This is a genomic window from Anaerosporomusa subterranea, assembly GCF_001611555.1.
GTDB lineage: Bacteria > Bacillota > Negativicutes > Sporomusales > Acetonemataceae > Anaerosporomusa > Anaerosporomusa subterranea.
The window spans coordinates 1-50240 of the sequence record NZ_LSGP01000012.1 but is presented as its reverse complement, the minus strand read 5'-3'; the positions used below and the strand labels follow the sequence as shown (position 1 = coordinate 50240).

The window sequence follows — 50240 nt, the reverse complement described above, 5'->3', positions numbered from 1 at the left end:
GGATAGGTAGTCGCAGGTTTAGAAAAGCACTCGCTGGAAAGCGAGTGCTTTTTGTTTAGAGTAGAATTTATAAATTTTTTGAGGCAGAAAAGCTAGATAAGACAAGGAACGATAATGATTGGCCGCAAAAACGCGAAAGGCGTTACGCCGCCTGCGCAAAGGGAACGCACTAAAAATATTATTATGCACATCGTTCTCCTGCGAAACCCTTCGCGTAGGCGCTTTGCGCCCTTTGCGTTTTCGCGGCTAAAAAAACGTTCTTTCCTTTCTCAAGGACCGTGCGCGGTTTTTCTTTTGCTTGATTTTAGTGCTGGTTACAATTAGCGCAAGCGTTACAGCCGTGATGCGAATTGCCCTTAAACCAAATCTAGTTGTTGCTAAGCCCTCGGATTCTGGAGCAACCACTTCCCGCTATTGTCGATGGTATCATTCAGTACTTGCAGAATCATGGTTATCATGAACTTTCCTTCATGGAAAGTTCATGGGTTGGCGACAATACTAAGCGAGCCGTCAAAGTCTGCGGCTATGAGATTAGGTACATAAAATGGGGCTTGCCAGTATTCTGAGTGACAGCATATAATGAGCGAGTAAACTGTAATCATCATCTTAAGGAGTGAGTAAGCTGCCAATTCATCTTTTTGATCTTTATTCGTTTATTAGTGTTGTGATACTTATGATAATTACTCCTGGAGCCAATCAGCTGTTGGTTTTGCAGACAGGAATCACTATCGGCCATAAAGCAGCCATATACAATGTGATCGGCGTTACCAGCTCGATGTTTATTCACGCGGTCATATCCGGTTTGGGTATATCTCTGATTATTATGCAATCGCCAGCATTATATAATGGTATTAAGCTTCTCGGGGCGGGATACATCGTTTACTTGGGAGCAAATAGCCTGGTGAACGCTTATCGTTTACATGAGAGAAAAATGGTCACTAGTAACGGCGTTGCTAATGCTACTGAGCCAGTTTGCGAAAGCTCAAGCAAATCTCTCACCAAAGGCTTCACTACCAATGTGCTAAATATCCAAACTTCCTTCGTCTTTCTGTCCATCTTTCCGCAGTATATGAATCAACATAACAGCGTTTGGGCTCAATCACTGTTTCTCACTTTGGTCTTTATCCTACTTTTACTACTATGGTATTCTGTATTGATTGCACTGATTTCCAAAGCCCGCCTCTATTTATTGAAGCCAGAAATTCAGAAATGGATAAAAGCAATAACCGGTTCACTACTGGTCGGGTTTGGTATGAGAATGCTATTTCGACATTGATCAACATACGTAGTTACCATTAGCAGTTATCCGATGACCAAGCTGCTCTAAGACTCCCGCTTCTAAAGCGGGAGCCCCTAAAGGGAGCCTTCGGCTTAACGAAATCATAGATTTCGAGCCTCAGTCTAAGAGCGGCTAAGTCCTGGATAAGTGCGACTAGGATTCAGCTGGAGTTAAAACTCCAGCTGAATCAAGTCTGCTTTATCGCTTTCTCTTGGTCACCGTAGCCTGCCGACTATTTCGGCGGGCTTTTATATTTTAAGATAAATCACCCCTCAGGGGTGATTCGCAAGTATTTGAACAATCCACAGATAAGCAGCTGCTGCCTGATAGCAGGCGGTGGCTACTTATTTGTGTAAATCGGCTATTTTGCGAATTTGGCAGGAAATGCACAATTTTAGCTGATAGTTCTGCGCAATCGGGATATGTGCGATATTTCACCACTTTACTATTGCTTCTTCTGTGCCTAGTATAGAGACTATAGGAAACCGAGTAAACTAAAATAGTTTCCTTGGCATCTACCAGAGAAAAGAGGCATAGAATAGGATGAAGAACCGAATTATTCAAGTTGCCGCGCAAGCCATGAATGAACGGGGAACAAAATTCACTGTTGATACGGTTGCGCAACGCTTAGGCATTTCCAAAAAGACCTTGTATCAGTATGTCTCATCCAAAGAAGAATTGATTCACCTGATCGTTGATGTCGCGTTAGGGGATGTACACAGCCAACAAACTGAAATTCTCCATAGTAATAAGACGTTGGTGGAAAAGCTAACGTCTGTTTTAACGTCGCAGCCTCATATTTTCGGGCCCATTAATGATTGGATCTTTGACGATATCAAGAACTCCTGCCCGGCGGCCTGGGATGACATTGAAGAATTTCGCCGCAGTCGTGCGCAAGTGGTCATTGATCTATTGGAGGAGGGGAAGGCGTCTGGTGAAATCCGATCAATTAATAGCCCGATTGCTGCCCAAGCCTTGCACGGAGCGCTCAGAGAAATGTTCGACTATGGCTTTTTGACAAGCGCCAACCTAACTTTCAAGGATGCCATGTCTGGCTGTGTCGATTTGTTGATCCACGGTATGTTGAAGAGTGGAGGTGAGAATCTTGAGTAAAGAAGTACTGATAGCGAAGACAAAATCAGCGGCAGGTAATTTGGATCGCAAACTATGGATAGGCGGAATTCTTGTTTTGATTCTATTACTTAGTTTTGCGCTATTCAAGATGATAAATAAGCCGCAGAATCAGACGGCCCACACTCCATTAGTGCGGACTGAACGGGTGGCTTTTGCTGCTGATGCGCTATCTTTTACGTATTCGGGTGAAGTTCACGCGCGCTACGAAACCATTCTAGCCTTTCAAATCGGGGGCAAGATTATTCAGCGCAATGTTGAACTAGGCAGCGCGGTTCGCGCCGGCGATGTCTTGTTTGCCATTGACCCGAAAGATATCCGCGAGGGAGTAAACAGCGCCGGCGCCACGGTGGCCGCCGCCCGCTCTCAACTGCGACTAGCAGAAGTTAACTTGGAACGCTATCGCAAACTTTATGAAAGTGGTGCCGTCAGCCAAGCGGAAGTTGACCGTGCTCAGACGACTTATGAAACGACTGAGGCCAGCTTAAACCAGGCACTGGCAGGTTATAGCACAGTGGGTAATCAACTGGACTACAGTCGTCTAGTCGCCAATGCGAACGGGGTGGTGGCTGAGGTGAGCGCCGAAGTCGGGCAAGTCGTTGCCGCCGGGCAGAAAGTGATTACCTTGGTGCAAGATGGTGAAATGGAAATTGAAATCAATGTGCCGGAGAATCGCTTAGACGAATTGCAAAAGGCGCAAGATCTCACAGTCAACTTTTGGGCGCTTAAAGATGTGACCGTTAAAGGCAAAGTACGGGAAATCGCGCCGATGGCGGACAAAGCTGCGCGTACTTATAAGGTACGCATTAGTTTGGCAGAGGCGGCGCCGCAGGTCAAACTGGGTATGACCGCTAAGGTCGCAGTGGCACCAAAGAACGGAAAAGTATTAGCCTACATCCCGCTTTCAGCCATCTACCACAGTGGAGACACGCCATCCGTATGGGTGGTGAAAGATCATGCGGTAACATTAGTTCCAGTTCGCGTCGGGCGGTTTGCCGATAATAAAGTAGAAATCCAGGAAGGGCTTGAAAATGGCGCGGTAGTTGTCACTGCCGGGGTTCACAAGCTGCAGGAAGGTGAAAAGGTTCGAATCGCAGGTGAAGGTCAATGAAGAAGTTTAACCTCGCTGAATGGTCGCTTCAGCACAAGCAACTGGTATACTTTTTCGTCGCAATCATCTTCATTTGGGGCGGTGTTTCCTATTTTAATTTAGGGCGGGCCGAAGATCCGGAATTCGTGATTCGGCAGATGGTGGTCTCTGTCTATTGGCCAGGTGCTTCCGCTCGTCAAGTGGAGGAGCAAATTACTGATAAGATCGAGAAAAAACTGCAAAATACGCCAGGACTCGATTTTATCAAAAGCTACTCACGGCCAGGCCAAGCGGTTGTTTTCGTCCAGTTAGGACCTAAACTGCCGGTGTCACAGGTACGTCCGACTTGGCTGGAAGTCCGCAACATGGTTGGCGATATTCAACATACGCTGCCGCCGGAAGCTGTCGGCCCCTTCTTTAATGATCGATTTGACGATGTATTCGGCTCTGTGTACGCGATTACGTCTGACGGCTTTAGTTATGAGGAAATGCGAGAGTGGGCGCAGCGCATCAGGCAGGTTCTGTTTGATGTGGACAACGTAAAAAAAGTGGACTTGCTCGGAGTGCAGACCGAAAAAATCTATATCGAAATTGAAAACAGTAAATTGGCGCAGTTGGGCATCAGCCCAAATCTGATTGCTGCTACCATTAAAGCCCAAAACACGATGATGCCGGCCGGCATGATTGACACCCAAACCGATAATGTATATCTGCGGATCACCGGGATGTTTGATGATGTTGACAGTGTGCGCAATTTGCCGATACGCACCAGTGACCGCACCTTCCGCTTGGGCGATATTGCTAAGGTTGAACGTGGTTATGCAGACCCCATGGAACCGAAGATGTATTTTAACGGTCAACCGGCTGTCGGTATTATCTTATCCATGGAGAAGGGCGGCAATATCCTGAATCTAGGAAAGGATCTTGATGATACACTTCATAAGATCCAAAATGAAATGCCGAAGGGACTCGAGATTCATCAGGTTTTCGATCAACCGACTGTCGTAAAAAATTCGATTAACGAATTCATCAAGACGCTAATTGAAGCAATTGTTATCGTGCTGATTGTTTGCTTCATCAGTCTCGGTTTTCGTTCCGGTATGGTGGTTGCTCTTTGTATCCCCTTAATTATGGCAGGCACTTTCCTCACCATGAAATTAACCGGCATTGACCTGCACAAGGTGTCTCTGGGCGCTTTGATTATCGCCCTCACACTGTTAGTCGACGATGCCATTATTGTCATCGAGATGATGGAAGTCAAGCTGGAGGAAGGCTGGGAGCGGACTAAGGCTGCCAGCTACGCATTTTCAGTGACCGCTTTTCCGATTCTTACCGGCACTTTGATTACCTGCGCCGGCTTTATGCCTGTGGCGTTTTCCAATGGTTTGGCTTCCGAATTTGTCGTCACCTTGTTCTGGGTTGTGACCATTGCTCTGGTTCTTTCCTGGATCGCAGCAGGTACCGTCACACCGATATTAGGTTATCATTTAACCAAAGCCAAGGCGAAAAAAGAAGGGAAGAATGGGCCTTACGATGCACCGTTTTATCGCCTGTTCCGTCAAACTCTCGTCTGGTGCTTGAATCGTCGTTATTTGGTAATCGGTCTGACTACCTTAGCGTTTGTCGGTTCAGTATTTCTCACGAAGTTTATTAAAAGTGATTTTTTCCCGACCTCAGTTAGACCGGAGATTATCGTCGAATTAAACCTGCCTGAAGGATCGTCGATACAAGCGACAGAACGGGAAATGCTTAAATTTACCGAGGCCATTAAAAATGAGCCCGGCATAGCCAATTACTCCAGCTATGTAGGGCAAGGCGCGCCGCGGTTTGTGCTGACGGCTGAGCCGATCATGCCGCGGGACAATTATGCGCAAGTTGTCGTTGTGGCCAAGGATTTAGAGTCGCGTAACCGTGTGTACAACAAAATTCAAGACGTGTTGGCTAATCAGCTTGAGAGTGTCAATGGTCATGCCAAATTTCTGCCCTTGGGACCGGCTTACGCCTATCCGGTGATGTTTCGAGTTTCTGGCTATGATCATGACAAAGTGCGCGAGATAGCCGAACAGATCCGAACCGAAATGAAGAAAAACCCGCAGGTTGGCGCTGTGAGTTTCGACTGGCATGGCAAGAACAAAGTCATGCGTCTCGAAGTTGATTCCGAGAAAGCCCGCGCCTTAGGCGTGGATCGGCAAACATTGGCTGGCCTTCTGCAAGCGCAAATTTCGGGCTTAACGCTGAGTGAGTACCGTGAAGGCGATAAAACAGTTCCGCTAGTACTCAGGCTGAAACAAGAAGATCGCAAAGACTTGACGAACATTAAAGATATTGCCATTCAAATCAATGGCAAAGCCGTGCCGCTTGATCAGATCGCCAAGATCAGCTATGAAGGCGAAGAAGGCATGATCTGGCGGCGGGATTTGCGTCCGACCATTACCGTGCAAGCGGAAATCGCGCCCGGGGTTACGGGCAATGATGTGACCAAGGCGATCAGCCGTGACTTAAAGCCGCTACAGAATCAACTGCCGTTTGGCTACAGCATACAGGTCGGCGGTCAATTAGAGGATAGTCAAAAAACAATCGGCTACCTCCTGGAGCCGATTCCGATGATGGCGGTAATCATTATGGTTCTGCTAATGTTCCAACTGCAAAGCATCGCTCAGATGCTCCTCGTTATGCTGACAGCGCCGATGGGGTTTATTGGGGTCAGCATCGCCTTACTGCTGACGAACAGTCCGATGAATTTTGTCGCCCAACTCGGTGTGCTGTCGCTTTGCGGGATGATCATTCGCAACTCAGTGGTGCTGATTGACCAAATTAATCAGCATATCGCCCAGGGCGAGGCCCCGTGGGATGCGATCATCGATTCCGCCATACTGCGCTGCCGGCCAATCATGCTGACAGCCGCTGCCGCCATTCTCGGCATGGTGCCGTTAATCTTCACCGACTTTTGGGGCCCGATGGCCATTTCCATCGCCGGCGGACTATTAGGCGCTACGGCTTTGACATTGCTGGTCTTACCTGCGATGTATGCCGCCTGGTTCAAGGTGTGTGAAAAGTAATCCGTCTCTCTACGGTACCTTTAGACTTCAGAGCAATTTGCTTTGAAGTCTTTTTTTGTCAGACTGGAGTATACTAAGATCATATTTGGACTGTTGCCCGTCGAATAGGAGGTTACCATGAAGCTTTTGCTGCGTTGTCCGCAATGCGCGCCAAATGCTGCATCTCAATATGTAGAGATGAACTATGAGGGAGTTTATGAGCTCGATTGTCAAAATGGACATCGTGTCTTAGTCACCCTGCCACTGCAAAAATTCGAAATCTTATTCCAGATGGGGTCTTTAGCGTTTTTAGATGGATATCCTCGTGAAGCGGCACTCGATTTTGCGGCAGCGCTAGAACGTTTTTTTGAATTTGCGATTATGGTCATGCTTAGTCAGCAACGTGTGCCAAAATCGCATATTAAAGCGACGTGGAAGCAACTTTCGCACCAGTCAGAACGACAGATCGGCGCGTTTTACATGTTGTATCTCCAATCGTTCGCGCAACAGCCACCGACTGTCGACAACAAATGGGTTTCATTCCGAAATAGCGTCACACACCGGGGCGAGATCCCGACTGTTGAAAAAACGGAGGCCTATGCGTCTTATCTTTGGCAATACATGATTAACTTACTGGCTCAGTTGAAAACGCGGCAAGCCGACGGCCTACGCCGCTATGTATTGTCACAGGATGTGACGGCAAATAACGGGGTTACGGTGACGACGGCCGCTATTCCAACGATGATTAGCGTCTTGCATGAAAACGTGACCGATTCATTTGCTGATTCGCTAGCTGTTCTGCGTCAACTCATTGAGCAAGGGGTATTTCGCAAGTAGTGATCAGTGTTTTTTAGGGACGGGCGCTGAAATAGTTTATAGCAGCGGGGCAGGTTTTTCTTCCTGTGTAAAGAATAGGAAAACACATAAGAGCTAACACAGGAGGGATTGAGAATGCGGTATACAACCTTAGGAAAAACGCCACTCAAGGTGTCCGCACTCGGTTTAGGGTGTTGGGCATTTGCCGGTGGAACTGTTTGGGGAAACCAGGAGGAAAAAGACTCGATCAACACCATCCGTACGGCAATTGACGTCGGTATCACCTTTTTTGATACTGCGGAAAAGTATGGCGACGGTCGCTCTGAAGAGGTATTGGGCCAAGGCTTGAAAGGGTGCCGTCATCAAGTGGTGGTGGCCTCTAAAGTGTATAGTGACAACTTAACGCGAGAGAATGTCATTAAATCCTGTGAACAAAGTCTAAAGCGGCTAAACACCGATTACCTGGATCTGTATCAAATCCATTGGCCTAGCCGCTCAATTCCATTGGAGGAAACCATGGCGGCTTTCGACCAACTCGTACAGCAAGGCAAGGTGAGGACAGTAGGGGTTTGCAATTTTGGCGTGCAGGATATGGAGAGCGTTCTGAAGTTGAGCAATGTCGTCAGCGACCAACTGCCTTATAGCTTGTTGTGGCGGGCCATTGAACAGGAGATTTTGCCTAAGTGCAAAGAGAACAGGGTTGGCGTGATTGCCTACAGCCCCCTGTGCCAGGGGTTGTTGACCGGCAAATACCAATCAGTAGAGCAAGTGCCTCCAGGACTAACAGGCACTCGCTTCTATTCACATCAACGGTCGAACGCTCGCCATGGAGAAGCCGGGATGGAAGCTGAGACCTTTACAGCTGTGGCAAGAATACGGGAAATCTGCGCCAGTATTGGTGAATCGACGGGCAATGTGGCAATATCCTGGGTGCTCAACCAACCAGGTATTAGTTCCGTGCTAGTTGGCGCCAGGACGCCGCAACAACTGCAGGAAAATATAAAAGCGACCTACGTTGAGCTATCTAACGAGACTATGAAGTCATTGGTAGTTGCGACCGAAGATTTGAAAGCTAAGGTTGGAGATAACCCAGATATGTGGGAAGGCAAGGAAAAGTCGAGGTATCGCTAAGAAAAGGGCTGAATCCCCAAAACGGATTCAGCCCTTTTTATCGATCAGACCAGCTCTATTAAATGGGGCAGCCTTGTGCAAGAACTGCGGGCCGCCGAAACTGTCCGATTCTGTGTAGTCGGTGGCTCAGACCCGGTTATCCATAGATCGCAACCGCAGTTTTCTTAAGCGCCGATGCGTAAGATGTAGAAGAAGAGCCAGCAAAGAATTGAGCCGACGACAGCCATGGACAGAGCCCATACCAGCAAATTGCGGAACAGTTTGACTTTGTTGTCTTCAGCTGGCGCATTGGCTAAGAAGATAGCACCGCTTGTCGACAATGGGCTGCTATCTACGATGAAGCCGCAGCTAACAATGGAATTTAAGAGCGGAATTAAGTCTGCAGGCGGTGCGCCGGTTTTCTGTATCAAGAGTGGCGCCAACGGCAGGAAGGCGGGCAATACGACACCGGTGGTGCTCGCGTAGGCTGAGACGACGCCTGAGAGTGTACCAGCTACGATATTAACTGTGGCCGGAGTTGACACCTTGGCCATGATACTAGCGAAAAGGTCCATACCGCCAACCTTGCTCATCATCTGAATCAGTACTGTGACACCGGTGACCATGAGGATGGCGCCCCAAGGCATAGCTTTAATCGCTTTGTCTTCTTCCACTACCCGCAGCAAGGCGAGTGTACTGGCAATGGCAAAGGCACCTAAACCGATATCCATTTTGAAGCCACAGGCACCAATGATGAAGATAATGATGCCTGCTAGAGTCAATTTTTGATCACGGTTAAACGGTTCAATCGTCATGCTAGCTAGGAGTTGCTGTTGGGCGAGATTGCCGTTTTCCTTCCACAGCTTCATACCGCCGCACAGGAAGTATGCAATCAAACCGGCAGCGAAGTGAATAAGAGTGGTATTTAGCCACATGGAAATACTAAGATCGCCGACACCCATCTTTCCAACAATTCCGGCAGCGATGATGCCGCCAGGAACGATCGGAGACATCGTCCCCGCGTTGGTACCGTTGATAACCATGACAGCCATCAGCAGGCGGCTGATGCGCATTTCGCCTGCCAGCACCATAACAGTTGGTGCCATCAGCGCGGCGGTTGTTGTCCCGCCTGCACCTATCGACGACACGATAGTCGCAATGAAAAACAGGACGATCGGTATCATGCCAACTCGACCTTTGGCTAACTTCATTACGTGTTTTGTTACTTTGGTCAAGGTGCCATTCACCTGTGCAATGGCGAACAAAAAGGTAGTGCCTGCCAACATGATCAACAGACTGGTGGGATAGCCTTTTAGAATATCGGCAACAGACATGCCGCCGATATAGTGGCCGACAATCAGAGATAAGCCGAGAGCTAATGCTCCGATATTTAACGTAGAGACGCAACTAATGATGATCGCAATAGCCAAGGCAATCAAGGAAATAACAGGTAATGACATTCTGACATCTCCTCCACACATTTAGATACAGAATTTTTATGCCAATTACTTCTGCAGAAAGAGCTGGTCTTGTTGTTGTCTGAGATCCCAAAGCACTGAATCTTCTGGGCGCTTGATCATGTCGAAAGTGATCATGGTACCAGCAGAAACATCGCACAATAATTCGTTGCCATTAGCCATATGAGCAGGAACAGGGGATTTGCCACTGATTGCGTTGGCGGGGACAATAGCGGATTTTAGGTTTTGGTCGTGGTCGGTACCTAGCTTATAACCTGCTTTTAGATCACAGGCGGCAGTGCGGACTAAGTCATAGCGGGGAAGGTATTCGCTGCTGCCTGTGGTTATCCCAACCATGCCGGCGCAGAGAATAGAGGTCGAGGTCTCGACACCGCAGAGATGATGCGGGCGATGGACCAAGGCGGCAGTGCCTTTGCTATTTGATAGGCAACCCTTGGTAGTCAGGATCATTTGCGAATATTCGTTCGGTGAGGCGACAACCATAAATTCGCCGCCACCCAGACCAGACTCGAAGGTATCACGGAACACAGTGACGACTTCGATTGCGCCAGTTTTCCTCAGGAAACCGCCGTCTTCCTTTGTGCACAGCACTTTTGGTACCTCTGTAATGCGTACGATTGCCTCATGGGTTGCGGGGACATCGGGAGCCAGACCGGTAGAATTGCACATGATCGTCAACTCACACAGGTCAAAGCCGCCAGCCATCGGCAGTTCGGCAAGTAGTGCTTTGCGTCGTTCCATATATTCGGCTTCTTTGCCGACCGGTAGTTCGTCAAATAAGTCGAGATCCTCGTCTTTGAGTTGGACAACCTTGGTCTCGTGAATAGTAATACCGTCAGCTTCGCAAGTTACCGTTTTTTTCTTTCTATCGAGAACAAATTCGGCGTCGCGGGCTTTGCCGCCGCAGATCACATTCAGCCCCAGCGTCTGGGCCCAATAAAACATGCCAATGAGCAGACCATGCTGGTCGCCATCAACCGGAGTATATACTAAACCAGATTTTTCTGCCAAATGCTGTAGGATAGGTCCAACGGCTGAGTCAGCCTCCTTGTTGATCATGGCAATGTGTTTGCCGTGCTGAATAGCAGCCAAAGCGTGGCGCACGCCAGCTTCGGGAATACCAGTGGCTTCGCCGATGACATCGATAGGCAGTTCCATTACGATCATCGGATCGGCAACAATAACATATTTCCCCTGTTCCAGAGCGGCTTTTGCGGTTGATACACTGTCGCAAACGACGACCATGTCGTCAGTGATTCCAGCTTTACCGTAGGCATCGCGGGCTCTGCTAACATTTTGATCGCAAACGACAGGGACTTTCAATAGCGGGTTGTGCATTGATTGAGTGATGACCGCTGTGCCGAAGTGGCCGGAGCCAATAATGGCTGCGGTTACATGGCCCTTTTTACTGAATCGGCTGTACAAGTGTTGATAAATCATGGTTTTTCCCCTCCATAAGTGTTTGTTTTCCGGAGTCATTTCAAGGCTCCGGTATCACTCGCCAATAAATAGTGCAAAAATTGTGCCAACTATTGATGAGCATATTTTCGCTTTAGTGTCATGACGAGTTATCTATACGCTCAATGAGGGCATTGGCAGGATTAAACACAGGAAGACTGTGAGTGAAGCACAACAGTCTTATCGAAAAATCTTTAGTTAGGGCTTTAGGCGATGTAAATACTTTACTTGAATTTCTCCATTTCATTGCAAAAGATTGCAGAGACATGCGAAATGCAATGTTTCTGCAATCTTTTGCAATGCGTGGCAGCGTGTCATTCCTCGATTCTGTGCTTTTTCATCTTGCGCCACAAAGTTGTCGTATGTATGCCTAATAGTTTTGCGGTGAGGGTTTTGTTACTATTTGTCTGACGTAATGCGTTGCGGATAGCAGAGATCTCTGCTTGCTTAATGTCGACGAGAGACGGGAAAATCGGGACCGCCGCGTTAATACTGACAGTCTCGGAAGGAAAATATTCATCAAAGTCCATTACTTTGCGGACGACGCCGGGTTCGATCCAACTTTCGTTCGCTAAGAGGGCAAGACGATCACACACGTTTTTCAACTCTCTGATATTGCCAGGCCAGGGATATGTGCCAAGAATTGCAAGAACATCAGGGTGCAGTCTGTACGTCGGTTTATCAAACTTACGACTGTGATTCTGTAGGAACCAGGTAACAAGCATGGCGATGTCTTCCTGCCGTTTCCTTAGCGGTGGAATATACAGCCGTAGTACATCCAATCTGTACAGCAGATCTTGCCGAAAATGCCCATCTGCAACCAGTTGCTTCAGGTTCTTATTGGTGGCGGCAAGGATACGGACATCAACAGGGATGATCTTGCTTCCGCCAAGCGGCATGACCTCTTTTTCCTGCAAGACACGTAGGAGTCGTCCTTGCAGCCGGATTGGCAATTCGGAAACCTCATCTAAAAATAAAGTGCCGCCATGTGCCAACTCAAAGTAGCCTTGTTTGCCGCCTTTGATCGCTCCTGTGAAAGCCCCTTCGGAATAGCCAAATAGTTCGCTTTCTAACAGTTGTTCTGGAATTGCGGCACAGTTAACAGCAACGAAAGGATTATGTCGGCGATTGCTCAAATTGTGAATACTTTGTGCGAATAACTCTTTACCTGTTCCCGTTTCGCCGGTGATTAAAATGTTGTAGTCTACTTTGCTATATTGTTGAGCAAAATGCGTGGTTTCTTTAATGAGTACACTCTGACCGATGATATCGCTGAATTGGTATTTGGCAGTTAATCCTTTGGCATGGGTTTTTTTGCGGATATGCCCCTCCATCTCCTGGACCTTGGTGATGTTTTGAAAGGTCGCGATTGCGCCAGCGGTTTGCTGTCCGAGCCGGATCGGCACTAAGTTGCAGATGACTTTGGCGTCATTGATGGAAAGGAGAATACCTAACTCGCTTTTGCCACTGGTAAGAACCTTGGTGAAAGGGATGACAGGTAGAATAACATCAATCGGGTTGCCAATTGAATGCTCGCCGTGAATGTTGGTGATGTCTTGCGCACAGCGATTGAATGAGGTGATGCGTCCTATGTTGTCGACTGCGATGATGCCTTCATAGGAGTAATCCATGATGGTTTTAAAACGCTCGGCCCGCTCTCTCTCTGAACGCGTAATCAGCACTGTACGAATCGCTTCATCGAGAACTTGACGTATCGCTTCTTTTCCTAATTCAACCAGCGCAGTCGGAACACCAAGCGCTCGGGCCTGCTGGTAGACCTGTAAACCACCGATAACAGCTTCCGCGCCTGATCTGATTGCGGTATTGACAGCCTGTTCGACTGCCGAATTATCATCAAATATAAGGCTATCCAATTCGACTCCAAGTATTTCCTTAATGCTCTGCACACCGTAGACCATATTGGCCGACCCGATGCAGGCGATTTTTTTTGTGTCAAATTGTTTTGTACACAGATTGACGGCTTTCATAATGTCGTAGCCCGTTACGGGAATTTCAATCAAAGGGATTTGCATTCCATACGTTTTCAATAGCATGGCAGTTAGACCTCTAGCGATCACCACGTCGCCGCCAAACTTCATAGACTTCAGTTGTTTTGGGTCAACTAAGTAGAGGTTTTTCTTCAGAAGATGACGGTCGGGGTGTGTTGAAAAAACAAGGTTGATTGTATCTTCCAATTCTTTGTAGGGGGCGATAAAGTTAATTTCAACACCCGTTGGGCTGTCTGATCGTGTTTCCATTATAAATCCCGCCTTTGCCAGTACATACAATATTTGTAATTCTGTAACGTTGCATAGAATCCTTTCTATACAAGTCGCCGATTCAAAGGAATAAGGCTATTCCGTACAGAACAATTTAATAATTAAATTCAAGGGGGCTGTATTTATGCAACAATTTGATCAAGTTTCTGTAATCAAGAAAGCTAATATTTATTTTGACGGAAAAGTAACTAGCCGTACAGTGCTGTTTGCTGACGGTACGAAGAAGACACTGGGGATAATGTTGCCAGGCGAATACGAGTTTGGCACTGCTGCTGCTGAGCTTATGGAGATGTTGGCAGGTGAGATGGATGTACTACTGCCAGGAGAGATAGGCTGGCGCACTGTCAAAGCCGGTGATAGCTTCCAAGTCTCGGCGAATTCGCGCTTTAAGCTGAAGGTCAATACGGTGGTTGATTACTGTTGTTCATACGCAATCTAGGATTGAGTATGTTAAAGTCGTAACAATAGACTGTCTTTTCAGAAAATTTATTGAGGTCTGTAGCTCCTTGTGTTATCATGGAGTTAAGTTCTTGAAAGGGGAGATTGTTAGAGAGGATCTTTATCATGTTCTGCAGGTTCTTTTCCTTACGCCGCTGTCAATCGAAACGGATAGATGGCGCCGCGTAAACTGTTTAAGCTTATCTAGAATTCGCCGAGCATCAGTTCGGTGATGGGATGAGCTGGGTTTACTCGTAGAAAAGAAAGGTGATTAGAAAATGAGACATGCAGTTGCGACTACATCGACACGCGATGTGCTGTTAGGGCAAGTGTTTGAAGAGTGCTGTTTGAGAAAGTCAAATCAAGTGGCAGCTACGCCTGCACCAGTTTCGATGAAACTGATGACGAAGTTGCGTATCGATCGTTTGCTAGAAGAACTGGAAATGGAGTACGATAGCAAAATCTAACGGATAATAAGACCTGGTATAGGGAATCAAATACAGCCTGTTGATCCTGACCTAAGAGGGCGAAATCTTATAGGCTGTGCGAAGGACAAAAAAAGAAGTTGCCGCGATGAACGGCAGCTTCTTTTCATTTGGGTTTCTGTGCTTTTAAGTTAGTTTTTTTAGCCGCTTGCTTGGCTACAAAAAATTGTGTACTTTTAGCGGCAGCCTGAAGATTTTTGTAACTGCTTTTTGGTGTTATTTTACCCATAATTTGACCTCCGTGGCTGATGTATTGCGATGATAAATCATATAAGTATACAACGGATAGAAGAAGGAAGCTAGTCCTATTTAGGATTCCACATTTTTGTTTAAACAATTTACATAGTTGTGTGGAAAGCGTTGGTACAGCAACAAGTAGTGATAATTTTGCAGGAAACTGACTGTGTATTACGAACTATTACTAAAGGGGTGATACATATGGAACAATCGTACTGCTTTATCGTTAGCGAGGATGCGCTACTAGTTACGAGCCAGAATGACAAGTTAGGCATCCCCTGTCAGGCCGACTTGAAACGTATAGAAATTGCGTTGCATGAACCGCTCCGGATTGGCCGCCTTTACGACATTGACTGTATTGCAGCAAGGCCGCGAACCGAAGAACTGTTGTTAGAATTGCCATTAGGTTTCGCATTGATCAAGTTGCGACAACTGTTTGGACTTATCGATGACGAAAGTTACCATTTTGCCTTACGTGCCGCTCATATTCTTGGCTGGAGAAAAAATAACCGCTTCTGTGGCCGCTGCGGCAGTGAGATGGCTAACGTTACGAAAGAAGTGGCAGTTCAATGCTCAGGCTGCGGTCACATTGTCTATCCACGCATTTCACCGGCGATTATCGTGGCAGTAACCAGAGGTAATGAAATTCTGCTGGCTCGATCAAGTAGATTTCCGCTTGGCCGTTTCAGTGTGATTGCTGGCTTTCTTGAACCTGGTGAAACGTTGGAAGAATGCGTACGCAGAGAAGTAAAAGAAGAAGTCGGAATCGAAGTTGATAGAATACGTTATTTTGGTAACCAGCCATGGCCATTTCCTGACTCTCAAATGATCGGCTTTACAGCAAAGTATGCTGGTGGGAAAATAACGATCGACAATCACGAGATCGTAGCGGCAAATTGGTTTAGAACTGACAATCTGCCTGATATTCCCCCGAAGGACAGCATAGCCAGACGGCTAATTGATGACTTTGTGCAGGGAAATACCTCAAATACGACAACTAACTTTGGAGGAATTTGATGCTTTTTTATTGGCCGATTGTACTAACAGTGGTTTCTAATGTCTGCTATCATATATTTTTAAAGCTTACTCCCGCTAACGCGAATCCCTTGCTTTCGCTTTCTGCCGCCTATGCGACAGCCATGGTAGCGACTTTAGCAATGTACCCTTTTTATGCTAATGGCAACGGGATCAGGCAGGGCTTTGGCGAATTGAACTGGACGAGTTATGCGTTGGGGCTTGCCATCGTTGGTCTTGAAGTAGGGTTTTTGCTCGCTTATCGTTTAGGTTGGCAAATTAGTCTGGTAGGTATGATTTCGAACAGCGCGGTTGCGCTGCTGCTGATTCCTATCGGCCTGTTTTTCTTTCAGGATTCGCTAACTCCTACGAATATGCTGGGTGTAGTATTCTGTTTTATCGGGCTACTGCTAGTCAATTGGAAAGCGTAAGTGGCTTGCCTTGGATGCTGGGGTTACAGCAAATGTTTGCGGAGGGGATTAGAATGAACTATAACGACGTTAGTGAGCTTATCCAACAGTTTATCTTAACAAGTCCATTAAATACGGTAAACGAGCTAGGCGAGCTGCAGATTTACGAAGCTCCTTTGGTAGCGGTGGCAGCGGCAGACGATGAACTGTTTGAACGCTTAAAAGCCGAGGAAGCAGTTGGCCCTCAGCATATGTTGCCTAGTGAGTGGCTGCCTGGGGCAAAAGCCGTGATTGCCTATTTCTTGCCGTTTTCAGAACGGGTTCGCCAAGCCAATCATAAGCAAGGGGTGGCCGCAACTGAATGGCTATACGGACGCATCGAGGGTGAGCAGCTCAGTGTCGTACTGCGGCAACATCTACTCGCAGCGCTGCAGGCAGCCGGATGCCAGGCGATGGCACCGTCGCTCGATCAACGGTTTGCTGTGACACAACGCCGCAGCAACTGGTCGGAGCGCCATGTGGCCTTTGTCGCCGGATTGGGAACGTTTAGTCTGAGTCGGTCTATGATCACGCAAAAAGGCTCGGCAGGGCGTTTTGGCAGTGTGATAGTCGATCTGCCACTTGAGCCGACGCCTCGGCCTTACCATGAAATTGATGAATATTGTACTAAATGCGGCGCCTGTATTTTACGTTGTCCACCATTAGCTATCACTGAGGCTGGCAAGGATAATGCCGTTTGTTCCGATTATCTCGATCGGGTCTTGGCGCGGTTTCGTCCTCGCTATGGTTGCGGCAAGTGTCAGACCGGGGTGCCGTGCGAGCATCAGATTCCTGTAAGGCCAAGAGGGTAATAAATAGCACACCGAAAAAAGAGTAATGACCACAACGCAGACGGCGGGGTGGTCATTACTCTTTTCCTAATTCTGCGTCAGCGTAACATTTTCGTCTATTTGCCATACTACATATAACAGCAAAGTATGGAGGCAGGGATGATGTGATGGAACGAACACCGGTAGTAGTGATCTTGGGCGGCGGTTTTGCCGGCTTACATGCCGTTAAAGTTTTGGCAGATGAGCCAGTAAAAATCATTCTAGTGGATAAAAATAATTATCATCTGTTCCAGCCCTTGCTCTATCAAGTCGCAACTGCAGGTCTAGGGCCTGAAGATATCAGTTACCCGCTGCGGGCGATACTGCAACAACAGAGCAACACAGAGTTTCACATGGCTGAGGCGGTTGATATTAACCTAGAAGGGAAAAAACTAATCACCTCTAACGGGGAAATTGACTACGACTACTTGCTGGTGGCAGTAGGGGCTGTCACAAACTTCTTTGGTAATGCAAATGTGGCGAAAAACGCCTATGGCCTTAAAAACTTAGAAGACGCGTTTAAGCTGAGAAATCATATTCTCAGCATGTGTGAGTTAGCGACTCAAGAGAATGATCCAGCCATACGGCGCGAGTTATTAACCTTTATCGTAACCGGCGGCGGGGCTACAGGGGTGGAATGCATCGGCGGTATTGCTGAGCTGGTGCATCATGTGCTCGTAAAGGATTATCCAGAATTGGACTTCTCTGAAAGTAGCCTGCTGCTTCTAGAGGGCGGCGATCGACTGTTGGTTTCGATGCCTGAGGACTTATCAATGGCAGCGTTGACAGAACTCAGGCGCAAGGGGGTTGACGTTCGGTTTCATGCAAAAGTGGACGACTTTGATAGCCGAGGCGTCCGCTTGGCGGACGGAACGTCAATACCAGCCAGAACGCTGGTATGGGGGGCTGGCGTTAGGTGTGCGCCCATCATTGAAAAATGTAAAGTCCAAACTGACCGGTTAGGGCGAGCCATGGTTCTGCCAACGCTGCAACTGCCAGAGTATCCGGAAGTATTTGTGGTTGGAGATGCAGCGCATTATAAACAGGACGGTAGACCATTGCCCATGATTGCGCCTGTAGCGGTTCAACAGGCAGAAACTGCAGCTAAGAACGTGTTAAACATTGTGCAGGGAAACCCGCTTCAAAACTTTTTGTACCGAGAATTGGGAAACTTAGCCACAATTGGCAGGAGTTTCGCAGTCGCCCACTTTAATCGCTGGAAGTTCTCTGGTTTCTTCGCTTGGCTGCTGTGGTTAGCTGTTCATTTGATCCGGCTGGTAGGGTTTCGCAATCGTTTTATTGTGACCATCAACTGGGCGTGGGATTATTTCTTTTATGATCGCGCGCTTCGGATGATACACCGGCTATAGGTTGTTATGCCGGAACCGAAATTGGCAGAACATAGTAGAGAACTGAGATGAAGTGTGAAAAGCTGCCGGCGAGTACAAAAAGATGCCAAATTGCGTGATGGTATGGAAGGCGTCGCCAAAGGTAGAATACTGATCCTGCTGTATAGAAGATCCCGCCTGCCAGCAGCCAGCCGAAGCCAGCAGTTGGCAGTGTGGCAATTATCGGTTTTATGAAAACAAGTAGCAGCCAGCCCATAAACAGATAGCATAATGTTGAGAGAATCTTAAATCGTTTCACAAAAAAGATTTTCAACAAGATGCCAAGGACTGCTAGTCCCCAAATCACACTGAAGATAATCCAACCGAGCTTACCGTGTAGCAAGATCAAGGCAAATGGCGTGTAGGTGCCGGCAATCAACAAATAAATCGCTGAGTGATCAACAATCTTGAAGATGTGTTTGAGTTTTTCGTTAGAAAAACTATGGTATAGTGTGGAAGCCAAGTACAGTAAAAATAAAGAGGTTCCATACACACTGAAGCTGACAATATGCCAAACGCTGCCATACAGGCAGGCTGCTATGGTCAGAATAACAAGTCCTGCCAAGGCTAATACCGCGCCTGCGCCGTGGGTGACGGCATTTAGTTTTTCTTCCATTTAATCGCCTTCTTTGTTAGTGGTATTGTACTCTATTCATTATAACACATTTTAATGAATTGGGCCGCCCTGTCGATCAAACTGTCAGCACGCTGCCGCTGTCTGTGTAGACAGCGGCACGGAGGAGTTTCCACAACTGGCGGCAAATACTATACTTACATCGAATGATGGAGGTTATGTTGTGTTTGCTGAAGTTTTTGTTGTCGGGCTTTTGGCGGGAATCTCACCTGGGCCTGACTTTGTTGTAGTCATGCGAAACAGTTTGGGCTATGGGGCGAGAGTAGGCATGGCTACAGCCATAGGAATTGGCGTCGCTTTGTTTATTCACGTCAGTTATACCGTTCTTGGATACACGGTGATTTTGGCTTCTCACCCACAGCTGTTTTTTACCATCCAGGGCGTAGGCGCGGCTTATCTTGCTTGGTTGGGGTTTGGCGCATTGCAAACGAGGGTGAATAAACAAAGTACTCCCGTGATGGCAGAAAAGTCAGCAGACAGCAGGAGTGTGTTGCAAGGTTTTCGTGACGGTTTTCTATGCAATGCGCTTAATCCCAAAAGCGCCCTGTTCTTTTTGAGCATTTTTGCTCAATTTCTCAGTCCCGGCATGCCTGAATGGATAAAATGGGTTTATGGAGCAGAGGTTGTGTTGGCGGTTGGGAGTTGGTTTACTATTCTATCATGGCTAATCTCGTCCGAATGGTTCCGGCAGGCCTATTACCGGCATGAAGTAACAGTTTCTCGATTGTTGGGCATTGCACTATTGTATCTAGCTGTTCGTATTGCTGTTAGCATGGTGATCTAGTCATCGCTCTTGTCGCAAGCGTCTACCGGGCGGAGAAAGCCAATTTGCAATTTCGGCTTGTCTGGGTTGAGGCGTGGAATGGCGGTCAATAAAAAACTAATTTGTGAAACATGTTGGACAAGTTCCACTGGTTGACCGTTATCCAGCCTGCCAAAAAAGTGAATCAGACTGGGATCAGTATAGCCGAGGCGGCTTACGGAAAACGTGATTGCCTGACCAAAAGCCACTAAACGCATGCCGACTTCGAGTGTGTTATCAAGCTGCTCATCAAATTGTTGTATGCTTGAATATAGTTTTCGGCAAAATTCACTGGCTAAATTGTCGGCAAGAGCCTCGACCATGGAGTAACGGGGTAGTGCTTGCGCTGAATAAAACACGAGCCCTTGCGGGGAGATATTTCTGACGTCTTGTTCCATTGCGGCCTCCTTGTGTTGGGAGTATCGCTATACGGTATTCGCCTTTTTGGCAAATGGAACTATGGCGTCAATAATTTGTGCCAGCTACTTAAAAAACATAAATTCTTCATCAGTTCTTCACATTTCTTTGATATAGTGATGATAACAATATCACAGGGGGAATTACTGATGAACATGACCCATTATATGGAGCTCTTAGCAGTTAATCAACCGTGGAACCTCATTATTTATATGGTGATCCCGGTTGCTTTTGCAGAAGCGTTGGTAGCTACTGAATTCTTCGTCGTATATAGCCGCGCTAAATCAGGCCTGCTGCGCAGCGTGAATAAGTGGCTGGGAATTGCACTTGGCTTTTATTTCTTGGGGATATTCTTGAATCTTAGCATTAGCGTTGTACCGGCTATCGAGTGGCGCGGGACTGCTGATATTTTGGCTGTTGGGTCCTACCTAAGCGGTGTTATACCGCTGTTTAGCATTGCCTTGTTAGAACTTGGACTCATCGGCAGAGGGCAAACTGATGCTGAAAAAATGAAACTACACTTTATTCTCTTGACAGCGTTCTTAGTAGTTTCTCACGTTGCAATGGTGTTTGGCATGGTAGATCCGACTATTCTAGGCTGGAATCCTGGAGCTGAAGCTCCAGTCCCAAATTCACATTCCGGACATTAACAGACGGAGAGCCAGTTTTGCTATTTACGGCGAAATTGGCTCTCTTTTCTTGTTCACTGCTTATCCTCTAGTCCCTTCATCATTTCTTTGCGAAATGAGTGTTCGTTCGCGGCTGCAGGCGTTATAATCGAGGCGTTGATTTGCTCTCGACTGACGGCATTATCACCTGCAGACATGCAATAATCAGAGGTATAGGATTGCATTTTGGTTTTCTTTTTCATGTCATCACCTCAAGAGTAGTGTGCCCCGCGGTTCAAATGAAAAAACAGTCTGTCCGCTTCTTGCGAAGTGAACAGACTGTTTTTCTTAGGTATTACGGCCTCTTGCCAAACCACTTTTCGTAGATCTTGGCGTATTCACCGTTGGCTTTTAGATCATCAAGGGCTTTATTGATTTTTGTTACCAGTTCCGTATTTTTCTTGCTGACAGCTATGCCATAGTTTTCGGAGTTCAGGACTTCGCCAATTATTTTAGCGTCTTTGGCTCCGCCCTGGGCAAGATAATATTGGTTAACCGGCAGGTCGTTAACAACCGCATCGACGCCGCCAGCCTTCAATTCCATATACGCTTCAGACGCGCTGTTAAATTCGCGGACTTTCGCATCTTTAATTTTTTTGGCTTCTTCTGAGCCAGTAGTACCAATCTGAACCGCAATGCGTTTACCAGCTAGGTCTTTAAAACCTTGAATGGCGGTGTTATCGTGTTTCACCACAATTGATAAACCGGATTTATAGTAGGGATTTGAGAAACTTACTTTTTTGGATCTTTCATCAGTGATTGTCATTGCAGAGGCGATGACGTCAATTTGACCGACGTCAAGGGCAGGGATGAGGGCATCAAAGCCGAGGCTGGCTATTTGCACTTCGTAGCCCATTTGTTTACCAATTGCTTTCATCAGATCGATATCAAAGCCTGTGTAGTCTTTCGTCTTTTCGTCCTGAAACTCAAACGGTGGGAAAGTTGTTTCGGCGCCGACCTTCAGCGTCTTGGCAGCGGCTGGTTGTTGTGACGGGCTTTTTTGGCCGCCGCAGCCAGCGGCTACTAGTGAGAGGGCGAATAAGGAAACAAGGATGAGGGTAATGGACTTTCTTGACATGGTGGCAGGGCCCCTTTCAATACGTATTCCTATTTATTATACAGGATGTAAGGAATAAGGCAACTCCTGGAGACGGTCATTAATTGAAAATGTTCGCTGTTAAAAGACTCTACGCGAGATTATTCGTATGGGGAATAGCCGCATTTGGCATTGAAGTTGAAAAAACGATTTCCTCAGAATGTTTTTGCATGGATACTATTTGTTTTGCATATGTCAGTAGAGGAACGTTTTGCATAAGGAGAGGGTAGCGTGGCAGTTATTGCGCTGAATCCAGGCCACTACCCGGGGTTCGATCCCGGTTCGGTAGGCTCAACAGGGCTTGAAGAGGCAACGGTTACGATGGCAGTAGCGAAGATAGCCGAATCAGTACTTCGGGAGAATGGCCATTCTGTGGTGTTTATTAGTGAGAATGAACTAGACATTATTGCTGATGATGCAAATTTAGTAGAAGCCGATGTGTTTGTTAGTGTGCATTGTAATGCCGCGGATAATGTGGAGGCGCAGGGGACCGAGACTTGGTGTTATGAATATAGTGAACAGGGGTATCGTTTGGCTCAGGAGATTCAGCGCGAACTGGTGGATGCTTTGCAACGGCCGAATCGAGGCATTCGCTATAGCGCAGGGCTATATGTACTGAAACACACATTCATGCCGGCAGCTTTAGCTGAGTTGGCGTTTATCTCCAACCCTGAGGAAGAACGATTGCTGGCTGATCCATTGTGCCAGGAACAGGCGGGTTTGGCGATTGCGCGGGGCATTGAAGCGTGGTTGAACGATATATGATTCGCAAGTTTTGCCAGACTTTTCTCCCGTATGCGAAAATCAGGCGAAACATATAATAGCAGCAAGAGAGAGGTGAAGGCAGTGAAGTTAATTTCGCTGGGACTTTCCGGGCCGATTGACGACGTCCGCGCCAAGCTACAGCAGGATTGCAATTTGTTTCAGCGCGAAGGATATCAGATTGTCGTCGACCAACAGCAGGCAGGGAGGTATACGTTTCTCAATTGCTCAATCCTAGAAGGTGAAATTTCTTTTCGTAATTATGAGCGAATTAAGAATTTGATAAAATTATATGCAGCGCAAATCTTGGCTGATTTAGTCGTGAGTCGGGAAGAAAAGAATGTGTTGCGGCGGATGATTCGCTTTGGCTATGATTATTTTTCACCAGAAGAACAAGAACAAGTATTATCAAAAACCCTGAATATCCTTGGTGAGGAAAATCCGGAGGTTACTGACTATCATTTACCTATTCGACGTAGCCGGGTATTTTCAAAAATCCTCGATTATCTCGATTTTCACAACGAGTTAGTGCTTGACGGATTTATCCGTTTCCGACTAAAAGATTATGGGCAGATTCTAAACAGAGCGGTTGAAAAAGCAGTTGATGATTACATGTCAGACATCGAGTACCAGGAATTTGTCCGGGTGTTGCGTTATTTTGTCAATATGCAGGAACCGCGAACCGGAGAAGTTCATGTAGTGGTCGATCGGTCAGCGAATATCAGCATTTTTGATTCCGAGGGAGAGACGCTGAGTGAATCAGATGGCGAACGCTTTGTTGCTAATTCGTCAGATGATGCGAATGGGCAAGATTTACTGATGAGTGCATTGATTACGATTGTGCCGTGTGTGATTATCTTCCATTTCTCTGATCGAATGAAGAACATGGATCTGGTAAATACGGTGAAAGATGTCTTTGATGACAGGGTGATAGTATGTGAGGGTTGTCATATATGCAATGCCGAGGCAGGGCAACTGGAAGTATTAGTTAAGAATTCACTCTCGAATTGACAAGGGCGAACAGAAAAGGTATACTAATTTATAACAATTACAGTATTAAAGTAATGATGAGGACACGACACGGTTTGCACGACGTGATCAGAGAATGGATGCCACCGGCTGCAAGCATCCTGACGCCGAAACTGCTGTTACCACCTTTGAACTGTGGGGCCGAATTATTGAGACTAGTTGGAAAAGCTCCAGATGCTAGGACAGCGAGGCTTGCGCCGCGCCGCGTACAATAGGTACGCAAGCATGCGTAGTCGTGATTGCGCAACCCTTGGCGCTTTAGCGCCCTAGAGTTGGCGGCATACCCCTCGCGGGTGCAACGCAGATGGATTTTGCAACGGTCTCCAGTAGGTTGCCGCCGGGATTGCTTCCCGTTATCATAGCAAAAGCAGGGCGCAACTTGTGCGTCAAGCAGGGTGGAACCGCGGGTAAAACTCCCGTCCCTTTTGGGACGGGAGTTTATATTTTTTTAGGGAGGATTAGATGATGATACACGTTACACTAAAAGACGGCTCAATTCGTGAGGTGGACAAGGGAATAACGTTGCTCAAAATCGCCGAATCCATTAGCCGTGGCCTGGCGAAAAGCGCTCTGGTCGCCAAAGTGGATGGCAAGGTTACTGAGTTGGTGCGCACGCTCGACCACGATGCTAAGGTTGAATTCCTAACCTTTGAAGATGCTGAAGGCAGGGACGCGCTCCGTCACAGCGCATCCCATATCATGGCGCAAGCAGTAAAGCGACTGTATGGCGATGTGAAACTAGCTATTGGTCCGGCGATTGCCAATGGATTCTATTATGATATTGATACTGCGCATACTTTCACTCCAGAAGATCTGGAAAAAATTCAGGCTGAAATAGAGAAAATCATCAAGGAAGATTCGCCGATTGAACGGATCGAGATCAGCCGCGATGAGGCGCTTAAACTGTTCCGTGAGCAGGGTGAGATATATAAGGAAGAATTAATTCGCGATCTGCCGGAAGATTCGGTAATTTCTTTGTATAAACAGGGTGAGTTTTCTGATTTATGCGCAGGTCCGCATGTTGTCTCAACAGGTAAAGTGAAGGCTATTCGGTTACAAAGCTTGGCTGGCGCATATTGGCGCGGCGATGTCAAGAATAAGATGCTGCAGCGCATTTACGGCACAGCATTTGAGAAAAAGGCTGATTTGGAAGAACATCTGAAAATGCTTGAAGAGGCGGCCAAACGCGACCATCGTAAATTGGGTCGTGAACTGGATTTGTTTAGTATCCAAGATGAAGGGCCTGGCTTTCCGTTCTTTCACCCAAAAGGTATGGTAATACGCAACGAGTTAGAGGCATTTTGGCGCAAGCTGCATATCAAATTTGGCTACCAGGAGATCAAGACGCCAATTATTCTGCATCAGAGCTTGTGGCAGCAATCTGGCCACTGGGATCATTACCGTGACAATATGTATTTTACCAATATTGACGGCGAAGGCTATGCAGTTAAGCCGATGAACTGCCCAGGTGGCATACTCGTGTATCGCACCCAACATCACAGCTACCGCGATCTGCCTCTACGGACTGCCGAACTGGGACTTGTTCACAGGCATGAAATTTCCGGCGCATTGCATGGTCTGATGCGAGTCAGAAGCTTTACTCAAGATGATGCGCATATTTTTATGCTACCATCACAGATCAAACAGGAAATTCAGAGTGTAATTGATTTGTTTGACACTGTTTATGGCGTATTTGGATTGTCCTATCACGCTGAATTAAGCACAAAGCCAGAGAAGGCGATGGGCTCTGATGAAATGTGGGATATTGCGACCAATGCACTGCGCGAAGCGCTTGATGCACGCGGCATGGATTATAAAGTCAACGAGGGTGACGGCGCTTTCTACGGCCCCAAAATTGATTTCCATCTTCGGGATTCCATTGGCCGGACTTGGCAATGTGGCACGATTCAACTCGACATGCAGATGCCTGAGAAATTTGACTTAAACTACATTGGTGAAGATGGTCAGAAACATCGTCCGGTCATGATTCATCGTGTGGTTTATGGCAGCATTGAACGGTTTATCGGTATTTTGATCGAGCATTTCGCCGGCGCGTTTCCGACTTGGTTGGCACCAGTCCAGGTGCGGATTCTGCCGCTGACTGACCGCCATTTGGATTATGCCGAGAAGCTTGCTGCCAGTATGCGAGATAAAGATGTTCGGGTGGAAGTAGATGCTCGCAATGAAAAAATTGGTTACAAAATCCGCGAGGGGCAAATGGAGAAAGTGCCATATTTGCTTGTTGTCGGTGACAAAGAAGCAGAGGCTGGGACGGTCGCCGTTCGAAAACGGAGTGTAGGCGATTTGGGATCTAAGCCGGCTGAACAATTTACTGCCGAACTGTTGGAAGAAATCGTTGCAAAAAAACAGTAAAATAAAGCAGCAGAACACGCTTGCTTTTTCTTGCTGAAGGTGCTACACTGTTATAGTATTTAATACTAATTTAAGCAGAAGCCACTCGCTTCTCGCCTTACAACGCCAAGGAGCTGTTAGTAAGGTTAGCCAAGCGGTCCAGTAATGGGCGTTTTTGCGGGTGGTTTTATGCCACCCGCTTTCTGTTTTTGTTAAATTTTATGGAGGTGACAAGCAATTAGCAAGGAGACGTTAAAGGTTAACGAGGAAATCCGCGCCAAAGAAGTTCGTGTGGTCAGCGCTGCGAATGATCAATTAGGCATCATGTCTTTACGCGATGCACTCCGTTTAGCCGGAGAGCAGTTACTCGATCTGGTGGAGGTGGCTCCAACTGCCAAACCGCCGGTTTGCCGAATCATGGATTTTGGTAAATTCCGCTTCGAGCAGCAAAAACGTGAGAAAGAGACAAAGAAGAAGCAAAAGATCGTTACGCTCAAAGAAGTTAAGCTGCGGCCTAATATTGAAGATCATGACTATTTTGTCAAACTAAAGAACGCGCAGCGTTTTCTCGCAGACGGCGACAAGGTAAAGGTGACGATTATGTTCCGGGGCCGTGAGCTCTCCCATCCCGAATTGGGCCGGCAAGTGCTAACTCGCATGGCTGCGGAATTGAAGGACCTTGTTATACTGGAACGCGAACCCAAGCTGGAAGGTAAAAATATGATCATGATCCTTGCCCCTAAGGTGGTACAGCCGCAACAGCAATCGCAACCACCACAACCAGCAAAATAAAGGAGGACCCACCGATGCCAAAAATGAAAACTCGCAGAAGCGCCGCTAAGCGGTTCACCAAGACTGCTTCTGGTCAATTTAAGCACGCTCATTCTTTCAGAAGCCATATTCTTGAGAAGAAATCTCCTGCTCGCAAACGCGGTTTGCGCAAAGCAGCGCTGGTTTCTAAATCTGACCATGAACGCGTGGTCAAAATGCTGCCATACGCTTAAGGTAAACTTGATACAGGCCAAACACTAAGAGGAGGTTTATACCATGCCGAGAGTAAAAAAAGGCGTGACTGCGCATAGACGCCATAAAAAGATCCTAAAGCTAGCCAAAGGTTATAGAGGTGCGAGGCATCGCCTGTTTAAGAAAGCTAACGAATCCGTTATGCACTCGCTATCCTATGCACTACGTGACCGCCGCGCCAATAAGCGCAACTTCCGCAAACTGTGGATTGCACGTATTAATGCCGCGGCTCGTATCAATAATATCTCTTACAGCCAGTTCATGAACGGTCTGCATAAAGCCGGCATTAACATTAACCGTAAAATGCTAGCCGATATGGCGATCAATGATATGCCTGCATTCGCTCAATTGGTAGAGGCAGCAAAGCAACAACTGCAAAAGTAAGCCCCAAAAGCCTTCCGGACTTCCGGAAGGCTTTTTTTATCATATTACTGTCGTGATTTGGAAAAAAATTTACATCTATAGGTATATTTCAGCTTAGGACGGAAACAATTAATATAACAAGTATTTGAGCGTAGATTGCTAATGACACAATTATTAAATTTTTTTGATAATTCCGCAGGTGTTTTTGTGCTGATCTCGAATATGTTAGTCATAAGGAAGTGGGTTAGGAACCCATAATCTACAATAAGGAGGAGATTGCCATGGCCTTAGTCACACTGGCGGACATCCTGAAAGATGCCCGGAAACGCAACTATGCAGTGGGCGGATTCAACGTTTTTAACTTCGAGACGCTGGGTGCGGTGGTTGAAGTCGCCGAGGAGTTAAAGACGCCACTAGTACTCGGCATTGCAGAACGCTTATTTAAATTTGTGGATGTGGATACTCTTGCGGCTGCAATGCTAAAAGCTGCTCAGAAGTCCAGCGTGCCGATTGCACTGCACCTAGATCATGGTCACACCTACGAGGGATTGATGAAAGCAATTCGCTGGGGCTTTACCTCGGTCATGTATGATGGCTCTGCCTTGCCCCTTGAAGAGAATATAAAACGCACAAAGGATATTACTCGTATAGCCCATTCCCTTGGCCTGTCAGTAGAAGGGGAATTGGGCTATATTGGCTGTCTGGAGGGTATTGAAGCTTCAGCTAGCGCCGTATCGCAGCCAGAAATGGCGGCTGAATTTGTACAAAGAACGAGAATAGATGCACTAGCCGTTGGGATCGGACATAATCACGGCAATGTGCGCGAGATGCCTACGCTAAATTACTCTAAACTCGGAGAATTGTATAATGCAGTTCATGTCCCGCTGGTGATGCACGGTGGTTCACGGATGCATAAGGATGAATATCGGCTGGTAATCAACTCCGGTATTGCTAAGATCAATATCGCAACAGATATGTCGATGGTTGCTACAGAGACTCTCAAGAGCGAACTAGCGAAAAATCCGGCATCGAATTACATTTCCTTGATGGCGGTCGTGAAAAAGGGCGTTAAGGATTCGGTGCGAAAATATATGTTATCCTTTGACTGTATCTCAAAAGCAATTTAGAATTCAGATGAAAAAGCCTATCCCTATTATTCTGGGGATAGGCTTTTTGCGTTAATTTCGATAGACTTGCCCAAAAGCGCGCAGTATAATATAGTCTGAACTAATCTAATGGTAATATATGGGGTGAAAAAGTGAAGGATCCCATTCAACTTACAATGCTGAAACGTTTGATATCTGGTTGGCATGTTCGGTTAAGTCCGTATCAATTTATCGCAATCGGCTTTGCTGGGACTATTCTGCTTGGAGCGTGCTTATTATCTACTTCGTGGGCGTCAGCTAAGCCGGGCTATACAGTTTCCTTCCTGGATGCTTTGTTTACTGCTACTTCAGCTGTCTGTGTCACAGGGCTTATCGTCGTTGATACAGGCACAACCTATTCGCTATTTGGTCAACTGGTATTAATTGGATTGATTCAGGTTGGCGGTTTGGGAATTATGTCTATCACGACATTAGTCGCGCTGTTGATGGGCAAAAAGATCAAACTGAAAGAACGGTTGATTATGCAGGAGGCGCTTAACCAGTTGTCTATGGAAGGGGTTGTTCGGCTAACTCTGTACATCATCAAAGTTACCCTTATGATAGAATTTATCGGCGGCACTATTTTGGCATTACGCTGGATGCCTGAGTTCGGCTTAAAAGGCATTTATTACGGCTATTGGCATGCCGTATCCTCATTCTGCAATGCGGGCTTTGATTTATTTGGTGAATTTCGCAGTTTGACTGGCTATGTCGATGACATTACTGTTAATTTGGTAGTCACAACATTGATTATCCTTGGTGGCATTGGCTTTGCTGTTATTTCTGATATCTGGACTCACCGGAATTTTTCACATTGCTCCATCCACACGAAAGTTGTACTTGTGACGACAGTTATTCTCTTAATGGGTGGGACGCTTGGTATATTCTTGCTGGAATATAACAATACACTGGCTAATTTGTCATGGCCCGGTAAACTGCTAGGCAGTTATTTTCAATCTGTTACTGTGCGGACAGCCGGTTACAACACGTTGGATATTGGCAAAATGGAAGATACGACCCTATTTTTTATGGTTCTGCTAATGTTTGTCGGCGCTTCGCCTGGTTCAACAGGCGGTGGCATAAAGACATCAACGGCTGCGGTTCTGGTCGCTGCAATGGCGGCAATGACCCGAGGCAGTCAAGATGCAGTATTGTTCCACCGACGGATTCCCCAATTCCTGGTGTATAAATCGTTTACAGTGGTATTCATTGCTGCGTTGCTGGTAATTCTGATGACGATGCTGCTATCAATTACCGAAACACTCCCGTTCTTAAATATATTATTTGAGGTCGTTTCGGCATTTGCTACGGTAGGCATTACGACAGGAATTACGACTTCGCTCTCTGACCATGGAAAGGTGGCGTTGATTATCACTATGTTCGCTGGTCGAATTGGGCCAATAACTCTGGTTTTGGCATTGGCATTGCGTGAACGGAAGGGACTTATTCAGTATCCTGAGGGGAAAATTATAATTGGTTAGCGGGGGATGGAAATGGCAGTGAAAAGCAGACAATATGCAGTAATTGGTCTGGGGCGTTTCGGGGTCAGCGTGGCTAAGACCTTGCACCAATTAGGCTATGAAGTGTTGGCTGTAGATGCGGATGAAGAAATGACGCAGAAATTCAGTGATGAAGTTACCCATGTCTTACAAGCAGATACCACAGACGAAAACTCGTTGAAGGCGATGGGGATTCGTAATTATGATGTCGTGATCGTGGCAATTGGCGATGATGTTCAAGCCAATATTGTCACAACTCTGTTGTTAAAGGAAATGGGGGTTCCCCGCATTGTTGCTAAAGCTCGTAACGAATTGCATGGTAAAATTCTCGAGAAAATTGGCGCAGACAAGGTGATTTATCCTGAACGTGATATGGGACAGCGAGTGGCGCATAATCTTGTTTCCAGCAACGTGCTAGATTATATTGAGTTGTCGTCCAATCTTAGTTTAGTCGAAGTTAAGACACCGTCCGCCTATGTTGGCAAGAGTCTTGCCCAGGCAGATCTGCGCGCCAGATTTGGTGTCAACGTTGTAGCAATGAAACGTAGCGAACGATTAATTGTGCCACCTTTGCCCAGTGAAGTCATGCAGGCGGAAGATATTTTAATTATTGTCGGCAGCATTGAGGGAGTTCAGCGTTTGGAGGAGCAGGAATGACTGAAACGGTGACCAGTCTTCAAAACTCAGCAGTCAAGCTGGCTGCCGCTTTGCAGCAAAAAAAACGCCGCGAGGAGAGTGGACTCTTCGTCGTTGAGGGAGTCCGCTTATGCGAGGAACTGCTTGCGTCCGGTTGGGAGATCGAGTTCGGCCTGTTCACTGAATCTGCCGCAAGTCAGGAACGAGCGGCGCAGCTTATTCAGGAAGCCGGTCGTCGCTGTCGAATGACTCAAGTCTCAGAAGCGGTGTTGGCAAAAGCTGCTGAGACTGAACAACCGCAGGGAGTGCTGTTCGCCGCCCGCCAGGTCGTCGTACCAATCAATCAGTTGCTTAGTGCAGAAAATCAAATGTTTGTTGTTGTTGACGGCGTTCAGGACCCGGGAAATTTAGGGACAATTTTGCGCACAGCCGATGCGGCAGGAGCCGATGCTGTTATTGTAACTGCAGGGTCGACTGACCCTTTTAGCGGAAAAGCGCTGCGCGCCAGCATGGGATCCATCTTTCATTTGCCGCTGGCGGTTGGCATTTGTCATGCTGATTTATTAACCGCATTCGGACAGGCGAAGGTCCGATTGTTCGCGACAGCGCTGGAGGCAGCTTCGTGCTATCTTGAAGCAGATTTTCGTGGTTCGCTGGCTGTCGTTTTTGGTAATGAAGGCAAGGGAGTTAGCACTGAACTATTAGCCCACGCGGATCGGAACCTATTTATTCCCATTTATGGTCAGGCAGAATCGTTAAATGTGGCTGCAGCCGCAGCCGTAATTTTGTACGAGGCTGCCCGCCAACGGCGCGGCTGAGCATCCTTGTAATTTATCTGACAGTATGCTATACTAACACTGACAATGAAATGCAGACTTGTGAGCAGAGGAGTGGTCTCACGTGCTTACTGCCGATTTCGTTTGGAGGATGTTTGAAGCAACAGGTTCAGTTACACTGTATTTATTATATCGTCGAATGACGACGCAATAAAAAACATGACGCGATGATGGAGAGAGTAAGTCAGCCACTGCTTTACAGGGAGGGTCCGCCATAGATTGGAAGCGGGTCTAAGACAGACTGACTGAAGTTCACTCTGGAGCGACCGGACTGAAGGTCTCCGCGTAGGTCAGGCGCACCCCAGCGTTATTGGGACAGAGGCGCTCAGCATTGGCTGACGCAATTTGGGTGGTACCGCGGAAGTTGGACTTTCGCCCCTTAGGGGCTGAAAGTCTTTTTTGTTTTACTATAAATCATTCGCAAAAGGTGGAGGTAGCATGAGAGAACAATTGGCAGCGATGCACAAGGAAGCGCTTGCAGAATTCTCCCGCACGAACGGGGTGGAAAGTCTGAATGACTTTCGGGTCAAATATCTGGGCAAAAAGGGTAGCTTGACTGCGATCTTGCGGGGGTTGGGCGCTCTAAGCGCCGAGGAACGTCCACTGATCGGTCAGATTGTCAATGAAATTAGAGCCGAATTAGAGGGACTGATTAGCGCTCGTACTGCAGAGCTAAAAACGGCAGAGCTGAATGAGCGTCTTGCTTCTGAACGGATTGATGTCACACTGCCAGGCCGTAGCCGGCAACTGGGGCATAAGCATCCACTAACGCTTACACTGAATCGAATTAAAGCAATTTTTATGCGAATGGGCTTTGAAATAGCCGATGGTCCTGAGGTGGAAAGCGACTACTATAACTTTGAGGCGCTCAACCTGCCTAAGGATCATCCAGCTCGGGACATGCAGGATTCTTTTTATATCACTGAGGAGATACTTTTACGTACCCACACGTCGCCGGTTCAGGTTCGGACGATGCAAGCGGCGGAACCGAACCAGCCAATTCGGGTTATCGTCCCAGGCAAGGTCTATCGTCGCGATTATGATGCGACTCACTCGCCGATGTTCCATCAAGTCGAAGGACTTGTAATTGACAAAGGTATTCGTTTTTCTGATCTCAAGGGAACACTGCAACTGTTTGCCCGTGAAATATTTGGTTCTGATGTCAATATCAGGCTGCGTCCGAGCTTCTTCCCCTTCACAGAACCGAGCGCAGAAGTTGATGTTTCCTGTGTGATGTGCAAAGGCAAAGGCTGTCGAGTCTGTAAAGGGACTGGTTGGCTCGAGATACTGGGGTCAGGGATGGTCCACCCGCGAGTGCTCGAAATGAGCGGTTTCGATCCCAATCAAGTTAGTGGTTTTGCTTTTGGCATGGGCGTTGAACGGATTGCTATGCTAGTATATGGGATTGACGATTTGCGTCTGTTCTTTGATAATGATAGCCGATTCTTGCGGCAATTCTAAGGGGGGATACGAATGAGAGCGTCATATAAATGGCTGAAGGATTACGTTGAGTTCGATCTGGGAGCAGAACAATTGGCTGATAAATTAACGATGGCTGGCGTGCCGGTTGAGATGATCGAATATTTAGGGGAAAACCTTGAAAATGTGGTTACAGGTAAACTGCTGTCTGTAACACAACATCCAAATGCTGATAAATTGTTTGTTTGTAAAACCGACACTGGCACTGAGGTTGTTACTATCGTGACTGGCGCGACCAATGTTCGTGACGGCCAAATTGTCCCTGTTGCCTTGCCTGGAGCTAAGCTGCCTGTTGGTAAAGAAATTAAACAGGCAGTATTGCGTGGCGTTGAATCATCAGGGATGCTGTGTTCGGCAGAGGAACTGGGCATTGACGCCAAACTGCTTTCAGCAGAAGCAAGGGACGGAATCTTCATTTTGCCGCAAGATACGCCTGTTGGTCAGGACATTAAGGAAGTTCTCGGCTTAGATGATATTGCATTGGAATTTGAGTTGACCGCCAACCGGGCAGATTGTTTCAGCATGTTGGGACTGGCCCGGGAAATAGCTGTTTTAACTGAAGGTGTTTTGAAAAAGCCGATGCTCAACCTGCGCGAGGTCGGCAGTGAACGCACGGTTGACTTAGTTAATATCACGATTGCAGAACCTGAGCTGTGCGCTCGTTTTACTGGCAGAGTGCTGCAAAATGTCAGAGTGTTTCCTTCACCGTTGTGGATGCAGCGCCGTCTGCGGGCAGCAGGCATGAGGCCAATCAATAATGTTGTTGATGTGACTAATTATGTCATGCTTGAGCTAGGTCAGCCCATGCATGCATATGACTATAACCTACTTGCCCGTCACAGCATCATTGTTCGCCGGGCTCAACCTGGCGAGAAACTAACAACGCTTGACGGGGTAAAGCGTGATTTAAGTCCTGAGATGTTGGTCATTGCCGATGCGGTACAAGCGGTCGGCGTGGCTGGTGTGATGGGCGGTTTGGTGACCGAAGTTACGAACTCTACCCAAACTGTACTGTTGGAAGCTGCTGCGTTTCATCCGGCAAGTATTCGGCGCACCGCCCGTGCGTTGGGACTGCGGTCTGAGGCATCCGGTCGCTTTGAACGCGGTGTTGACGTGACAAATGTGGTGAGGGCGCTTGATCGCGCTGCCAAATTGCTTGAAGATATGGGAGCCTGTACGGTTTGCCCGACGGTGGCAGACAACTATCCGCGGTTAGAGCTTCCCCGCAAGCTGGATTTTTCGCCGGTATTCATCAATGAATACCTGGGAACAGACATTGCGCGGGAAAAGATGATCGATATCCTCGAACGCTTGGAGTTTGAGGTGGAAGATCACGGTGACATGATCTCAGTTACTGTACCGTCCTGGCGGTCAGATGTTAGCAGACCTGCGGATATCAGCGAAGAGATTGCTAGGGTGGTGGGTTTTGAGGCCATTCCAGCTACTACTCCCTATGGGCAAATGGAGCAGGGACGTCAGAGCTACCAGCAGTCCATTCGCGATCTGGTGCAGGACATGATGTCTGGGATGGGTTTTGATGAGATTATTTCGCTAAGCTTCTCTCATCCATCTACTTTGGATAAGCTGAATGTCGCGGCAGGGAGCCCGCTGCGTCAGGTAATTCCTGTGATGAATCCAATTACAGATGAGTTTCCGGTATTACGCACCACTCTACTGGGTGGTATCATGCAGACCATTACTCTGAATCTGTCGCGAAAGAACGAAAATCTAAAGATTTATGAGTTGGGTGCAGTGTATTGGCCTAAGGCATTACCGCTAACAGAGCTACCACAAGAGCCGATTAAACTCGTGGCGGCTATGCTGGGACGCAGACATGGTGAGACGTGGAATCAGTCAGGGGAAGCGGTCGACTTCTTTGATGCTAAAGGGGCCGTGGAAGAAATCTTAGCTGGCTTAGGTATCGACGGCGTCGATGTGACTACAGGCGAGCACTATGCGATGCATCCAGGGAAAACGGCGATTTTCTCTCGTCAGGGCCAGGAGTTGGCGGTTGTAGGTGAAATCCATCCTAAGGTGCTTGACGCTTATGGGATTAACCGTAAGATCTATGCGTTCGAAATAGATATGGAAGCGGTTATTGAACAAGCCTCATTGATCGGGACTTATCGTTCACTGCCCCGTTTCCCGGCGATTAGCCGAGACTTGGCGGTTGTGCTTGACGCACAGATTCCGGCGGCGAGAGTTGCCCAGGAAATCACGGTGAGTGGTGGACCTTTACTGCAAGATGTACGGCTCTTTGACGTTTACGCAGGCGAACAAGTGCAGGCAGGCATGCGTAGTCTAGCTTTCTCACTGACATTCCGCGCGGCCGATCGGACGTTGACTGATGAGGAAGTAGAGATTCACAGTCGGGCAATCGTGTCCAGGTTGGAAAATGAATTGTCGGCAAAATTGCGGTTGGCCTAACGTATCGATCAACTGCCGTATAACGGATGCCAGAAGGATTTTGATTCAACCGCGTGGAATAGTATCTGCATATGGAGTGCGCGGGGGATGTACAATGGATGATCGGCAGACGAAAGTAACGGTTGAGTTTTTAGGCGAGCAATACCCGATTAAGGGGGATGCGGAGGCGGAACGTATTACGCGGGTAGCTGTTTGGCTAAATGATCGGATGAAGAAGATTGCACAGTCAAATTCCCGCTTATCCTCTCGTCAAATTGCTATTATGACAGCCATGAATTTAGCGGATGATTACCTTAAGCTAGAGGCAGATTACCGCGCTTTGATGGAAATGGTGAAACAGCAGGCGCGCTAGCATTATTTCATGTGCTTTGATGCAGAATATCGCTTTCTTAGGCGGCGAATACTAGTATCTAGGAGGCGAATTCTGTGTTTGAGTACAACAATGCGGGACTCATTATATTGCGGCTTGCTCTAATTTTTACAGCGGCGCTAATTGTTGTTCGCAAAATGGGAAACCGCACAGTTGGTCAGTTATCGCCGTTTGACTTTGTGCTGCTGGTGGGAATCGGCGATATTGTTGTGACTATTGCACTAGAAACAGACAGGAGTCTGTTGCCGGGAATAGAAACTCTTGTCGGCTTGTTGCTACTGCAGCAGATATTAGGCTGGCTTGCCTTGAAAAGTACCACCTTGCGCAAGTGGGTTGAAGGAGTCCCCATCGAGCTGATTGAAGACGGTCGTCTTTTAAAAGATAATTTCGTGAAGACTCATTTCAACTATGATGATTTGCGGCAAGAACTGCATAAGCAAGGTATGGACCTGTCAAATCTAAAAGATATTAAACTGGCCAGACTGGAAAGCTGCGGTGAGTTTACGGTGGTCCGAACCTGGGAAACCGAACCTCTAACCAGAGGAGATTTTGAAGCCTATCTGAATTCCTCTACAGATAATCCGCTAAGCCCCCAGGGGCGGCGCTGGGCACGTATTGAGCAGGCGCTTGAGGATGTTCATTTTATTGCAGAAACGCTTAAACAGCAACCGCCTGTTGCGCCCCGAACCGGTGAGGCGGAAGTGCAAGCGAAGAATCTAGAGTAACAAAGAAGAAGGGGGAGCCCTTCTTCTTTTCGGATTGAAGAGAGTGTGGCTTATGCGGGTATTATTAATTTTTATTGATGGATTTGGTTTAGGACCGGCTGATCCTGCGATTAATCCATTGGTCCGCTTTCCAGGAAAGTTTTTCCCTTCCCTATTAGGTGGTCCGTTGAGTAGGGATATAGCTTCGCTGCGATCCGATAGGCTTTCTTTTGCTCCTATTGACGCTACGTTAGGCGTTGCAGGACTACCGCAAAGCGCAACCGGACAAACTAGTCTGTTTACCGGCATCAATGCATCAAAAATAATGGGACGACACGTCCAGGCCTTCCCTGGTCCGCAATTGTCTGCGATTATTGGTGAGTCGGGTATCATGGGACGCTTAAAACCCCAAGGCTTTGCTGTGACTTCAGCCAACATGTACACGCCGAACTATATGGACCAGGTAGCCGCTCGCAAGCGTCGCCATTCAGCAACAACACTGATGATTCTTGCCGCTGATGAGCGACTGCGAACCCTGCCTGATATGCTTGCAGGCAGGGCGGTTTATCAAGATATTACTAATCAGATGTTACCCGAATTTAGCATTGAAGCCCCGCTCATCTCTCCGACTGAAGCAGGTCATCGTTTGGTAAATATCGCAGCAGACCATCATTTTACACTATTTGAATATTTTCAGACTGACCGCTGGGGACACAAGCAAAATTGGGAGAAGGCAGAAGCGGTGCTACGTGTTCTTGACGAATTTCTTTGTGCTGTTTATCAAGCCGCTTCCTCAGATCTGCTGGTGGTTGTGACCAGCGATCATGGCAATTTTGAAGACTTCAGTATTAGGACCCATACGTTGAATCCTGTTCCCTGCCTAATTTTTGGCCCACAGGCTTCAACTGTCGGTGAATCGGTATATGATCTGACTGGTTTGGCGCCAGCGATGATATCCTATATAAAAAGGGGGGCGCTTCATGAGTAACGCCAATCGAAAGTTGGAATTATTGGCGCCGGCGGGGAGCCTAGAGGCGGCTACGGCCGCGGTAGAAGCCGGCGCAAACGCGATTTATCTTGGTGGCAAGATGTTTGGCGCGCGCCACTATGCACCTAACTTTGATGATGAGACTTTAGCAGGTGTAGTTCGTTATGCGCATGTACGCGGCGTTTCTGTTTATATCACTGTGAATACACTTGTTGACAATAGTGAAATACCGGCACTTGTGTCCTATCTCCGATTTCTTTACGAAATTGGCGTGGACGCAATTCTTGTCCAAGATGTCGGTGTAGCGTCGATTGCTGCGAAAGTTGTTCCACACATGCCCCTTCACGCCAGTACGCAGATGACGATTCATAACTTGGCCGGGGTGGAGTTTCTGGCTAAACAGGGCTTCACTCGGGTCGTATTGGCTAGAGAAGTATCTCTTAATGATATTAAATATATCTGTCGTCATTCGCCGATCGAAATTGAGACATTTGTTCATGGCGCACTGTGTATTTGTTATTCTGGGCAATGCTTAATGAGCAGTATGATTGGCGGTCGGAGCGGCAACCGGGGCCAATGCGCGCAGCCCTGCCGCCTGCCATATTCTTTAGTTGGCAGTGAGGGCGAACTTCTCAAACCAGAAGATGCCGGTGAGTATCTGTTAAGTCCGAAAGACCTCTGCACGCTTGATCTTCTGCCACAGCTCATCGAGGCTGGAGTTACATCATTTAAGCTGGAAGGGCGCATGAAGCGACCGGAATATGTTGCTATTGCAGTGGATACATATCGTCAGGCAATTGATCGTTATTTGGCGTCGCCGTCAACCTATTCTGTGCTACCGAATGAAGTGAAGGACCTAGCCCAGAGTTTTAATCGGGGCTTTACTAGCGCCTATTTGCTGAAAAATGAGGGTCCGGATATGATGAGTGACCGGCGGCCGAATAACCGAGGGGTTCATATCGGACGTGTCACCGGCTATGACGCTCAAAGCAGGCTGGCTATTATAAAACTGGAAGCTCCGCTGTCTGTAGGCGATATCATCGAGTGCTGGGTTAAAGTCGGCGGCAGGGTGAATATCACGGTTACCTCATTGATGATCAGCGGCAGAGATGTTGAAGCTGCTGAAGCCGGCAACGAAGTGGCCATTCCAGTTCAGAGTTCTGTTAAGTTGAATGATCGCGTCTTTAAGACCTTTGATATTCGTTTGACAACAAAGGCAAGATCCTTTTTTGCAGAAGGAGATGGCAGACGCAAAATCGGTGTTGCTGTATCCGTAACTGCCCACAAGGGTCAACCGTTGCTTGTCACATTCCAAGATGAAACTGGGTTTTGCGGCCAAGCGGTGACTGCATTTATTACTGAAGCAGCCCGAAATAGACCGCTAGACGACACCGTAGTGGCTAAACAAGTGGGCAGGTTAGGCAATACCGCTTTTTCTCTTCACAGCTTAACAGCCGACATTGAACCTGGAGTCATGGTACCGGTGAGTGAGATTAATGATGCGCGGCGACGGGCGGTTGAGGCACTTGAACAGGCACGGCTTGAGGCATTTTCCCGGCCACCGCTGCCGGTTAAACCTGCTGTACTTTTGCCAGAACGGTCCTCTGACCGAAAGAGTCGGACCAGACCGGAGCTGTCAGTTAATGTTGATACAGTCGAAAAGGCCGAAGTGGCGCTACAACAGGGAGCCGACATTATTTTGTTCGGCGGCGAAACCTACTCCCATCACCCGATCACTACGGAGGACTACCGACAAGTCGTTGCAGCGGCGCGACGATGCAATAAACGAGTTGTGCTGACCACACCTCGAATTGTCAAGGAGTGGCAGACGCCGTTATTAAAGAAGACGCTGGAGTTGTTTGCTGAGCTGGCGCCAGATTCGATCGGAGTCACGAACATTGGTACTATAGAAATCGCCAAACAAATAACAAATCTGCCGCTAGTAGGCGATTTTCCTCTCAACATATTTAATGTTGCCGCAGTCAATTTCTATGCGGAGCATGGCTTGGTTGGCATGACTCTTTCGCCTGAATTAACGTTCACGCAGATTGCCGATTTAACAGACCGTGTTCCGGTCACACTGGAGTGCTTGGTGCACGGCCGTCTGCCGCTGATGACTTCCGAACATTGTATTGTTGGCAGCAGACTTGGCGGACGGGCTTGCGGAAGCTGCAAGGCTACTTGTGAACAACGCCAGTATTGGCTGCGTGATCGAAAAGGCGAGCGATTCCCTGTGGTTACCGATCAATTCGGCCGTATGCATATTCTCAATGCGAAGGAACTCAGTTTACTACCGCATGTAGCGCAGTTTGGCCGAATCGGGGTAAATGTACTACGCATTGAAGCCAAGGCAGAAGAACCTAAGCGCTTGGGACATATTGTGAGCTTGTATCGTCGCCTGCTTGAACTTGAGGCAGAGCCTTCCAACGAATTACTTGATCAAATTTCTTCCCTCGAGCATGAAAATATTACACGCGGTCATTATTTTCGAGGGGTTTTGAAAGATTAGGAGAGATCAACATGGATGATTCTGTACTTGGAGCGCTCGAATATCTGAAAGTTCGTGAGATGCTGGCTGCCCGGACTGGGTCAGCATTGGGACGAGAATTGGCTGAATCACTTTTGCCTGTGAATGACGAGCATGTTGTCAGACTGAGGTTGGACGAGACTGATGAAGCCGTTCGGCTATTGTCCACTGAGGCGTCTGTACCGTTAGGGGGGGCTCGCGATATTCGGGCGCAACTAAAACGCGCTCGAATCGGCGGCATTTTGGAGCCTTTTGAGATCCAGTTAGTCGGTTCGGTTTTGTATGCATCTCGCCGCATGCGGACCTTCTTTGCCTCTCTACAGAAGCCTTATCTTTTGTTGAATGAGGCTGCGATGCAAATCACGGTGCTTCGTAGTCTCGAAAGTGAGATTGAGAATACAATTGCCGAGAATGGAGATGTACAGGATGATGCTTCGCCTGAGCTCTCAAGACTCAGGCGAGAGATCCGGCAAGGCCAGCATCGGGTTCGCGAAAAGCTGGAGAATATCTTGCGATCCTCCGAATACCAGAAGTATTTCCAGGAAACGCTGGTGACGATCCGAGGAGATCGGTATGTCATACCGGTAAAACAGGAGTATCGGCAGCACTTTCCCGGCATTGTGCATGACCAGTCCTCCAGTGGCGCGACGGTATTTATCGAACCGATGGCTGTTGTCAATCTGAATAATGACTTAAAGCAGGCCCAAGCCGCTGAACGCATTGAGGTGGAACGCATCCTGCAAATGCTGAGCGCAAAGATTGCTCAAGTCGCCGATGTTCTGCAAACTAATTGTGACGTATTGGCCCAATTGGATTTTTGTTTTGCGAAGAGCAAACTAGCTCTGGATATGAAAGCACACTGCCCACAGATCAATACTGACGGCTGGGTGAATCTGCGGCAGGCCAGGCATCCGCTTATACCGGCGGCGGTCGTTGTTCCTATCGATATCTATATTGGCAGACTTTTTTCTACTCTGCTAATCACCGGTCCTAATACCGGCGGCAAGACTGTAGCTCTAAAAACAGTTGGCCTTTTCGCACTAATGACCCAGGCAGGACTGTTTATTCCAGCGGTAGAGGGAGCAGAGATGCCTGTCTTTCAAGGAATTTACGCTGATATTGGCGATGAACAGAGCATTGAACACAGTTTAAGCACATTTTCCGCTCATATGACTAATTTGGTGCGCATATTGAATAAAGTGCAGCCCGGAGACCTAGTGCTAATTGATGAAATTGGCATTGGTACTGACCCCGATGAGGGGGCGACGCTGGCTATGGCAATTCTCGAATATTTACACGATTTGGGCGCGCGTACCATTGCTACAACTCATTTTAGCGAATTGAAGACCTTTGCCTATACGCGTGCTGGGATTGAAAATGCCAGTGTTGAGTTTGATCATCAGACACTGAGGCCTACCTATCGTTTGTTAATTGGGGTGCCCGGTAGTAGTAATGCGTTTCAGATCAGCCGCCGACTGGGACTTTCTGATTCTGTCATTGAGCGGGCCCAGAAGTTGCTCAACAAAGAGCATGGAGAGTTCGAACTGGTGCTGCGTGCCTTAGAAGACGAAAAGAAAGAGTACCATCGCCGCAATGACGAAATAGAAAAGCTTGTGCAACAGTCGAATGAGATGCGGCGCGCCTCGGCTGAAGAACGAGAGTCGCTAGCCGCACGCAAAGCCGAAATATTGAATAAGGCAAAGGCGGATGCTGCTGCGGTCGTTAGACAGGCAAGGCGTGAAGCAGAGGAGATCATTGAACAGTTAAAAGCGCAATGGAACGCCACCAGCGACAAGGAACGTAGTGCAGCTCTTTCTAATGCCAAACAAAGACTCAAGAACGCTATGGGCGACTATGGTCAACTCGAAGATGCTAGGGCAACTCTGCCGAGGGCTAACGCAGCCTCGTTGTTGCCAGGAACAAGGGTGTGGGTGGCTTCGCTTCAACAGCAAGGAACGGTTGTATCAACGAGCGGAGAATCCGTCCTTGTGCAATTAGGTATTCTAAAGATGAATGTTCCGATTACCGATTGTCGCCTTTTGGCGGAAGAAGCTATACCCCCGAAGGCAAATAGAAGCGGTGCCGTGAATTTCAACAAAGTGCAGTCAGCCTCGCGAGAAATGGATATTCGTGGCGTTACTGTTGAGGAAGGTGAGGCCCTACTCGATAAGTTTCTTGATGATGCAGTAGTGGCAGGCCTAACAGACGTTTTAGTCATCCACGGTAAAGGGACTGGTGCTTTGCGCAAAGGTATCCGCGCCTATTTAAAAGACCACCATCATGTAAAAAGTATACAAATTGCTGAGTTAAATGAGGGTGGAGATGGCGCAACTGCGGTCAAATTAAAATAGACTATCATAAGATGATAGACAGCTTGTTGACAACCTATTTTCCAGACCGTTGAGAAATGTCCAGATGTTGTTACCTATGAGACTAGCAACTATCCGACGCAGGAAAACGGAGTAGCATCACTAGGCAGCCCGAGGAAGCGCGCGCAGACAGTACGTTCGCAGGGTACGGCAAGCGCGCTCCCGCAGGGCTAACAACGCAGATGGGCGTTTATCAACGGTCTGACTATCATAGGATGATAGAATTGGTCGTGAAGGAAATGTAAGGGGTGGAGAGTATGCGTGTGAAAAGTCACGAGATGGAAGAACGCGGCGCTTTACAAGTAGCGGAGCTCATGTGTTTGGCCGCTCGCACCGCACCGAAGGGGCGCGGTGTGGATAATCTGGCGACACTCGTTGTGACAGGCAGAGACAAAGATATTCTGTCTGCGGAAATGCGAAAGATTGCCAAAGAATCAGGCTCGCAGTTCTTTGAGCGTGACGCGAATTGTGTTGATAAAGCAGTAGCTGTGATACTGCTCGGACAGAAAGTTAGCGTGATGGGAGTTGTCCCTTGCGGCTATTGTGGCTATGCCAATTGTGCTGAAAATGTAAAACACAAAGGAATGTGCGCTGTTAGTATCGGCGATCTTGGCATAGCTCTCGGCTCGGCCGTTAGTGTGGCTGCGCAGCACCGGGTTGACAACCGTGTCATGTTTTCCATCGGCCGCGCCGCACTAAATCTGGAGTATTTCGAGGAAGCGGTTACTATAGTCTATGGTATTCCGCTGAGTGTAAGCGGCAAGAGTCCATTCTTTGATCGAGGCTAGTCAAGACAGTCAAGAACGCTCATAAAGCCCCATCTGCGTTGCACCCGTACAGGGCAGGCAGCCAACTCCATTGAACAGGACGTTCAGGTGCCGCGAAGGCCATGGACGGCCGAGAGCGGCGAATGCGCTAAAGCGCCAAGAGTTGCGCACTTAGCCCCGCCACCCCATTGCTAGCGTACCCTTTTGTACGCGTCGCTGCCGGGGCGGTGGGGCTGCCATTCTGCCCTCAGGTTTATCACTAGCCTCGTAGGCAACAACACCTGGGCCTTTCTGAGCGGTCTTGATGAAGTGATAAGATATCTAGGCAAGTAAAAACCAGCCTTTTCTAGGCTGGTTTTTTGCAGTTAAAAACTAGACTTCCAATTTAAATAACGGCTATTAGCTGTTTTTTTTTCTGCCGGATCACGGGGAATAATGTGTGGCGCTTCCTCAGCTTCCGGCGCGACCGGAAGCGCCCGGGGCTCCCCCTTCGGTTCAGCCTTCTCCTGCTTTGGGCTTTCGGGCTTTTCGCCTCCTCCCATACTGTTAATTAAACCGAGAACAGTCGCAATGGTCGTAGGGTTCAGTTTAGACTTCATTTGTGGGCTATTGAGCAAAGGGAGTAAGGACATCAACGCATCTGGCGAGGGACCCGTGCCGTCGCCTTTCGTTAGGTCGCCAAGAAGCTTACCCAGCCCGCCCACAGCTGATGGCGCCGCCACGGCAGAGGTTGAATGAGTGTTGCGTTGGAGAATGGAAATCAGGCAGAACAGAGTTAAAATATTGATCAGGGCATCATAACTCGCTCCGTCGTTAACCATCTTCTCCGTAATGCGGAAGATCGTATTCCATAAGGAAACTGGAGCATCGGCAGTTTCAGTCGCCATACTTGTTCCTCCTTAAAACAGGCCGGGGATTTTAGGAAGATTCAATTCACCAGCCAACTTATCCATAGCTGTTTTATGCATTTCGCGTGACTGAATGAATCCGTTATTAATAGTGGTAATCAATAAATCTTGTAGCAGAGTAGCCGACTCGGGAGTAATATATTTGGGATTGATTTCAAGGGCTACAATTTGCTGCTGCCCATTGAGCGTTACTTTTACCATATCGCTGCCCGATACTTCGATCAATTCATTTTTTAACTGTTCCTCCATATTCGCAACATTTTGCTGTAGCCGCTTCACCATTTCCATTACATTACCGAACTGCTCCAACACAATTATTCCTCCTTTCGCATAAGGTTTTGCTATTTGGGATTCCTTTTACAGACTAGTTTCATATAATACCTATAGAGACCACCTAAAGGGGGGTGACAGATTATGCGCCTTCGAAAATGGCGACTTCGTGGAAAACATCCACAAGCGGTTGCCACTACTGCGACACAGGTAACTTCCAAAGAAGCAAAAGTGGCCGAACCTGTCAGACCAGATGCTATATCTGGTTTGCTGCGCAGGGTAATTAATAATCCAGAGTTTCCTGTACAATTGATGATGGTCATGCTGACAATGTCGTCTGGTAATGTTCGTATGGACCGAAAAATTGACACCATGAGTGCAACCGTGGAAACTGTTCGCAACATTACCAACTTGTTAACCAATACGATGCAGTCGCTTAAAACCGCTGCTGAAGCGCCTCAACAAATTCGTCGTATGTTGCAATAAAAACTTTCGACTCAAGGACCACTAGTAACACTTTTCGCTCCAAATCCATATATTGAACTAGAAAGGTGGATGGCGCTAAAGTGTACGCGGCACATAACCGCCTTTATGAATATACCTTGAAGGAGGTAATGATCAGTGTCAAGATGGTGTGGTTTCGGCGGTGGCGGATCCAGCGTGGTATGGATTATCATCATCATTTTATTGCTGTTCTTCTTTGACGAGGGAGATACCTCAATCTAAACTTGTCAGCGTCCTGATTACAGGATAAAAAATTGGCGAACGCGTTACAGCCGCGGCCGCCGCACTCTGAACAAGCATAAAGGGGGTAACCAGTAATGGCAAGAGGATGCGGATTTGGCGGATTCAATGGTGTATGGATCATCATCATCATCATCCTGCTGCTCTTCTTTGTAGAAGAAGATACTACTTGTATCTAAAGGGTACTTATGCCTGGGAACACGCGTGAGCGTGTTCCTGCATTATTTGAGCGATACTGTTCAGATATCAAATCACTACATGTATATGCGCTCAAAGCAAAAAAAACACGCGTTATTCGCGCGTGTTTTTTTTGCTTGCCAGACGATTATGTTCCAGGTTTGGCTGAAACCGGTTTATCGGGTGGTGGCGGTGGTGGTATGGGGGCAGTTGTGTCACCGCGGGGTGGGGGTGGTGGCAGCTTTTCGTCTGCCTTAGCGGGATCGGACTTACTATCGGGCAGATCTTTTTCGCCTGGTTTTTTTTCCTTTTTCGGGTCATATGTTGAGATTTTATTAGGTTGTGTCCCCGAAATAAATAGTTCTGTACGAGCGTCTTTATCCTTAGGATCTTTTGCTAATAGGCCATCCTTAGTTGATACTGTTGCTGTGACAAACCCGCTGGGGCGCGGGAAGTCGCGCCAAGGCATTTTGGCTACAGCTGCGCTCATAAACTCTTGCCAAATAGTGGCAGGGATTGTGCCGCCAGTAATTCCATCCAAGTACTCGTTATTATCGTTACCCATCCAAACAGCAGTAACTAAATCTGGTGTATAGCCGATGAACCAGGCATCGTTGTAATCACTGGTCGTACCGGTTTTACCGGCTGCCGGTCGTCCAATATTTGCGCCAGTTCCCGTGCCTCGCTGCAGGACGCCTTTCATCATATCTGTAAGAAGGTATGCACTTCGTTCGTTAATTACTGCTTTGCCTTGGGGCTTGTTTTCTTCTAGGACTTGACCATTACGACCAACTACCTTGACAATAGCTGTGGGTTCCATTCTTACCCCCTGATTGGCCAAAACACCATAAGCGCTGGCAATTTCCAGTGGAGTAACGCCACGAGTAAGACCGCCTAACGACATCGCGAGATTACGATCGTTGACTGATCCCTGCATAACTAATGTGGATATTCCCATTTGCTGCGCTAAGTACAACGCCTTATCCGGCCCGACCTGTTGGGCCAATTGCACGGCAACGCCGTTTAACGATAGTTCAAGTGCTGTGCGAAGCGGAACTGGTCCGCGAAATTTATGATCATAGTTCAGCGGAGTCCAGCCGCCAGCATAGGTGATTTTCTTATCGTCGACGATTGAGGCGGCAGTCATGCCATTCTCCACGGCAGCTAAATAGACGAATGGTTTAAAGGCTGAGCCCGGTTGGCGTTCTGCCAAGACGGCACGGTTGAATTGGTCGCCGCCTCGGCCACCGACCATAGCTTTAATATAACCGGTGTGAGGGTCAATACAAACCAACGCGCCTTGGGGCTGTTTAACCCCTTTAATTTGGCCGGTCGTTGGTAATTGTGTCATGACCTTTTCGGCAGTTTTCTGTAGATCGATATCCAAAGTCGTATAGATTTTTAGTCCGTCCTTGTAAACGGCATCTGCTCCATACTTATCGATTAGAATTTGTGTGATATAGTCGATGAAATATGCGCCTACCCCAGAGGGATCGCCTGACTTAGCAGCCAACTTTATCTCTGCTTTTGCCGCTTTACCGGCAGTAGTGCTGTCAATAAAGCCATACTTCACCATCTGATCTAATACTATCATTTGGCGTTCTTTAGCAACTTTAATGTTATTTAAGGGAGAATAATAGTTAGGGCTTTTGGGAATGCCCGCAAGAAGAGCGCACTCACCAAGGGACAAATCTTCTACATTTTTCCCGAAATATACTTGAGCGGCAGCTTGCACCCCATACGCGCCCGCGCCGAAGTAAATTTGGTTTAGGTACATTTCAAAAATCTCTTGTTTAGAATACTGACGTTCAATTTGCAGAGATAGTACTGCTTCCTGGATTTTACGCTTTAACGTTCGCTCTTGCGTCAATAAGGCATTCTTGGCCAGTTGTTGAGTTATCGTGCTGCCGCCTTCAGATACTCCGCGGTCAAGGATATTAGATAAAACTGCCCGACCAATCGCGCGGACATCAATACCTGAGTGCTGATAAAACCGGATATCCTCCGCTGCTAAAAAAGCGGATTGCAGATTTTTAGGAATCTTGCTCAAACTGACCGGAATACGATTTTCAACCGAATGAATGGTTGTGATCAGCTTTCCGTTTACGTCAAACATTTGCGAAGACGCAGCCGGGCGAAATTCTCCTGATAGGCCAGGTGCAGTATGGATGCTGGCAGTAAGAAAGCCTAGCCCAGCCCCGGTAACCATCACAATAAAAATGATAATAGCAATTGCAATGAATGGGGTATAATTCTTTTTCGCGGGACGTTTAGACGGTTTGCTTTCTTGTTTGCTGTTCGTCGAACTCATGGAGCGCCTCCTTGCTCATAACATGGTAAATATTATAGCACAACATGGCAAATGGTAACAGATGTTGTCTAGATTGCAATTTAGATGGCATTATGCTATAATTCCGACATAGTCGTACCAAAATTAGGGAATGTCTTCATAGTAGCTTTTAAGACAGTGAGGGATATAAAAATGGAATCAGTTGAGCATCAATTAGAATGTATTAAACGTGGAGTAGCGGAAATCCTGCCTGAGGCTTCGCTAGTCGAGAAATTGCGGCGCTCAGTTGCAACCGGGACTCCCTTGCGGGTAAAGTTAGGACTCGATCCTACGGCGCCGGATATTCATTTAGGCCACACCGTCGTCTTACGTAAATTAAAACAGTTCCAAGACTTGGGACATCAAATAATAATCGTTATTGGCGATTTCACAGGCCGCATTGGCGATCCTTCAGGAAAAAGTGAGACTCGCAAACAATTAACCGAAGAAGCGATTCAAGTTAATGCTCGGACTTATGAAGAGCAAATCTTCCGAATCCTCGACAGGGAGAAAACGGAAGTTGTATTCAACAGTTCTTGGTTGGCACCATTGAATTTTGCCGACGTTGTTAAATTAGCAGCCAAGTATACTGTGGCGAGAATGCTTGAACGCGAGGATTTCAGTAAACGGTTTAAAGAGTGTCGGCCCATTAGTGTTCATGAGTTCTTTTATCCGCTCATGCAAGGTTACGACTCTGTTGCGTTGAAGGCGGATATTGAGTTTGGCGGCACTGATCAGAAGTTTAATCTATTGATGGGACGACATCTCCAAGAAGAATATGGGCAAGAACCGCAAATTGCCATCATGATGCCGATTCTTGAAGGTCTTGATGGTGTTAATAAGATGTCAAAGAGCCTCGGTAATTATATCGGCATCAACGAGGCACCAACCGAAATTTATGGCAAGGCGATGTCGATTCCTGATGAATTAATGGCAAGATATTATGAACTGGTTACTGATGCATCTAATGACGAATTGGCCAACATTAAACTGGAACTAACAAGTGGAGCCCTGCACCCCCGTGATGCAAAAATGCGCTTAGCTCATACTTTGGTTCGTTTGTACCATGGAGAGGAAGCGGCCAACTTAGCGCAAGCTGAATTCGTGAAAGTATTTCAGCAACATGACATGCCTGATAACATTCCGGAAATTGTTGTTCCGGATAAAAGTAAAATCTGGCTGCCAAAATTGCTAGTACAGCTAAATTTAGCGGCTTCGAACGGTGAAGCCAAACGTAGCATTCAGCAAGGCGCTGTAAAAATTGATGGACACAAGGCTGCTGATCCGGATGCTGAAATTGAACCTGTAACAGGTATGATACTGCAGGTTGGTAAAAGACGATTCGCAAAAATCATTTAAACAATGCAAGACTGTTTCCTTCTATATGAAGAGAACAGTCTTTTAATTTGCACCCTCTGCAGGTTCTTCCCATATACTATTAAACGATATATCGGTGGGGGGAGTAGCATGAGATTTCTCACCAGACGAAGGCGGATTTTCCCCAAAAAGACATTGTTTATCATCTGCTTACTCTTCGTTTTTATTTATTCGTTCTGGCAAATAGAGACCAACCTAAAACCCACTCTGTTGACACTAGCTGAAACCAAGGCGAGAGTTATCGCTACTCAGACAATCAATACGGTAATTATGCAAAAGGTCAGTCAAACAGCATCTCCTAACCAACTCGTTAATGTTCATCTCGACAACCGCGGGCGGGTAGTTCTTATTCAGCCGAATGCAATGGCCTTTAACAAATTGGCAACGGAAACCACGATGGAAGCTCAAGAAGCGCTAAAGTTAATCACCGAAGAGCACATCTACATACCAACTGGTCAAATCTTCGGCAGCCAACTTTTTGCTAGCCACGGTCCTAAGATTGAAGTCTCAATTCTTCCGGTCGGTACTGTTGAGGTCAAGGTTATTGATAAGTTTGAACATGCTGGCATTAATCAGACTCGGCACATGGTATACCTTGCAGCAACAACCAGTATGCGGATCGTTGTGCCGCTTGTAAGTAAGGCTATTGTTGTAAACACGCAAGTGCCAATTGCTGAATATATCGTTGTCGGCGATGTTCCAAGCACCTATTTACAGTTGCCCTTTCAATTCCCAGAGGACGGCGGCGGAAACGGCAAAACCGAAATTCATTAATTTGACACACGCATTATTCCAGATGTGTGTGTCATTTTCCATTAAGTACCTGGTTTGTAATAGAGTATAACTGTTGACAACGTATTTGGCCTGTGGTAGTATATAAAAGTCGCCGAGCGGTATCCGTAACGACAAGGAAACAGAAAATGTGTGTTGACAAGTCAGGGTGGCTGTGTTAACATATATAAGCGTCGCCGGTAACGGCAACGGCGGTTGTAAGCAGCGGAGCTGCTGGCAGCCGAAAGCTC

At 47.4% G+C, this 50240-nt stretch carries 47 protein-coding genes and 1 other annotated feature; of the genes, 36 read left to right on the top strand and 11 right to left on the bottom strand.

Annotation, left to right across the window (positions count from 1 at the left end; genetic code table 11):
- Positions 1-673: 673 nt before the first annotated feature.
- The 6 genes from AXX12_RS03530 to AXX12_RS03505 all read left to right on the top strand — a co-directional run bounded on the left by AXX12_RS03530 (position 674) and on the right by AXX12_RS03505 (position 8485).
- Positions 674-1276 carry a LysE family translocator gene (locus tag AXX12_RS03530; RefSeq protein ID WP_066238247.1) on the top strand — a complete coding sequence of 201 codons (603 nt, stop codon included), beginning with the start codon at positions 674-676 and terminating at the stop codon, positions 1274-1276.
- Between the two features lie 546 nt (positions 1277-1822).
- Positions 1823-2392: a TetR/AcrR family transcriptional regulator gene (locus AXX12_RS03525; RefSeq protein WP_066238244.1), complete on the top strand. Its 570-nt coding sequence runs from the start codon at positions 1823-1825 to the stop codon at positions 2390-2392.
- Positions 2385-3521, top strand: a complete 1137-nt coding sequence (locus AXX12_RS03520; protein ID WP_156478580.1) for an efflux RND transporter periplasmic adaptor subunit — start codon at positions 2385-2387, stop codon at positions 3519-3521. The genes AXX12_RS03525 and AXX12_RS03520 overlap by 8 nt, the downstream gene beginning before the upstream one ends.
- Positions 3518-6559, top strand: a complete 3042-nt coding sequence (locus tag AXX12_RS03515; RefSeq protein ID WP_066238241.1) for an efflux RND transporter permease subunit — start codon at positions 3518-3520, stop codon at positions 6557-6559. The genes AXX12_RS03520 and AXX12_RS03515 overlap by 4 nt, the downstream gene beginning before the upstream one ends.
- 117 nt (positions 6560-6676) lie before the next feature.
- Positions 6677-7375 carry a hypothetical protein gene (locus AXX12_RS03510; RefSeq protein WP_066238239.1) on the top strand — a complete coding sequence of 233 codons (699 nt, stop codon included), beginning with the start codon at positions 6677-6679 and terminating at the stop codon, positions 7373-7375.
- Between the two features lie 114 nt (positions 7376-7489).
- Complete coding sequence (locus AXX12_RS03505) at positions 7490-8485, top strand: aldo/keto reductase (RefSeq protein WP_066238236.1); 996 nt, start codon at positions 7490-7492, stop codon at positions 8483-8485.
- A 164-nt stretch (positions 8486-8649) separates the two neighbouring features.
- Here AXX12_RS03505 and AXX12_RS03500 read toward each other — a convergent pair whose 3' ends face one another.
- The 3 genes from AXX12_RS03500 to AXX12_RS03490 form a co-directional block, all read right to left on the bottom strand.
- The gene (locus AXX12_RS03500) at positions 8650-9924 is read right to left on the bottom strand and encodes an SLC13 family permease (protein ID WP_066238233.1); all 1275 of its coding nucleotides are present in this window, start codon (positions 9922-9924) and stop codon (positions 8650-8652) included.
- A gap of 45 nt (positions 9925-9969) precedes the next feature.
- Positions 9970-11382, bottom strand: coding sequence for a hypothetical protein (locus AXX12_RS03495; protein ID WP_066238230.1), 1413 nt, complete (start codon positions 11380-11382; stop codon positions 9970-9972).
- Positions 11383-11714: 332 nt separating this feature from the next.
- The gene (locus AXX12_RS03490; protein ID WP_066238226.1) at positions 11715-13658 is read right to left on the bottom strand and encodes a sigma 54-interacting transcriptional regulator; all 1944 of its coding nucleotides are present in this window, start codon (positions 13656-13658) and stop codon (positions 11715-11717) included.
- A 145-nt stretch (positions 13659-13803) separates the two neighbouring features.
- Here AXX12_RS03490 and ppnP point away from each other — a divergent pair, with 145 nt between their 5' ends.
- A complete protein-coding gene (gene ppnP, locus AXX12_RS03485; protein ID WP_066238223.1) occupies positions 13804-14118 on the top strand; it encodes a pyrimidine/purine nucleoside phosphorylase in 315 nt (104 codons plus the stop codon).
- 277 nt (positions 14119-14395) lie between these two features.
- Complete coding sequence (locus AXX12_RS03480; RefSeq protein ID WP_066238220.1) at positions 14396-14584, top strand: hypothetical protein; 189 nt, start codon at positions 14396-14398, stop codon at positions 14582-14584.
- 124 nt (positions 14585-14708) lie between these two features.
- Here AXX12_RS03480 and AXX12_RS19965 read toward each other — a convergent pair whose 3' ends face one another.
- Entirely contained in the window at positions 14709-14831 is a 123-nt protein-coding gene (locus tag AXX12_RS19965; RefSeq protein WP_269448382.1) for a hypothetical protein, read from the bottom strand.
- Positions 14832-15040: 209 nt separating this feature from the next.
- Between AXX12_RS19965 and nudC the strand changes: the two genes are divergently transcribed.
- The 4 genes from nudC to AXX12_RS03460 all read left to right on the top strand — a co-directional run bounded on the left by nudC (position 15041) and on the right by AXX12_RS03460 (position 18502).
- Entirely contained in the window at positions 15041-15856 is an 816-nt protein-coding gene (gene nudC / locus AXX12_RS03475) for an NAD(+) diphosphatase (protein ID WP_231881777.1), read from the top strand.
- Positions 15856-16284: a hypothetical protein gene (locus AXX12_RS03470; RefSeq protein WP_082816684.1), complete on the top strand. Its 429-nt coding sequence runs from the start codon at positions 15856-15858 to the stop codon at positions 16282-16284. Before nudC ends, AXX12_RS03470 begins: the two co-directional genes overlap by 1 nt.
- Positions 16285-16337: 53 nt before the next feature.
- Positions 16338-17114 (top strand): epoxyqueuosine reductase, encoded by a 777-nt coding sequence (locus tag AXX12_RS03465; RefSeq protein WP_066238212.1) that lies wholly within the window; start codon positions 16338-16340, stop codon positions 17112-17114.
- 146 nt (positions 17115-17260) lie between these two features.
- The gene (locus AXX12_RS03460; protein ID WP_066238256.1) at positions 17261-18502 is read left to right on the top strand and encodes an NAD(P)/FAD-dependent oxidoreductase; all 1242 of its coding nucleotides are present in this window, start codon (positions 17261-17263) and stop codon (positions 18500-18502) included.
- Positions 18503-18506: 4 nt separating this feature from the next.
- Here the strand turns inward: AXX12_RS03460 and trhA are convergent, their stop codons facing one another.
- On the bottom strand, positions 18507-19136 hold the full coding sequence (gene trhA, locus AXX12_RS03455; RefSeq protein WP_066238209.1) for a PAQR family membrane homeostasis protein TrhA: 630 nt from the start codon (positions 19134-19136) through the stop codon (positions 18507-18509).
- A 181-nt stretch (positions 19137-19317) separates the two neighbouring features.
- Between trhA and AXX12_RS03450 the strand changes: the two genes are divergently transcribed.
- On the top strand, positions 19318-19938 hold the full coding sequence (locus tag AXX12_RS03450) for a LysE family translocator (RefSeq protein WP_066238206.1): 621 nt from the start codon (positions 19318-19320) through the stop codon (positions 19936-19938).
- Here AXX12_RS03450 and AXX12_RS03445 read toward each other — a convergent pair.
- Positions 19935-20354 (bottom strand): DUF6173 family protein, encoded by a 420-nt coding sequence (locus AXX12_RS03445; protein ID WP_066238203.1) that lies wholly within the window; start codon positions 20352-20354, stop codon positions 19935-19937. The two genes, AXX12_RS03450 and AXX12_RS03445, sit on opposite strands and share 4 nt — an antisense overlap.
- Positions 20355-20522: 168 nt before the next feature.
- Between AXX12_RS03445 and AXX12_RS03440 the strand changes: the two genes are divergently transcribed.
- Positions 20523-21023 (top strand): DUF6803 family protein, encoded by a 501-nt coding sequence (locus AXX12_RS03440; protein WP_066238199.1) that lies wholly within the window; start codon positions 20523-20525, stop codon positions 21021-21023.
- A gap of 53 nt (positions 21024-21076) precedes the next feature.
- On the opposite strand, the gene AXX12_RS19155 is transcribed toward AXX12_RS03440, so the two are convergent.
- Entirely contained in the window at positions 21077-21244 is a 168-nt protein-coding gene (locus AXX12_RS19155; RefSeq protein ID WP_156478579.1) for a hypothetical protein, read from the bottom strand.
- Between the two features lie 92 nt (positions 21245-21336).
- A complete protein-coding gene (locus AXX12_RS03435) occupies positions 21337-22119 on the bottom strand; it encodes a basic amino acid ABC transporter substrate-binding protein (protein ID WP_066238197.1) in 783 nt (260 codons plus the stop codon).
- A 249-nt stretch (positions 22120-22368) separates the two neighbouring features.
- Here AXX12_RS03435 and AXX12_RS03430 point away from each other — a divergent pair, with 249 nt between their 5' ends.
- The 19 genes from AXX12_RS03430 to AXX12_RS03345 all read left to right on the top strand — a co-directional run bounded on the left by AXX12_RS03430 (position 22369) and on the right by AXX12_RS03345 (position 43434).
- Positions 22369-22902 (top strand): N-acetylmuramoyl-L-alanine amidase family protein, encoded by a 534-nt coding sequence (locus tag AXX12_RS03430; RefSeq protein ID WP_082816683.1) that lies wholly within the window; start codon positions 22369-22371, stop codon positions 22900-22902.
- 81 nt (positions 22903-22983) lie between these two features.
- On the top strand, positions 22984-23910 hold the full coding sequence (ytxC, locus tag AXX12_RS03425) for a putative sporulation protein YtxC (RefSeq protein ID WP_066238193.1): 927 nt from the start codon (positions 22984-22986) through the stop codon (positions 23908-23910).
- Positions 23911-24393: 483 nt separating this feature from the next.
- Positions 24394-26301: a threonine--tRNA ligase gene (gene thrS, locus AXX12_RS03420; RefSeq protein WP_066238190.1), complete on the top strand. Its 1908-nt coding sequence runs from the start codon at positions 24394-24396 to the stop codon at positions 26299-26301.
- 216 nt (positions 26302-26517) lie between these two features.
- Complete coding sequence (gene infC, locus AXX12_RS03415) at positions 26518-27072, top strand: translation initiation factor IF-3 (RefSeq protein WP_074431329.1); 555 nt, start codon at positions 26518-26520, stop codon at positions 27070-27072.
- 14 nt (positions 27073-27086) lie between these two features.
- Positions 27087-27284 carry a 50S ribosomal protein L35 gene (rpmI, locus tag AXX12_RS03410; protein ID WP_066238184.1) on the top strand — a complete coding sequence of 66 codons (198 nt, stop codon included), beginning with the start codon at positions 27087-27089 and terminating at the stop codon, positions 27282-27284.
- A 43-nt stretch (positions 27285-27327) separates the two neighbouring features.
- Positions 27328-27687 carry a 50S ribosomal protein L20 gene (gene rplT / locus AXX12_RS03405; RefSeq protein WP_066238181.1) on the top strand — a complete coding sequence of 120 codons (360 nt, stop codon included), beginning with the start codon at positions 27328-27330 and terminating at the stop codon, positions 27685-27687.
- A 260-nt stretch (positions 27688-27947) separates the two neighbouring features.
- On the top strand, positions 27948-28793 hold the full coding sequence (locus AXX12_RS03400; protein WP_066238178.1) for a class II fructose-bisphosphate aldolase: 846 nt from the start codon (positions 27948-27950) through the stop codon (positions 28791-28793).
- A 155-nt stretch (positions 28794-28948) separates the two neighbouring features.
- A complete protein-coding gene (locus tag AXX12_RS03395) occupies positions 28949-30292 on the top strand; it encodes a TrkH family potassium uptake protein (RefSeq protein ID WP_066238250.1) in 1344 nt (447 codons plus the stop codon).
- A gap of 12 nt (positions 30293-30304) precedes the next feature.
- Entirely contained in the window at positions 30305-30967 is a 663-nt protein-coding gene (locus AXX12_RS03390) for a potassium channel family protein (RefSeq protein WP_066238176.1), read from the top strand.
- Positions 30964-31764: a TrmH family RNA methyltransferase gene (locus AXX12_RS03385; RefSeq protein WP_066238174.1), complete on the top strand. Its 801-nt coding sequence runs from the start codon at positions 30964-30966 to the stop codon at positions 31762-31764. Before AXX12_RS03390 ends, AXX12_RS03385 begins: the two co-directional genes overlap by 4 nt.
- 82 nt (positions 31765-31846) lie before the next feature.
- Positions 31847-31936, top strand: a complete 90-nt coding sequence (locus AXX12_RS20090; protein ID WP_156478578.1) for a YqzL family protein — start codon at positions 31847-31849, stop codon at positions 31934-31936.
- A 4-nt stretch (positions 31937-31940) separates the two neighbouring features.
- Positions 31941-32165 (top strand) — a binding site (T-box leader).
- Between the two features lie 76 nt (positions 32166-32241).
- Positions 32242-33243: a phenylalanine--tRNA ligase subunit alpha gene (gene pheS / locus AXX12_RS03380; protein ID WP_407922223.1), complete on the top strand. Its 1002-nt coding sequence runs from the start codon at positions 32242-32244 to the stop codon at positions 33241-33243.
- 12 nt (positions 33244-33255) lie between these two features.
- The gene (pheT, locus tag AXX12_RS03375; protein ID WP_066238165.1) at positions 33256-35688 is read left to right on the top strand and encodes a phenylalanine--tRNA ligase subunit beta; all 2433 of its coding nucleotides are present in this window, start codon (positions 33256-33258) and stop codon (positions 35686-35688) included.
- A gap of 94 nt (positions 35689-35782) precedes the next feature.
- A complete protein-coding gene (locus AXX12_RS03370; protein WP_066238162.1) occupies positions 35783-36040 on the top strand; it encodes a cell division protein ZapA in 258 nt (85 codons plus the stop codon).
- A gap of 74 nt (positions 36041-36114) precedes the next feature.
- Positions 36115-36783, top strand: a complete 669-nt coding sequence (locus tag AXX12_RS03365) for a DUF421 domain-containing protein (RefSeq protein ID WP_066238158.1) — start codon at positions 36115-36117, stop codon at positions 36781-36783.
- A gap of 52 nt (positions 36784-36835) precedes the next feature.
- Positions 36836-37750: a metalloenzyme gene (locus AXX12_RS03360; protein WP_066238156.1), complete on the top strand. Its 915-nt coding sequence runs from the start codon at positions 36836-36838 to the stop codon at positions 37748-37750.
- Positions 37743-40259 carry a DUF3656 domain-containing U32 family peptidase gene (locus AXX12_RS03355; protein WP_066238154.1) on the top strand — a complete coding sequence of 839 codons (2517 nt, stop codon included), beginning with the start codon at positions 37743-37745 and terminating at the stop codon, positions 40257-40259. The genes AXX12_RS03360 and AXX12_RS03355 overlap by 8 nt, the downstream gene beginning before the upstream one ends.
- Positions 40260-40270: 11 nt before the next feature.
- Positions 40271-42628, top strand: coding sequence for an endonuclease MutS2 (locus tag AXX12_RS03350; RefSeq protein ID WP_066238153.1), 2358 nt, complete (start codon positions 40271-40273; stop codon positions 42626-42628).
- A gap of 275 nt (positions 42629-42903) precedes the next feature.
- Entirely contained in the window at positions 42904-43434 is a 531-nt protein-coding gene (locus AXX12_RS03345; RefSeq protein WP_066238150.1) for a ferredoxin domain-containing protein, read from the top strand.
- Positions 43435-43778: 344 nt separating this feature from the next.
- Here AXX12_RS03345 and AXX12_RS03340 read toward each other — a convergent pair whose 3' ends face one another.
- Positions 43779-44300 (bottom strand): hypothetical protein, encoded by a 522-nt coding sequence (locus AXX12_RS03340; protein ID WP_066238148.1) that lies wholly within the window; start codon positions 44298-44300, stop codon positions 43779-43781.
- A gap of 12 nt (positions 44301-44312) precedes the next feature.
- Complete coding sequence (locus AXX12_RS03335) at positions 44313-44633, bottom strand: YbaB/EbfC family nucleoid-associated protein (RefSeq protein WP_066238146.1); 321 nt, start codon at positions 44631-44633, stop codon at positions 44313-44315.
- Positions 44634-44735: 102 nt separating this feature from the next.
- On the opposite strand from AXX12_RS03335, the gene AXX12_RS03330 reads away from it, so the two are divergent.
- Positions 44736-45077: a hypothetical protein gene (locus AXX12_RS03330; protein ID WP_066238144.1), complete on the top strand. Its 342-nt coding sequence runs from the start codon at positions 44736-44738 to the stop codon at positions 45075-45077.
- 583 nt (positions 45078-45660) lie between these two features.
- Here the strand turns inward: AXX12_RS03330 and AXX12_RS03325 are convergent.
- Complete coding sequence (locus AXX12_RS03325) at positions 45661-47823, bottom strand: transglycosylase domain-containing protein (protein ID WP_066238142.1); 2163 nt, start codon at positions 47821-47823, stop codon at positions 45661-45663.
- Between the two features lie 171 nt (positions 47824-47994).
- On the opposite strand from AXX12_RS03325, the gene tyrS reads away from it, so the two are divergent.
- Positions 47995-49200: a tyrosine--tRNA ligase gene (gene tyrS, locus AXX12_RS03320; protein WP_066238140.1), complete on the top strand. Its 1206-nt coding sequence runs from the start codon at positions 47995-47997 to the stop codon at positions 49198-49200.
- A gap of 108 nt (positions 49201-49308) precedes the next feature.
- A complete protein-coding gene (yunB, locus tag AXX12_RS03315) occupies positions 49309-49992 on the top strand; it encodes a sporulation protein YunB (protein ID WP_066238137.1) in 684 nt (227 codons plus the stop codon).
- Positions 49993-50240: the final 248 nt, after the last annotated feature.

What these genes read in the sequence shown, in the direction of transcription:
- AXX12_RS03530 (WP_066238247.1), top strand. Translation starts at nt 674, where the DNA reads ATGATAATTACTCCTGGAGCCAATCAGCTGTTGGTTTTGCAGACAGGA.
- AXX12_RS03525 (WP_066238244.1), top strand. Translation starts at nt 1,823, where the DNA reads ATGAAGAACCGAATTATTCAAGTTGCCGCGCAAGCCATGAATGAACGG.
- AXX12_RS03515 (WP_066238241.1), top strand. Translation starts at nt 3,518, where the DNA reads ATGAAGAAGTTTAACCTCGCTGAATGGTCGCTTCAGCACAAGCAACTG.
- AXX12_RS03510 (WP_066238239.1), top strand. Translation starts at nt 6,677, where the DNA reads ATGAAGCTTTTGCTGCGTTGTCCGCAATGCGCGCCAAATGCTGCATCT.
- AXX12_RS03505 (WP_066238236.1), top strand. Translation starts at nt 7,490, where the DNA reads ATGCGGTATACAACCTTAGGAAAAACGCCACTCAAGGTGTCCGCACTC.
- AXX12_RS03500 (WP_066238233.1), bottom strand. Translation starts at nt 9,924, where the DNA reads ATGTCATTACCTGTTATTTCCTTGATTGCCTTGGCTATTGCGATCATC.
- AXX12_RS03495 (WP_066238230.1), bottom strand. Translation starts at nt 11,382, where the DNA reads ATGATTTATCAACACTTGTACAGCCGATTCAGTAAAAAGGGCCATGTA.
- AXX12_RS03490 (WP_066238226.1), bottom strand. Translation starts at nt 13,658, where the DNA reads ATGGAAACACGATCAGACAGCCCAACGGGTGTTGAAATTAACTTTATC.
- ppnP (WP_066238223.1), top strand. Translation starts at nt 13,804, where the DNA reads ATGCAACAATTTGATCAAGTTTCTGTAATCAAGAAAGCTAATATTTAT.
- AXX12_RS03480 (WP_066238220.1), top strand. Translation starts at nt 14,396, where the DNA reads ATGAGACATGCAGTTGCGACTACATCGACACGCGATGTGCTGTTAGGG.
- AXX12_RS19965 (WP_269448382.1), bottom strand. Translation starts at nt 14,831, where the DNA reads ATGGGTAAAATAACACCAAAAAGCAGTTACAAAAATCTTCAGGCTGCC.
- nudC (WP_231881777.1), top strand. Translation starts at nt 15,041, where the DNA reads ATGGAACAATCGTACTGCTTTATCGTTAGCGAGGATGCGCTACTAGTT.
- AXX12_RS03470 (WP_082816684.1), top strand. Translation starts at nt 15,856, where the DNA reads ATGCTTTTTTATTGGCCGATTGTACTAACAGTGGTTTCTAATGTCTGC.
- AXX12_RS03465 (WP_066238212.1), top strand. Translation starts at nt 16,338, where the DNA reads ATGAACTATAACGACGTTAGTGAGCTTATCCAACAGTTTATCTTAACA.
- AXX12_RS03460 (WP_066238256.1), top strand. Translation starts at nt 17,261, where the DNA reads ATGGAACGAACACCGGTAGTAGTGATCTTGGGCGGCGGTTTTGCCGGC.
- trhA (WP_066238209.1), bottom strand. Translation starts at nt 19,136, where the DNA reads ATGGAAGAAAAACTAAATGCCGTCACCCACGGCGCAGGCGCGGTATTA.
- AXX12_RS03445 (WP_066238203.1), bottom strand. Translation starts at nt 20,354, where the DNA reads ATGGAACAAGACGTCAGAAATATCTCCCCGCAAGGGCTCGTGTTTTAT.
- AXX12_RS03440 (WP_066238199.1), top strand. Translation starts at nt 20,523, where the DNA reads ATGAACATGACCCATTATATGGAGCTCTTAGCAGTTAATCAACCGTGG.
- AXX12_RS19155 (WP_156478579.1), bottom strand. Translation starts at nt 21,244, where the DNA reads ATGAAAAAGAAAACCAAAATGCAATCCTATACCTCTGATTATTGCATG.
- AXX12_RS03435 (WP_066238197.1), bottom strand. Translation starts at nt 22,119, where the DNA reads ATGTCAAGAAAGTCCATTACCCTCATCCTTGTTTCCTTATTCGCCCTC.
- thrS (WP_066238190.1), top strand. Translation starts at nt 24,394, where the DNA reads ATGATACACGTTACACTAAAAGACGGCTCAATTCGTGAGGTGGACAAG.
- rpmI (WP_066238184.1), top strand. Translation starts at nt 27,087, where the DNA reads ATGCCAAAAATGAAAACTCGCAGAAGCGCCGCTAAGCGGTTCACCAAG.
- rplT (WP_066238181.1), top strand. Translation starts at nt 27,328, where the DNA reads ATGCCGAGAGTAAAAAAAGGCGTGACTGCGCATAGACGCCATAAAAAG.
- AXX12_RS03400 (WP_066238178.1), top strand. Translation starts at nt 27,948, where the DNA reads ATGGCCTTAGTCACACTGGCGGACATCCTGAAAGATGCCCGGAAACGC.
- AXX12_RS03395 (WP_066238250.1), top strand. Translation starts at nt 28,949, where the DNA reads ATGCTGAAACGTTTGATATCTGGTTGGCATGTTCGGTTAAGTCCGTAT.
- AXX12_RS03390 (WP_066238176.1), top strand. Translation starts at nt 30,305, where the DNA reads ATGGCAGTGAAAAGCAGACAATATGCAGTAATTGGTCTGGGGCGTTTC.
- AXX12_RS03385 (WP_066238174.1), top strand. Translation starts at nt 30,964, where the DNA reads ATGACTGAAACGGTGACCAGTCTTCAAAACTCAGCAGTCAAGCTGGCT.
- pheS (WP_407922223.1), top strand. Translation starts at nt 32,242, where the DNA reads ATGCACAAGGAAGCGCTTGCAGAATTCTCCCGCACGAACGGGGTGGAA.
- pheT (WP_066238165.1), top strand. Translation starts at nt 33,256, where the DNA reads ATGAGAGCGTCATATAAATGGCTGAAGGATTACGTTGAGTTCGATCTG.
- AXX12_RS03370 (WP_066238162.1), top strand. Translation starts at nt 35,783, where the DNA reads ATGGATGATCGGCAGACGAAAGTAACGGTTGAGTTTTTAGGCGAGCAA.
- AXX12_RS03360 (WP_066238156.1), top strand. Translation starts at nt 36,836, where the DNA reads ATGCGGGTATTATTAATTTTTATTGATGGATTTGGTTTAGGACCGGCT.
- AXX12_RS03355 (WP_066238154.1), top strand. Translation starts at nt 37,743, where the DNA reads ATGAGTAACGCCAATCGAAAGTTGGAATTATTGGCGCCGGCGGGGAGC.
- AXX12_RS03350 (WP_066238153.1), top strand. Translation starts at nt 40,271, where the DNA reads ATGGATGATTCTGTACTTGGAGCGCTCGAATATCTGAAAGTTCGTGAG.
- AXX12_RS03345 (WP_066238150.1), top strand. Translation starts at nt 42,904, where the DNA reads ATGCGTGTGAAAAGTCACGAGATGGAAGAACGCGGCGCTTTACAAGTA.
- AXX12_RS03340 (WP_066238148.1), bottom strand. Translation starts at nt 44,300, where the DNA reads ATGGCGACTGAAACTGCCGATGCTCCAGTTTCCTTATGGAATACGATC.
- AXX12_RS03330 (WP_066238144.1), top strand. Translation starts at nt 44,736, where the DNA reads ATGCGCCTTCGAAAATGGCGACTTCGTGGAAAACATCCACAAGCGGTT.
- AXX12_RS03325 (WP_066238142.1), bottom strand. Translation starts at nt 47,823, where the DNA reads ATGAGTTCGACGAACAGCAAACAAGAAAGCAAACCGTCTAAACGTCCC.
- tyrS (WP_066238140.1), top strand. Translation starts at nt 47,995, where the DNA reads ATGGAATCAGTTGAGCATCAATTAGAATGTATTAAACGTGGAGTAGCG.
- yunB (WP_066238137.1), top strand. Translation starts at nt 49,309, where the DNA reads ATGAGATTTCTCACCAGACGAAGGCGGATTTTCCCCAAAAAGACATTG.